Raw genomic sequence first — 55,449 nt, forward strand, 5'->3', positions numbered from 1 at the left:
GCGTGACGCACGTCTCCCGTTCGCGGGCATGGCTGTCCATGCGCGTGCTCCTGTGGTACAAATCGGAACGTGACGCCGATTTGCTCACACTATTCCGCTAACGTCAATCCGAAAAAGGAACCATGTTCCGATGAATGCCGCGCAGTGTCGTATGGCTCGTGCTGCACTTCAGCTAGGAGTGCGCGAATTGGCCGACCTTGCGAAGGTCGCCGCCAGCACTGTTGCGCGCCTTGAGGCGGGCGAAGAACTGAAGCCCCGGACGGTCGAGGCGATCCAGCGCGCGCTGGAGGAGGCGGGCGTCCAGTTTATCGCGGAGAATGGCGGCGGCGCCGGGGTGCGGCTAAAGAGGAGCAGCGCATGAAGCATCACGGTTTAGACCAAGCGGAAGCCGCCTTAGATAAAGCCCGCTTCCATGTTGACTCCATTAATGCTGGAGTAAGCGACAAAACTATAAGCCACTGGATCGATTTTCTTATTCATATCAATAGAGTAGGCAATAAAATAGAAGCCAGCGCTGATCGCAGCTGCGACCTTGAGAAAGGATTTGTCGAGAACTTTAGATTTAAAAGGTCGTCTGACGATCTACTAAAGTACCTGAGGTGTGCGAGAAACGAAGAAGATCATGGTATAAATATCGTTTCAGAGTGTGAGGTTCATGATCTCACATTGGTAGGTGACATATTAACGTTTAACGGAGAGGCGCTTGTGCTGTCGGTTGTAGAAATGAAAAATATTCCTGCCGGGCGAGACAGGCCAGAGATTCTTGTGCCCACGTCTCATCTGGGGCGCCCTATTGGCCGGACGCTTCGAGCTTTTACGGCTGCTGCAATCGCCTTTTATGAGTCCGCTCTGAAAGAAGCCCGTAGCATTGGAGGCAGCGAAGCCCGGGCCAAAGGCTAAACTCCAACGGAGCACTTAGCGATGCCACAAGGAATGACCCGCACTCGGCCCCACGCTTAAGCCCGGCGGGCGTTATCTGCGTTATCGAGAATGGTGAAGGGCCGGGGGGGCAGTTAAGGAAGGAGCGAACGGCATGAGCAGCTTTGCGGCGCCTATCCACTTCAGCCCGGAAGAAATCGAGCAGAACCGTATAGAGCGGCTCGCCGCTGAGGCCGAAGACCGCGAATCGACGCCCCAGGAACTGATCGCCGATTTCGCGCCCGGCACCTTTGGCTGCCATGAGGCGCTGCACACGGCATCCATCGTCATGAGCCTGGTGGACGAGCGCCTGTGCGAGCACCCGGCAATCCTCGCCAATCCCGACTGGTACCTCCTCGCAAGCCAGGCTCACACGGCGCTGTATAACCTCTATCAGGCGATTGGCGCGCGCCATATCGGCGACGATGAGGGTGATGGGGCCAAGGGTGACTGACGAAGTCTCATTGAGTTAATGGCTGGGGGGCCGCGTGGCGACGTATCGACAGATTCAGGAGCGGGTGAAATCGACCGCCGGCTTCGTTCCGAAGACGTGCTGGATCGCTCACGTCAAAAGCGACTACGGCCTGATCAGCAGGGAAGCGTTCAACCGCGCCGACAGCAATGTCAGGCAGCATCCATGCCCGCCTGACAAGCGGGGCACGATCGAGGATGCGCTGCGGCATTTCAGGATGATTTAGGGGGAATTGGCCGCATGACGACTTCCCTCTCCATCGCGGGCCTAACCTACACGATGCAGCGAGGCAGCGATGTCGAGCGCAACGGCATGTTCCTCGAGCTGTTCGAGGGTTCGCCCAACGGCCCGTGCCTGGCCGAGGTCTTCTATTCCGACCAGACGCACACCATGGCCTTCACGGCCTTCCGCGAAGACCTGCCGCTCGAAGCCGTCGAGTGGTTCATCGACAAGCCAAGGTGCGCTTGCCTCCGGTGGAGGGGCGGTGAGAGGCGTTTGCAGGTCGAGCCGAAGGCTTGCGCTTGCAGGCGGCGGGAGCCCGGCGCATGAAGCGTTGTGCCGGCTAGCGCCAGAAACAGACTTTGTTAAGTGCGTGTCTGAACGTCCGATATGGGGTCGGGAGCGAACTGGCCGGTTTTGGCTGCCGCTGTGCAGATGGCCGCAGTTCTGCAGCCGACTCCATCTCTGTCGTTCGGATTCGGCTACGGAGCACCTGAAGCGTGACGTTCATTAATTGCCAGTTTTTCAACGCCTCTTGAGATTTACGCGTATCTTATCAGCCAAGAGCCAACCACCTCCCTCGCCCCACGAAGAGATGACTCCGCGAGCCTCAAGCCATTGTGCCAATGCACGATTTTCATCTGACTTTGGCAATCTTGGAGTGTGATATCCTGTCGTGATCTCAGAAAAAGGATCTGGAAGGGCCACAAGCACTTCCCGCGCTTCGTCGACCGTCATAGTCGAGTGAAACTTGTTGAACAGGGAAATTTGCGTCTCAACGGGCCGTGAATTTAGGATCAGTGACCGTGCTTTAGCCGCATCAATGCCGGATATACGAGCGTTGGTGCGGTCAAGAATCGGGCCTATGAGTGCCGCTCGTTTGGGCATTTCCGTTAGCGTACTCAAATCGATCAGGTCGATTATCGCGCGTTTATCGTCATCTGTTATGTCGGCTTGAAGGAGCCCTTCACGGAAGTCGTCGTCGAGACCGAAAATTCCGGGATCGGTGAGATAATCTTCGATGTTCTCTGCCACGAAAAGGACGGGCAAGTCCGTGTTGACGTTTAGGCTTTCAACGGTTTCCCTTGAAAAGGCGATCTTTCGCTCCTCTATGAGAATATTAAGCTTTGACGAATCGAGGCTTTTTGGAAAGTTCTTGAACGTATTTGGCACCGCTCGGACATATTCCCGATAACTCTCATCGCTGAGTGCATTTGCGGTTACAAGGAATTCGCGCAGCCTTAGTGTCTCTCGAACGTTATGCAACCCGTGCTCCAGAATTACGGCGCGCACATTCTTTCGATCAAGATAGGCCACAAGGATTTCCGCTGCGAAGCCACTGCCTTCCATGAACGCGATACAATTGTCCCATGTCGGTGCAATACGTTGCTGCTCAAATACCGTGGCATGCAACTTCTCCGGAATCCCCTCCAGCGCTGGCAGGAGAGCCGTCTGTCGACCAAGAAATTCACGAAGATTGTCTTCGTCAATTCCCTCGCGGCCCAGGAGATCGGCTATGGCTGCCGCATCTTCTTTAGAATTGTCGTGAAGCTCAAGGAGCACGTCGCTAAGATAGATATCAAGATCGCGTTCGACTCTGGTGATCAAGGTCCGATCTGTGAGCGACCGCAGCGTCGTGTAATTCCGCTCGCGAAACGCCACGAGATTGGTCTCGCCCATAACCTCGCGATAGATGTGTTCCACATTGGCAATCGAGAGTTCAAAGCGGCCCCGTTTTACCATGAAGCGCACGATGCCGGTGAACTTCCCTATTGCCGGAAGGTCTCGAACCTCGAAGCCAATGCGCGCGAGGCGTTCGGGTACCAAGTCAGGTGCAAGTGCCAGAATTTCAGGGAGTTTCGCCGCGACGAAATCAGGGAGCTCGTCGCCATCGCGTGCTAGAGTTTCTAGCGCGCTTTCCGGCAGGTTGGTTACCAGCTGTGTGATATGGGAAAGATTGCGCTTGCTGGCGATTGCCGTTGGAATGAACTGCGGCCATTCGTCAGTCAGGCGGGAAAGCAACTTGGGGACAGCGCGTCCCGTGGCGTAGTAGGCCTCTAAGAAATCTACGCAACCGTCGAACTGGGACGCGATGAACTCGAAGAGCTTACGTGTCTGGTCGCTGTAGCGAGTCGCCTCATTTAGAAGGCAGTCAACCAATTTGACGTTAAGAACATAGCTTTGCCCGAAGTCCGCTTCGCGCATCGCGGCGATGACCTCATTCGGGTTGTCAATCTGAAAGTTGGGGTCGGGAGTAAAGAACGCCCGTATCTGGATCAGAAACTTGTTGTCATTGGGCGACAGCCGACCAGAATGGAACAGTGACGTATATTGATAATACGTATCGTCGAGATGGCCTTCTAGAATCAAGAAGCGAGCCAGCTCGCCCTTCTCGCCGAAACCGTCGAAGAGATCAGTCACACGGTCGGTGCTTGAACGCACGAGTTCATTGAACTGGGCTGTTCGAAGTGTCGCGATCGTCGCTCTAAGCTCGCGAATCCGTCGTAAACTCCCGCTCTTGTTGGCCTCAGATTTGTTTTCAATTTCCGCCCTGCGCTGAATGTAGGTTTTCTGGCTATCCACCTCGTTTTGCAAGGCAGAGATATCGATCCTCCGTGGGCTACTATAGACATCGCGACAGAAAATATGTGGGACTGCGATTAAATGTTCAAACGCGTCGTGCCCAACAATAGAGTGAAGTGGGATCCAAGATTGCCCGTCACGGCTGACGCTATTGACGTTGGCAGGAAGCATCTGGACGAGCGTCATTGCGTAGATTTGGCTCAATTCTTTCAGGTCAGAAGGTGTCTGTCTTTCGGCAACGTCGATCTTTCGCTCGATTTCTGCTATCTCTTCCTTACAGATCGCCTCCTTGTGCGCGACGAGTTGATCGCGACGGCCCAGAATGTCAGCGAGATTTCCTTCGCCCCGGTGCAGTTGCTCAAAATCTTTGGGGTAGAAATTCTTATATATCAGGATCGCAAGAAGCTTGTTGGCGTTAAGATTATTTTCACCATCTGTCTCCAGATTGGCGACGTAAATGGCGTATTCATTGAATATATTCTGAATAAGTCTCAGGTCGTTAAGGTATCGAGAGACCTCCCGAAGAAATTGAGGATCAAGACGACCGTCGATTTCGAGTCTCTTTCCTTGCTCCAGCACCATATCAATCGAGTTCGAAGTGTTTATGATGGGAATAACAGGAATAACGAATTCGAAGAATTTCGTGCGATCCGTATTAATAAATACGTCATCGCGAAGAGCATAAAGAAATTTAATAGTTCTTTTAACCCCCGCGTTCGCATTCACTAAGCTGTTGATTTCGCGCAATGTCACGAATATTTCTGCATCTTGGAATCTGTCCAAATCTTCAATTATTACGAGATCATATTCTGTTGATTGAAAAAAGTAGATAATTTCGTCTAGATGACGATTAAGTATCGAATCTAAATTGTCCGATGCCGGTCTTATCTCTATGTCTTTTAGAGATATGCTTTTGAGGGACAGGCCAAAGCTAGCAACATAAAAGTGATGCAGCACAACCCACAAAAAAATCAAAGCAAACCCAAATATTGTGAAATTAGTCCAGTTTTTTAATTCGAGTGACTCGAAAAAAGTTCCGCTTATTATTTCATTTCTATTGGTGAATATGTAAATTATCGAAAGTAAACCTAAAGTTATATACATAGATTTGAATACAGATAGCACGCTAGGCGATTGAATTCGCTTAAAGCGAGATAGTGGAAGATTGTTCGCATCTGCACCATACAGCATTTGCTGCAATATGCTTCTCTCAATCTCCTGGCGGCTCACTTTTGGACTTGGGGCATTAACGTCTTTGTCTGGTGTGTCGGCCTCTTTCACGAACGCCGCGAGGGATATGTGAAGTGTAGATCTTCGGTATTTTTTCAGAAAAGATTGGATGATGCTGCTCTTTCCCGAACCATAAGGTCCCGTCAGTGCTATATTACGCACCTTCGGATCCTCCGTCGCGAAGAGCAGTGCTTCAGAATATACACCATTTTTGTCAGCTTGATCGGTCGGTGCTAGATTGACAAATTTTGCTTTTTTGTCGGCGGGTCGACCAATACCTTCCAAGAAGGCCCCGAAACGAGTGAGCCAGCCACCCAGCCGATTTGTAAATGTTGGAATTCGTGCGCTCATAAATAACCTAATGATCACTGATCCCACTGAAAAGTCACTGAGGATCCGGAAACACTTACTTGTAATCTCCAAGAACTCCGCATTTCGGAATCGATCAGTAGAGTCCCACCGCCCGCAATCATAGCGGGAAGTAGCCATAGGCAATAGGCTCAATGATTGGCAACTATCGAGCGCTCACGGTACCAGCCTCAACGACCGAGATGAGGGCGCGAGCCGGCGGTTCGCAACGGCGTGCCGTGAGGGCCGCTCGGGGCCATTCTCCTTCCTCACCCCACCCAGCTTGACCGCACCACGGCAGGCGCCTTGCGCACCACCTCGCCGGCAGCCTCCGCCCCGGTAGCGCCAGCCCGAACCTCCGCCGCCTCCAACTTGCCCACCATCTCCGCCAGGCTCATGCCGGCGGCATAGAGCCCGTGCAGGGCGGCCGTGGCGTAGACGCGGCAGTCGAGGGGCTCGTTCCGCACGCCGGGGTCCGGCACCCATTCGATGCGGGCGACGCCGCGCGTGTAGCGGCGCACCGGGCGCTCGGCGACGAGGCCGGTGAACCAGAGATAGTCGCGCTCGGCCGGCCAGTGGCAGGCGCCGGGGCCGCCATCGTCAATGCGAAGGCGCGAGAGCAGCCCGTGCTTGAGCGTGTCGACGCCGACAATGTGGACGGGGGCGAGGCTGGCGCTGCGCAGCTTGGGCGGGCGCTTCGGCCAGGGCGGCACGCCCGGCCCGCCTCGGCCCTTGATCGCCCAGACGCGGCGGTTGAGCCGCTCGGCCGAGAACCGCATCACCTGGTCGGTGCGGTGCCCGCCGGAATCGATGGCAACGGCGAGAATGGGAAGATCGGGGATCGCCTTCGGGTGGCGGAAGCGGCGGGCGAGCAGGCGGTCCAGCGCCACCCACACCTCGGGGCGCGAGGTGTCACCATGGACAATGTCATAGTCGAGCGACCAGCTGGCTTCGCCCCGGCCCCAGCCGACGAACTCCACTTCAATGCGGTCATCCTGGGTATCGACGCCGGCGGTGATGACGGCGACGCCCTCGGGCAGCAGCTCGGTCCATGCCGGGTCGCAGGGGATGCCACGGCCCTGCAGCGTGTCCGGCGCCAGCGGCGCCATGTCCCGGTCTTCATAGGCCTCGCCGAGCTTGAGGTTGGTCCATGTCTTCAGCCGCGCCGGGTCGCGCTTCGAGGTGAGGAAGTCGGCGGCGATCTCGCCCCAGCTCTCAAAGGGTGAGTACAGCGCCGAGAGGTGGAAGCCGGCGGTGAGGCCGTCGCCCTGGGCGGTCGGCCGCCACTCGCCCTTGGCGAGCATCGCCGGCTTGTCCGCCTCCTCGATCACCCCGCCGCAGGCCTCGCAGGCATAGAACGCCTTGCGCGGTTCCCCCTCCGGCCAGGTCACGCCGCGCCAGGTGAGCGCCTGGTGCGTGCCGCAATGCGGGCAGGGCACGAAGTAGCGGCGCTGGTCGCTCTCGGCATAGGCCTTCTCGATGCGCGACACCCCGGCCTCGGTCGGGGTGGAGATGAGGAAGATCTTGCGCCGGCCCCGGAAGGTCACGGTGCGCTGCACCGCCAGCGCCACCGGGTCGCCCTCGCCATCGGCATCCGCGGGGAAGGCGTCCACCTCGTCGAGCACGAGATAGCGCGCCGGGGTGGAGCGCAGGCCGGTGGCGGAGTTGGCGCCGGTCATGATGAGGGCGCCGCCGGGGAACTCCTTCAGCCCGACCGTATTGCCGGGATCCTTGGAGCGGGCCGGGGCGATGCGCGAGCGCAGGGCGGGCGTGCCCTCGATCAGCGGCTCGATGCGGGTGCGCGAGTTACGGCGCACCATGTCGATGGAAGGCCAGACGGCGAGGATCAGCCCGGGCGCATGCGCCACCCAATAGCCGATGGCGTTGAGCCCGGCCTCGGTGCCGCCGGTCTGCGCGCCCTTCATCAGCACCACCCGCTCGACGGGCGAGGCGGTGGAGAGGCAATCCATGATCTCGGCGAGATAGGGCACGCGGGCGGTGCGCCACGGGCCGGGCTCGGCATTGGTGCCCGGCAGGGTGCGGTTGGCGTCCGCCCATTCGGTCACGGTGAGCTGCAGTTCCGGCCGCAGCCCCCGCCGCCAGGCCGCGTCGACCAGCTCGGCGGTGAGGTCGGCAAGGTCGCTCTGCGTCCGGTCAGTCATCGGGGAACTCCTCCAGCGGCAGTTCGGCCAGGGTGACGAGCTGGGCGCGCACCAGCCGGTCGAGCACCGCCACCACGGCGGCGAGGTCCGCCCCGGTGGTGGAGGCGATCTCCGGCGCCGCCCGGTTCACCCAGCCCAGCCACGCGTCACGCTCGAAGCGGGCGCGGCTCTCAATGGTGCGCAGCGTCGCCGCCCGGTCGATCAGCGCCCGCCCCATGCGCTCGGCCTTCAGCCGGGCGATCTCCGCCTCCGCCGCGTCGCGAACGGCACGGGAGGAGGCCGGGAACGGCGAGGCGGAAGCCAAGGGGAGAGCGGGGCCATCGAGCGAGGCGCGGCGCCGGTTCGGGTCGACATTCTCCGCCACCCACGCCTTGCCGCGCGCCACATGGATGCGCCCGTTCGGCTCGACGGGAAGCCCGCTCGCGATCAGCTGCGACACGCGCCCGGCCGAGACGCCGATCGCCTCGGCGAAGCCCTTCTTGGACAGGGTTTCCGCCGGCTTGGCCGAGACGTCGGCGAAGAGGGAGGAGCTATGCAAATCCTGCATTCTCAACCCTTTCTCAAGCCGGAGACTTTAGGGCTCAAACCCGCCCCGTCTAGCGAACTCAAGCGCTCTCGCCGCCCGCATACGGGGACCGGGGGGAGGACCCGCGACAGCCGTCGCAGCTCCGCCTCGATCTCCGACTTGGCCTCGTGGAACGCCTCGGGGTCACGGTGGCTCGGCACCAACCGCCGCACCCGATCCGCCAACTCGACCAGCACGGCCGGCATGGGTGTGGCGGGACACGGGACATCCCCTTTAGGGGGATGTCCCGTGTCCCGTTCCCACCGGGACTTCCGGGACTGTCCCGCCGGGACATTCATGTCCCGCTTCATCGACTTACCCATGCCCACGGCTCCCACATCGCCACCTCGCCCTTGCTCGACAGGGTCTCCCGTGCCCGTTGGAATGCCTTCTTCTTCGCCTCCTGTGTGTCGCCAAGACCGCGCCGGTAGGCGTAGTCACGCCAGACCTCCACCGACACCACCTTCACGCTGTCGGGGATCTGGCCACCGGGCGAGGGCTGCCCCTGTTCGCCTATGGCCAGCTTCAGTGCATCGAGCGCGATGCGCGCTGCGTCGGGTAGCCGCGTCGTGCCCTTCGTCTCGCCGATGCTCGCATCCGTGGGAGCGATGACGCAGGAGGTGATGTCGTCACCGTCCTCATCCGTCCCGAGAACCGATTGCAGCAGCTCGTACTTGAAGGGCGCTATATCGCCGCCGTCCTTCACCTTCGCGATCTTGCCCGCACACACACCCGTCTCGTGACGGGTGATCTCTATCGCCGCATCCACGGCGCCCAGCAGGGCATTGGAGCCCCGCGCGCCGCGGTCGGTATCCTTGCCGGAGTGATGCACCACGAGGACGTGGCAGCCAAGCTCGCGCTGGATACGCTCCGCCTTCTGCACCACCACATTGATGTCGCGCGCCTTGTCCTCGTCACCCGAGCCGATCATGCGCGAGAGCGTGTCGAGCACCACCAGCCGCAGCGGCTCGCGCATGCGGGCCTGGTGGTCCTTCACGTCGGCGATCAGCGTCTCGACGCCTTCCTCGTCGTCATAGAGATTGACCGAGGAGGGGACGAGCACGAAGGGCTTGCCGGCCTCGCCCTCCTTCTCCTGCCGCCACGCCTTCATGCGCATCAGCATGCCGGCGCCGCCCTCGCCGGAGACATAGACCACCCCGCCCGGCGCCACCCGCTTGCCGAACCAGTCGCGGCCATGGGCGACGTGCAAGGCGAGGTCGAGCACGAGGAAGCTCTTGGAGGTGCCGGGCGGGCCGTAGACGGTGGAGAGGCCGCCATCGATCAGCAGGCCCTTCACCAGCCATGACAGCGGGGGCTGCTTGTCCTCGTCGCCCCACCACACCGCCGGCAGCCTTGTCGTCGCCGCCGGTCGCCAGTCCGGCGCCGCCTCCGCCCGCCGGTGCAACTCCTCCACCGTGCCGCCGGCCTGCAGCCAGTCGCACACGTCGCCCTTGCGCGGCAGGTTCGGCAGGGTGAGCACCCGCACCCGCGTCGCCACCGGCTGCAGCGCCCGCGCCACCTTCTCGGCGTGCTCGCGGCCGGGATCGTCATTGTCGGGCACGATCACCACATCGGCGCCGACGAAGTGCTCGACGAAGTCCAGCTTCCACTTGCCGGCGCCGCCGGCATTGCAGGTCGCCGGCACGTTGAGGGCGCGCAGGCGGTCCACGTCCTTCTCGCCTTCGACGATGAAGACGGTGCGCTCCGAGCCGATGGCCTCGATCAGCTCTGGCAGATGATAGGGCACCGGCCGCACGCCCTGCAGGTTCCACGCGAAGCCGCCGGCGCCGTCCGGCCGGCGCTGGCGGAACTCCTTCGGCTCATAGCGCACCACCTCGAACAGCAGCGCGCCGGTCTCGTCGACATAGGGATAGCTGGCCACATGCCGCCGCCCGGTGGAGGGCGCCTCCGGCCGGCCGGCGAAGTCGGGGAAGGTCTGCTTCAGCCAGCCCAGCGCGGCCTCGCGCCCGCCGCCCTGCAGCCGGGCGATCAGGTCGAGCACGCCGCCGCCCTGGCCGGCCTCATGGTCCGCCCATGTGCCCTTATGCGGCCCGCCCACCTTCACCGACAGGCTGCCATGGGTGCCGAAGCGCAGCTCGTCCTTCGACGACATGCCCCGGTTCGGTTCCCCAAGAAGCCGCCCCGCGACCGCTGCCATCAGGTCGGGAAAATCGGTCATCACCGCCCCTCCCCGCACGTATGGAGGGCCGGCTTATGGTTTGACAAATCGTCGCTAAGTGCCTGAAAAGTACCCTTCAGGTTGACGCGAAGAAATGCCGCAAGTATCTGGAAATAATCAGGCGGCAGCCGCCTGAAAATCGCAGTGTCGGCGGTTCGACTCCGTCCCTGGCACCATTACCCCGCTTTAGGTGTCTCTAGGAGGCTCAAAAAGCGGGAAATTTCCTCAACTTGGCCGAGTTCGAGCTCACGGAGGCTCTCCGGGGCTCGTTGGCATTCGGGAAATTTGTCGGCATGTTTGTTGGCATTCGCGGATGCCAACAAAGGCGCCTCCAATGCCATTGACAGACATCGCTATCCGCCAGGCCAAGGCTACGGAGAAACCGTTCAAACTGTCGGATGGCGGCGGCCTCCATCTTCTCGTCATTCCAACGCGCCGCAGCCGATGACGCTTCGCCTGCTCGCCAGCCAGATGGCGGCGAGGGCGATCCAGCAGGATGCGTTCGGTCCACAAGTGGCAGGCCGTCCGAGAGCGCCAGGTCTTCCGTAATCCGCGAGGCCCGCGAGGTCATCGGCGCCACTGACCGATCCCTCGCGCTTCTGAACGCCCTGCTCAGCTTCCATTCCGAAACGGCTCTCGGCGTCGGACCGTCGAACGAACAGCTGGCGGCTCGCGCCAGCGGCAGGCGCCGACCACATGGCACGGCCATATCGGCGTGCTCGTCGAGCGTGGCCTGATCCTCCGCCGCGATAGCCCATTGGCAAACACTTCGCGCGCAGGGGGCGCCGGCGCAGATGACCGGCCCCGACCGGGTGGGCGATGCCGGGCTCATCATGGCCGCCTATCAGCGCTGGGGCGAGGGTTGCGTCGACCGGCCGAGGTGGGATTTCGCCTTCGCCCTGTGGGACCGGCAGGCGGGGCGCCTGCTGCTGGCGCGCGACTTCATCGGCAGCCGACCGCTGTTCTTCGCCCATGGCCCGGGCTTCTTCGCCTTCGCCTCGATGCCGAAGGGGCTTTTCGCCGTTCCCGATGTGTCGAACGCGCTCGACGAGGCCGAGATCGACGCCTATCTGGCGCTGCTGCCGGCACACGGCACCCGCACGCTCTACCGCGACCTTTCCCGCGTACCGCCCGGCCACATTCCCACGGTTCACGGCGGGCAGCGGCATTTGCACCGCTACTGGCGGCCGGAGGAGATGCCCGCCCTGCCCGTCGGCCGCATCTGCCGTTCCCGGAGAGCCTGGCCGCCGAGCTGGAGGGCGAAATCGTGATGATGAATGTCGAGAACGGCGCCTGTTGCCAGTTCGACGCGACCGGCACCGAGATCTGGAACCGGCTGGAGCAGCCGGTCGAGATCGGCCAGCTCTGCGCGGAACTGGCGAGGGCCTATGATGGCCCGATCGACGACATCCGCCGCGACGTTCTGGCGTTTCTTTCCGGGCTGGCGGCGCGCGAACTTGTCGTCCACGCCGACGCCGCCGTCACTCAAGGGGCAGAGGCCGGCCGTTAAGCTGGCGCGGCGCCGCTGCAGGCGCCCGGATCGATGCCGATCTCCCGCACCATCAAGCAGAGCCGATAGCCCCTGGCCTGCCGCCCTTCCCGCGGGCGCGGCGGCTAGAGCGTTTTCGAGCGAAGTGGGATACCGGTTCGCGGCAGGAAAACGCGCGAACTCAACAAGCTAAAGCATTTCCCGTTTCAAAGAAGCGGGGAAATGCTTTAGTTGCCGTGGCCCTCGCGCTCCACGCAGCGATAGCCGGCGAGGCACTGGCTCTGGTCCTGCGAGGGAATCCAGATCGGCGCGCCGCCGTCGGAGGCGCTGCACAGGCTGGGATTGGCAACGACCCGGCTCAGATCGCCGCCACCGGTTTCGAACACCACCTGGCCACGCTGCTGCACCAGCGCCGCCACCGCCGCGCAACTCATCGTCGTGGAATTCGCCACCTCATCGGCCGAGGCCGACGAGGCAGCAAGGATCAGCGCGGTCGACAGGAAGAAGGCGCGACGCATGATTCGGCTCCCGCAAGATGTGGCCGCAGCCCATGGAACCGCCGGCCGCCGGCCCGCCTGATCGGGCCGCTCGATGCATCCTAGCAAATCCCCGGCGCCGCGACAGGGGCGCGCGGACAGCATCTCCGTCGTCCCCGGCAGGGAGCCGGCACAGGCCGCCACGCCGTCAGCGGATGAACTCGATGGTGTCGAGCGCCACCAGCTGGCTGCCTTCATAATTATTGTCGTGCAGCCGGCACAGCATGAAGCGGTCGGCGACCTCGATCGGGCCGTAGGCGGTAATCATGTCGCCGCTGCGCAGCTTGATGGTCAGCGCGTGCTTGCGGTCATCCTTGGCCACCTCGCGGAGCAGATCGCAGATGCTGCGGTCCGTGGTGCAGATGTTCATGGCGTCTCTCCCGTGATGCCGCGCCTTCATCCCGCGCAGAACAACCGGCGCAGACACGCGGCTTATCGGGACACCAACGGGGCCGGAACCATCCGGTTCCCTGTCGACCGCCGTGATTTTCGTCACAAGTCGCTGGAAGAACACGAGTTTCCGTTGCGGCACCTCACCCCGCCAGCCGGCGGGCGCGGCGCTTGCGCAGCACCGCGATCATCACCAGGGCGATGAGGATCACCCCCATGGAGAACAGCGTCGTCACCGTGCCCAGCGCATAAAGCACCGGCGTGGTGACATTGGTGGTCATGCCGTAGATCTCCAGCGGCAGCGTATTGAAGCTGCCCGAGGTCATCAGCGTGCGGGCGAACTCGTCATAGGACAGGGTGAAGCCGAACAGGCCGACGCCGATGAGGCTCGGCAGGATGATCGGCAGCACCACATGGGCGAAGGTCTGCCACGGGCTGGCGCCGAGGTCGCGCGCGGCTTCCTCATAGGCCGGGTTGAAGCGGTTGAACACCGCGAACATGATCAGAAGGCCGAAGGGCAGTGTCCAGGTGAGATGCGCGCCGAAGCCGGAGGAGTACCAGGCAGGTTCAAGTCCTAACACGTTGAAGGCGAGACCGATGCCGAGGGAGATGAGGATCGAGGGGACGATGAGGCTGGCGATGGTGAGGTAGAACAGCGGCCCGCTGCCGAGGAAGCGGCGGCGGAAGGCGAGGCCGGCCAGCAGCGACACCACCACCGTCGTCAGCATGGCCATCAGGCCGAGAAGCAGCGAGCGCGAGAAGGCGCCGCCGAAATCGCCCACCGCCTGCTGCTCGAACAGCAGGTTCTCGAACCAGCGCAGCGAGACCCCGTTCATCGGAAAGGTCAGCCCGCCATTCGGCCCCTGGAAGGAGAGGATGAAGATGGTCGTCATCGGTCCGTACAGGAACAGCACGAACAGCACGAAGAAGGCGGTGAGCACGTAGAAGCCGGGGCCACGCTTTTCCGAGTTCATCGGCTGATCCTCCCCAAGCGCCTGCGTGCTTCGAGGCTCGCTGCCGCTCGCACCTCAGCATGACGGGCCGTTGCTCCCGCAGGGTCAACGTCATCCCGAGGTGCCCGGCCAGCGGCCGGGCCTCGAAGGAGGCTCGCCGCGCGCGCCTTTCCCGCCCTCATCCTCACAGCTCCTTGCGGATGTTGACGATGCGCAGGATGGCGGCGACCATCAGCAGCACCAGCGCCAGCAGGATCACCGCATTGGCCGCCGCCGCCGGGTATTGCAGCAGCGCGATCTGGTTCGCCATCATCAGCCCCACCGAGGCCGACTGGCCGCCGGACATGAAGCGCACGGTGATGAAATCGCCCATCACCAGCGTGACGACGAAGATCGAGCCGATGGCGATGCCCGGCTTGGCCAGCGGGATGATCACGTTGGTGAGGATCTGGAACGCGCTCGCTCCCGCGTCCCGCGCCGCCTCGATCAGCGCCCGGTCGATCCGCATCAGCGTGTTGAAGATCGGCGTCACCATGAACAGCGTGTAGAGATGCACCATCGCCAGCACCACGGCGAAATCGGAGAACAGCAGGAACTCCAGCGGCTGGTCGATCACGCCCATCGTCATCAGCGTCTGGTTCAGCAGCCCGTTGCGGCCGAGGAACGGGATCCACGAGATCATGCGGATGATGTTCGAGGTCAGGAACGGAATGGTGCAGACCAGGAACAGCACCATCTGCATGGTCGCCGAGCGGATGTGGAAGGCGAGGTAGTAGGCGACCCAGAAGCCGATCGCGAGCGTCAACGCCCAGACGATGCCGGCATATTTCAGCGTGTTGAGATAGGTGCTCCAGGTCACCGGCGAGGTGATCGTCTCCTCGTAATTGGTGAAGACGAAGGCCGGGAATATCTGGATCGAATCATAGTCCCAGAAGCTCACCATCACGATGGTGGCGATCGGCAGCACGAGGAACGCCGCCAGGATCAGCGTCAGCGGCGTCGCCTGGAGGTAGGGTACGATCCGGGACAGGGTCATGCAGGGCTTCCGGTGAAGGTCGGCATTCACGAACATCCTTCGAGGCCGGGCTGCGCCCGGCACCTCAGGATCACGTCGTGAGGGAGGGGTGCGATAGGCCCCTCCCCTCGTCATGCTGAGATGCGGGCGGAAGCCTCGAAGCACGCAGGCCCGCGACGCCTCGCAGGCTTTCTCACGCGGCGATGAACTCGTTCCAGCGGCGGACCATGTAGCGGTCCTCGTCCATCACCGAATTCCAGCAGGCCACCGCGCCCATGCGCTCCTCGAAGGAACCGCCATCGCGCACCGCGCCGGCCGTGTACATCACCTTGCCCTCGGGCGAGAGGATATCGGCCTTGGCCGGCTGGCCGAGCATCCAGAACGCCCATTCGTCCGGCGTCATGTTCTTCTCGGCGGTGGAAAGCACGGCGGAATAGTAGCCCTGCCGGTTGAGATAGGCGCCGACCCAGCCGGAGAGGTACCAGTTGATGTATTCATAGGCCGCATCGAGTTGCGCGCCCTTGAGGTGCCTGGCGATGCCGAGGCCGCCGCCCCAGGCGCGGTAGCCTTCCTCCAGTGGCTGGTAGACGCAGGGAACGCCCTTGGAGCGCACCGCCGCCACCGCCGGCGACCACATGGACTGGATGACGACCTCGCCCGAGGCCATCAGGTTCACGCTCTCGTCGAAGGTCTTCCAGAAGGCGCGGAACTGGCCGGCCTTCTTGGTCTTGATGAGGAAATCGATCGTGGTGTCGATCTCCGCCTTGGTCATGTTGCCCTTGTCGCCATATTTGATGATGCCCGCGCTCTCGCAGATCATCGCCGCGTCCATGATGCCGATGGACGGGATGTTGATGATCGAGGTCTTGCCCTTGAAGGCGGGGTCGAGAATGTCCTTCCAGTTCTTGATCGGCCGGCCGACGAGGTCGGGGCGGATGCCCAGCGTGTCGGCGTTGTAGATGGTCGGGATCAGCGTCATCCACTGGGTCGGCGCGGGCGCGAACGTCTTGGAGTCCGGTCCCTCGACGAAGCCGACCGTGTTGGGCGCGGTGCCCTGTGCGACCTTGGAATCCGGAGTGAGCTTGCCGGTGGTGAAGATCGGCACGATCTGGTCGTAATATTTGATCTTGGCCACATCCATCGGCTGCAGCGTGCCCGCCGCGAACACCTTCTTGCAGATCCAGTATTCGATGTCGGCGATGTCGAACGAATTGGCCTGCGTCACCACGCGCTGCGACACCGCGTCGGAATCGAGCGCGGTCATCTGCAGGGTGATGCCGAGGTCCGCCTTGCATTTCTCGGCGATGGCGTTGAGGTTCGACACGCCGGTGCCGAACTGGCGCAGCGTGATCGGGTTCTGCGCCCACACGGTCGGGAAGCCGGTCACCGCCTGCCCGCCGACGGCAAGGCCACCGAGCGCCGCCGCCCCCTTCAGCAGGCCGCGGCGGCTCACCCAGGCGCCTTTCACCTCGGCCTTGCCGGGGGTGGCGCCCGCGGCGCCGGTGCGGTCCGTGATCTTCTGGCTCATCGATGTCTCCCGAGCGTTATCGGCGTTGGCGTAGGTCGAGAAGGGCTTTGGATCGAGATGGTTCAGGCCGCGGGCGAGGCGGCGAGGATGTGCACGTCCTGCGGCGTCCAGGCGAGCGGCACGGCATCGCCGACGCTGAGCGGGGCGGCGAAGAAGGCGGTTTCCGGCACCTGCACCGCGAATTCGGCGACGCCGGGAGCGGCCAGCGCCACCTGCACCTTCTGGCCGTGATATTCGATGTTCTGGACAAGGCCGGTGAGGCCGCAGCCGGGCAACGTGCCGCCACCCAGCGTCACCCGGTCGGTGCGCACGGCGATCTCCACCGGCGCCCCCGGCTCCAGACCCGGCCCGACCGGCGCCCGGAACGAGGCCCCGCCCGGCACTTCGAAGGTCACGTCGTCGTCGCCCACCTGCGTCACCCGCCCGGTGATCACGTTATGGTCGCCCATGAAGCGGGCCACAAAGGCGGTGGCGGGACGGTTGAACACCTCGCGCGGCGTGCCCGCCTGCTCGATCCGCCCGCCATTCATCACCACCACCAGGTCGGACAGCGCCATCGCCTCTTCCTGGCTGTGGGTGACGTGGATGAACGAAATGCCGAGCCGAAGCTGAAGCCGCTTCAGTTCCTGCCGCACCCTGATCTTGAGGAAGGGGTCGAGAGCGGAGAGCGGCTCGTCGAGGAGAAGCGCCTGCGGATCGGTGATCAGCGCCCGCGCCAGCGCCACGCGCTGCTGCTGGCCGCCGGAAAGCTGCGCCGGCCGGCGCTCGGCGAGATGGTCCATCTGCACCAGCTTCAGCATCTCCATCGCCCTGGCGCGGCGCGTGGGCCTGTCGACGCCCTTCATCTTCAGCGAGAAGGCGACATTGTCGACGGTGTCGAGATGGGGAAACAGCGCGTAGCTCTGGAACATCATCGCCGTGCCGCGCTTGGCCGGCGGCAGGTCGGTGACCACGCTCGGCCCGAGCCTGATGTCGCCTTCCGTGATGCTCTCATGCCCGGCGATCATGCGCAGCGTGGTGGTCTTGCCGCAGCCGGAAGGGCCGAGCAGGCAGCAATAGGTGCCGGCCGGGATCTTCAGCGTGACGGAATCGACCGCCAGCGCGGCGCCGTAGCGCTTGGTGACGTCGATGAGTTCAATGTCGGCGCCCTTGCTCATGTGGTCGGCATGGCTCCCCTGCTGCTCCGAACAGGCGGTAGCTACGCAAGCGATATGCCAGTCGGGCAACCCCGCCGCGAAGGCCGGCCCGGCTCGCGTGGGCGAATGGGCCGGCCCGCCGGCCCGGAATAGAATACCCCAAAGGTCGGGTCACTGCCTAAAAATCAGGCAGTCGCAGCGCGTGCTGCCCGGATTCGCGCGCCCGGCACGCGCGGATGACGGCGAATCAAGCCGGCGGCCTGCGACATAGGACGGATTGAGCCTGAGCGCGCGATGCCGCACTCTCCATCGGATAACGGCCCGCAGAGGCCCAGCCGCGCATGGGGCGCGGACGCAAGGGAGTTCGCCGATGAGACGCACGCTTTTCGCCGCCGCCATGGCCTCGCTCTTCGCCATCGGCGCCGCCGCCGCGCAGGATTTTCCCACCCGACCGGTCACGCTGGTCATCCCCTTTTCCGCCGGCGGCTCCACCGATCTGGTCGGCCGGCTGATCGCCGAGCGCATGAGCGCCGAGCTCGGCCAGCCAGTGGTGGTGGAGAACAAGGGCGGCGCCGGCGGCAATCTCGGCGCGGCGCAGGTCGCCAAGGCGACGCCGGACGGCTACACCATCCTGATGGGCACGGTGGCTACCCACGCGCTGAACCCGACGCTGTACAAGAAGATGCCCTATGACCCGGTGACCAGCTTCGCGCCGGTGTCGCTGCTGGTGATCGTGCCGAACGTGCTGGTGGTGAACCCCGACTTCCCGGCCAAGACCACCGAGGAACTGATCGCCCTGCTCAAGAAGGACCCGGACAAATACGCCTACGCCTCGTCCGGCAACGGCACGCCGCTGCATCTTTCGGGCGAGCTGTTCAAGAGCATGGCCGATGTCGACATGCAGCACATCCCCTATCAGGGCGCCGGGCCGGCGCTGATCGACGTGCTGTCCGGGCAGGTGCCGATCATGTTCGACAACCTCCCCTCCTCCACCGGCCACATCAAGTCCGGCAAGCTGCGGGCACTCGGCGTGACCACGGCGAAGCGGGCGCCCTCCTTCCCCGACCTGCCGGCCATCGCCGAGGCGGTGCCGGGCTACGAGACCTATACCTGGAACGCCGTCTTCGCCCCCGCCGGCACCCCGCCGGAGGTGGTCGCCACGCTCAACGCCGCCGCCAACAAGGCGCTGGCGGACCCCAAGGTGCAGGCGCGCCTCGCCGATTTCAGCGCGGTTTCGGTCGGCTCGACGCCGGAGGAACTGGGCGAGCACGTGAAGAAGGAAATCGCCAAATGGGCGCCGATCGTGAAGGCGTCCGGCGCGCAGCTCGATTGAGGAGAGGCCGCGCGGCCCCCTCTCCCCGGCGGGGAGGGGGTAGCGTTTTCAGAACACCGTGCCGTCGGCGTCGATGGCGAGCGGCGGCGGGCCGGCGGGCGGGCGGCGCTCGGCGGCAATGCGGCGCCCCGCCGTCCAGGTGCCGCCCTGCAGCAGCCTGGCGAGCGGGAACTGCGATGCGTCGAGCCCCAGCCGCTCGCGCACCCGGTCGGCGAGCAGGTCCATCAGCGCCACGGTGAGCGCGCGCCACTCCACCACCAGCTCGGACTCGACGCGGTGCTTCACCGCCGGGTCGAGCGGCGCGCGCGGCACGATGGCGCCGAGGTCGAGCAGCAGCCCGCCATTGCGGTATTCCGGCAGCGCGGTGAGCGCGTCGAGATCGGTGATGGCGAGGCCCGACGCCTCGAATGGCTCCAGCAGCGAATAGGTCAACCACTGCGACAGCTTGTGGAACGGCACCAGTTGGTCGGACAGGTCGTCCATCCGCACCGCCGGGTGGCGCCCGACATCGCCCAGCGCCACGCCCGCCACCTCCAGCCCCGAGGGCCAGATGACGGAGAGCCCGTCGAGCAGCGCCTTGAGAATGGTCTCGGCCGGCAGGCGGCCGATCCGCGCCTGCGGGGCCAGCGTATCGTAGAGCCCGCCCGGCCGCCCGGCCGCGCCGAAAATATCTGGCCGCGCCGCCACCGCCTCGCCGAGCCGGTTCAGCAGCGCCGCCCGGCCGGCGAGCCCGACCAGCGGATTGGCGTCGGAGACCTGGAAATGCCGGGCGAGCGTCGCCGCATCGAGGGCGATCAGCGCCGGCGCGTCGGCGCGCAGCCTGTGCGCCGGGTCGCAGGAAAACCCGCCGGCCGCGAACATGTCGAAACTCGCCACCGCCAGCCCTTCCGAGCGGCCGAGGGTCAGGCCGGTTTCGTCCTCATGATAGCGCCAGGAATCGCCGGCGCCGGCGTCGAGCAGCACGCTCACCACGGCGAGGTCGATCATGGTGCGCGCCCGCTCGGCGGCGTCCGCCGTCTCCAACCGCCCGGCGAGGGCGTGCCAGCGCCCCACGCCGCCGGCATCGAAGTGCCGCCAGCGGCTGTGATAGGGGATGTCGAGGGTCGGATAGTCCTGCCGCGTCACCTCCGCCACATAGTCCGCCACCTTGTCCAGCGCGGCGAGATCGAGCGTGAAATGCGGCGAGCGCCCTTCCCGCACATAATCGAGCACCTGGTGGCTGCGCGCCCGCACGGCGGCGGGCGAGCGCAGCGCGGCGAGTTCGGGGGGGATCATGGCAGGCGGGGTCATGCGGTACTTTCTTTCTCCGACGTCCGCCCCGGCGCGACGTCATCCTGAGGTGCGAGCGCAGCGAGCCTCGAAGGATGCTCTCTTGGGCGGCTCTGCGATGACCATCCCTCAAAGCCCGGCTTGCGCCGGGCACCTCAGGATGAGGTGGCGCGGGTGGGCAAGGAGAAAAACCTAGCGCCACGTCCAAACCCAAGGCGTGGATGGCCGGGCTTGGCCCGGCCATGACGCTGTCATGGGGATAGCGCCCCCTATTCCTCCAGCGCCCGCCCCTGAGTGGCATCGAACTGGCTCTGGAAGCCGCCGCCGTAATAGCCGGCCGAGACCTTCGCCTCCATCTCGACGCGGGCGTCCGGCGGGATGAGATCCTCGGGGATGGCCACCCGCTCCACCACCTCGATGCCGGCGCGCTCCAGCGCGTTGAACTTCATGTCGCTCATCGAGGCGAAGCGGTCGATTCGGGTGATCCCCAGCCAGTGGAACACGTCCGGCATGAGTTCCTGAAAGCGCATGTCCTGCACCCCGGCGACGCATTCGGTGCGCTTGAAATAGGTCTCGGGGAGGTCTCCGCCCTCCTGCCGCTTGCGGGCGTTGTAGACGAGGAACTTGGTCACCTCGCCCAGCGCACGGCCCTCCTTGCGGTTGTAGACCACGAGCCCGACCCCGCCCTGCTGCGCCATCTCCACGCAGATCTCGATGCCATGGGCGAGATAGGGCCGGCAGGTGCAGATGTCGGAGGAAAACACGTCCGAGCCGTTGCACTCGTCATGCACCCGGCAGGCCAGCGGGGTGACACCGTCGCCGAGCTTGGCGGGATCACCGAACATGTACAGCGTCATGCCGCCGATGGGCGGCAGGAACACCTTGAGGTCGCCGCGGGTGACCAGTTCGGGAAACATGCCGCCGGTATGCTCGAACAGCGCCCGGCGCAGCGCGCCCTCGCTCACGCCGAAGCGTTCGGCAATGCCCGGCAGGTACCAGACCGGCTCGATCGCCGCCTTGGTGACCCGCACGTCGCCCTTCGGGCCGATGATGTCGCCATCGACCTTCAGCCGGCCGGCGCGCAGCGCGTCGCGGATTTCCGGCATGTCGATATGGGCGCGGGTGATGGCGATGCTCGGGCGCACGTCGAGTCCCGCCGCCACCGCCGCGCCGAAAGCCTCGCCGATCATGTGACCGAACGGGTCGAGCGAGACGATCTTGGCCGGATCGCCCCATTGCGGATGGGGGCCGATGATGTCGGAAGGGGCGGTATTGGTGAGGTCGGCCTTGAAATCGGCCGGCAGCGCCCCGGCGGCGATGGCCAGCGCCCGATAGACCGCGTAGCCGCCGGCATGGGTGCCGATGGCGTTGCGCCGCTTCATGTCGGTGAGGGTGGCGACGACAGGGCCGCGCAGCGCCGGGTCGGGTGCGCCCCAGTTCAGCACCGGGCCGTCGGCGGCAACGCCGGTCGGCGCGCCGTGGGAGGTGAGGACGATGTGGTTGCGGGAACGACCGCCTGCACTGGCATTGACGGACATGGCTGGCTCGCTTCGGAGGCCGGCGACAGCACCGGCGTTCTGGAAGCAACATATGTGAGCGTGAAACGGTGCGTTCCGCAAGGGGGCGCGGCAAGGGGGCGCCACAAGGGCGCGCGCATGGCGCCTGCCGAAAACGGACGAAGTGGTCCGTTTCTTGTATCGGATTTCGCGCTATCCTGACCTCAATGGCAGGCTCCGGCACGGGCCGCAGGCCGCGCCCCAGAGAGCGAGACGCCGACCATGAACGCGCCCACCACCGCCGCGCCGCCCATCCTGACCGAGGCAAGCCTGCCGCCGAGCACCGTCGTCGTCGATCACCCGCTGATCCAGCACAAGCTGACGCTGATGCGGCGCTCGCGCACGCCGGCCAACGAGTTCCGGCTGCTGCTGCGCGAGATCAGCATGCTGCTGGCCTATGAGGTGACGCGCGACATGCCGACCGAGACGATCGAGATCGAGACCCCGCTGGCGACCATGCAGGCGCCCATCCTCGCCGGCAAGAAGCTCTGCCTCGTCTCGGTGCTGCGGGCGGGCGGCGGCATTCTGGAGGGCATGCTGGAAATCCTGCCGGCCGCGCGGGTCGGCCATGTCGGGCTCTACCGCGACCCGGTCTCGCTGGCGGCGGTGGAATATTATCTCAAGCTGCCGCGCGACATTTCCGAGCGCACCGCGCTCATCCTCGACCCGATGCTGGCGACCGGCAATTCGGCGGCGGCGGCGGTGTCGGAGGTCAAGGCGGCGGGCTGCCACTCGATCAAGTTCGTCTGCCTCATCGCCGCGCCGGAGGGGCTGACGACGCTGCACGACGCCCACCCCGACGTGCCGGTCTATACGGCGGCGGTGGACAGCCACCTCAACGAGCACGGCTACATCGTGCCGGGCATCGGCGATGCCGGCGACCGCATCTTCGGCACCAAATAGGCGGCGCCGGATTTTTCGGCGGCGACGCCGGCAAATGCCGCTTATCGGGGCTTTCGCCCGGCGCCGGGCCGATCTAACCTCATCGCAAATGTCCCTAGGGTTCCGGTGCCGCTGACGCTGTCGCGGCGCGCTGGTCCGAGAGGGGCAGCCGGGCGCGCCGACAGCGCCCGGTCCACGGCGGGACAAAAGCCCGGGAGGCTCGCGCGGCGGCATTCGCGGCGAAGACCCTTCCGCGTGCGCGCCAGGGTCTCCTCGCGAAGGCCGTCAAGGCCCTTCGACGAACGGAGACACCGATGCATCACCCCTTCCGGACGAGTCCCCCCGAGCGTTCCACCCGTTTCGCCGGCCTCGCCCCGGCGCCGGCGCGCCGACGCCTTCATCACCCTAATTTCGAGATCCGGGGAATGCAGGGCTGGAAGGCGCTGGAGGCCGAGGAACGACTCTCCGAGGATGGCTGGCGCAAGGAGCAGCAATGGGCGCTCGACATGGGCCTGCCCGGCGCCGATTCGATCACCGACAAGTCGATCCCCACTTTCGCGCGCGGCGAGCTGCCGCATTTCGCCGGCATCAACACCTTCATGAAGGCCCCTTACGTCGAGAATGTCCGCGATGTCGGCCGCTACGACGCCGCCGTGCTCGGCATTCCGTTCGATTCAGGAACCACCTACCGCCCCGGCACCCGCTTCGGGCCGCAGGGCATCCGCCGCATCTCGGCGCTGTACACCCCCTATAATTACGAGCTCGGCGTCGATCTGCGCGAGCAGATGACGCTGTGCGACGCCGGCGACGTGTTCACCATCCCGGCGAACCTGGAGAAGAGCTTCGACCAGATCTCCAAGGGCGTCTCCCACGTCTTCTCCTCCGGCGCGCTGCCGATCATGCTGGGCGGCGACCATTCGATCGGCTTTCCCTGCGTGCGCGGCATCGCCGAATGCACCTCCAAGCGTATCGGCATCATCCATTTCGACCGCCACATCGACATCCAGGAGAAGGATCTCGACGAGCGCATGCACACCACGCCCTGGTACTGGGCGACCAACCTGCCGAATGTCTCGCCCAAGAACCTGGTGCAACTCGGCATCGGCGGCTGGCAGGTGCCGCGCTATGGCGTGCAGGAGGCGAGGAAGCGCGGCACAAACGTGCTGACCATCGACGACATCGAGAAGATAGGGCTGGAGAAGGCGGCCGAGATCGCGCTGGAACTGGCATGGAAGGACGCGGACGCGGTCTACATCTCGTTCGATGTCGATTCCATCGACTGCGGCTTCGTGCCCGGCACCGGCTGGCCCGAGCCGGGCGGGTTCCTGCCGCGCGAGGCGCTGAAGATCCTCGGGCTGGTGGCGGCGGAAGGGCTGTGCGGGCTGGAGGTGGTCGAGGTCTCGCCGCCCTACGACACCTCCGACATCACCGCCCTGTTCGCCACCCGCGTGGTGGTGGAGGCGCTCGGCTCCATGCTCGCCCATGGCAAGCTGGGAAGCCACAAGCACATGATCGACAAGCCGGTGAGCTTTTGAACCCGCGCCCGGACGAGATCCTTCGAGGCCCGGGCTTTGCCCGGGCACCTCGGGATGACGGCGGTTCATTGGACATCGTCATGCTGAGGTGCCGCCGCAGGCGGCCTCGAAGCACGCAGAAGGCTTAAGACATGCATCGCGGCCACGATCATCATCACCACGAACCCCACGGCGCCGGCGGGCATTCCCATGCCGAGGCGCATTCCCACGGCCACAATCACGGCCAGCCGCCGCGCGCCGCGCAGTGGCAGACGCCGCATTTGCCGCAGCCGCCGGAGGCGGGCGACCACGCCCGTGCCGAGCCCGACCTCGACCTGGTGGAGAAGGCGTTCGTCGAGAGCTTCGCCACCGCCAGCGACCCGACCAGCTTCCTGCGCCTCGCCCGCGTGCCGTTCGAGGCGGTGACGTCCGGGGGCACGCGCGTGAGCCTGCTGCGGGTCGAGACCGGCGAGACCACCGATGTCGGCGCGGTGATGCCGCATCTGGGCGGCGGCAGCTTTCGCTACGATCCGCTGCCCGCCGCCATGGCCTCGCGCCGGCGCACGCTGCGCTTCGTCTATTTCGACGGCAGCGCCGCCCTGCCGATGACGCTGGCGCAGGTGCGCGGCCTCGCGGAGACGTGAGCAGGCGCTTTTTCCAATAGGCGCGCCCGATCGCCGCGTCAGGGCTTTGCCGGGTTGATCGGAACCGCTCCAAAGTTCATGGTGCCCGAACAGTGCCCTGCCGGGTCGCCGGCAAGGCCCAGTTGGGATGCGCCATGGACTACGCCCGCTTTTTCCAGGATGCCGTCGACACGCTCAAGAACGAGCGCCGCTACCGCACCTTCGCCGAGATCGAACGCGATACCGGGCGCTTCCCGCACGCGGTCTGGCACACCCCCGAGGGCGAGCGCGACATCGTCATCTGGTGCTCCAACGACTATCTCGGCATGGGCTGCCACGACACCGTGGTGGAGGCGATGTGCGCCACCGCCCGGCAGGCCGGCGCCGGCGCCGGCGGCACCCGCAACATCTCCGGCAACAGCCATGCCGTGGTCGGGCTGGAGGCCGAGCTTGCCGATCTTCACGGCAAGGAAGCCGGCCTCGTCTTCACCTCCGGCTATGTCTCCAACCAGACCGGCATCTCCACCCTCGCCAAGCTCATTCCCGATTGCCTGATCCTGTCGGACGCGCTCAACCACAATTCGATGATCGAGGGCGTGCGCCAGGCCGGCCGCGACAAGGCGATCTTCCGCCATAACGACCTCGCCCATCTTGAGGAGTTGCTGCAGGCGGCCGGCGACCGCCCCAAGCTCATCGTGTTCGAGAGCATCTATTCGATGGATGGCGACATCTCCCCGATCGGCGCCATCTGCGACCTCGCCGAGCGCTACGGCGCCATGACCTATCTCGACGAGGTGCACGCGGTCGGCATGTATGGCCCGCGCGGCGCCGGCGTGGCCGAGCGCGACGGCGTCATGCACCGCATCGATGTCATCGAGGGCACGCTGGGCAAGGCGTTCGGCGTGGTCGGCGGCTACATCACCGGCTCGCGTGCGATGATGGACGCCGTGCGTTCCTACGCGCCCGGCTTCATCTTCACCACCGCCCTTCCCCCGGCGGTGGCGGCGGCGGCCGCGGCTTCCGTGCGCCACCTCAAGGCCTCCGGGGCCGAACGCGCCGCCCAGCAGGCGCAGGTGGCCAAGGTCAAGCGCGCGCTGGATCTGGCCGGCCTGCCGCAGATCGTCACCGACACCCACATCGTGCCGATCATGGTCGGCGATGCCGAGGCCTGCAAGGCGGCGAGCGACCTGCTGCTGGCCGAGCACGGCATCTATATCCAGCCGATCAACTACCCCACCGTGCCGCGCGGCGCCGAGCGGCTGCGCATCACCCCCGGCCCGTTCCATGACGACGCGCTGGTCGCCCATCTCGCCCACGCGCTCACCGATGTGTGGACCCGGCTCGGACTCGGCTTCGTCAATCGGGCGCAGGCGGCGGAATAGCCGCCGGGACGGACGGCGGCAAAGCCGGGTTCAGTCCTTCGGCTCGGTCTTGTCGATCCCGACATTCTCGGAGGGAATGTCCGCCCGCCCGAAGAACAGCCGGGCGATCACCGGAATCGCCAGCGCGAGACCGAGAAAACGCACGAGATGGTGCGCGGCGACAAAAGCCGGGTCCATGCCGAGCACGAACGCCATGATGGTCATCGCCTCCAGCGCACCCGGCACATAGGCCACCAGCACTTTGGGCAGCGGCTCGTCGGCGAGCCAGGCGCCGAGCACGGCGAAGGCCAGCGCGACAGCGGTGGCGATCAGCAGCGCCACCAGCGAATCGACCAGGAAGCTGCGCAGCGTCGACAGTCTTGTGCCGGCAAAGCGGCTGCCGGTATTCGCCCCCAGCACCACGAAGCCGACGATCAGGAAGATGTCGGGCAGCCGCCCCTCGATCAGCCCGAATCCATGCACCAGCGCGCTCGCCAGCATGGCGCCGACCATCGCCCCGCCGGGAAAGCGGCTGCGCTCGGCCAGCAGGCCGCCGAAAATGCCGACGCCGAGCGAGATGAAGAAGCTCGTCAGGTCCGGCACCACCGGGTTGATCGGCAGCGTTCCCGCCGGCTGGTGGCCGAGCCCGCCGATCGCCGCCGGCAGCAGCGCCACCAGCACGAACAGCCGCAGCGACTGGCCGAACACCACGCGCCGCGAGTCCGCTCCCGAACTCTCCGCCATCACCAGCACGGTGGAGAGCGCGCCCGGCGCGGCGGCGAAGAAGGCGCTGCGCCGGTCCCAGCCGGCGACCTTCTCCAGATAAGCGATCACCGCCACCATCATCACCGGCACCGAGGCCACCAGCACACCCATGGTCACCGGCCAGGCGGCGATGCCGCGCAGCGTGTCGGGCGTGATCGACGAGCCCATCGAGGTGCCGAGAATGATGTAGACGCCGAGCCGCATGTTCTTCTCGACGCCGACCGGGGCGCCGAGCAGCGCCGCCAGCGCCGTCGCCACCAGCGCGCCGGAGAGCCAGCCCGCCGGCATGGCGAGCCAGGCGAAGAAGGCCCCGCCGGCAAAGGCGAGCGCCAGCGTGGCGGCGTACCAGGCAAATCGTTTCGGCGCGGGGCCGGGTGTCTTCAGGAAGGCGGGAAGGGGCATGAGGCGGGAACCGGCGGCACGCGGGACGTGGGTAGGCGCGGCAGGCGCCGGGCAGGGTCCGCGACGCGCGCCATTTGCGCCGGATCAATGCGACGAATGGCGGGTCGGGTCAAATCATCTGCATGCATAACGCAAACCTGATCCATGCCGAGCGGGCCGTGCCGCGCTACACCTCCTACCCGACGGCGCCGCATTTTACCGGTGCGGTGGGGCCGCAGGTCCATGCCGGCTGGCTCGGCGCCCTGCCGCGCGAGGCCAGCGTCTCGCTCTACCTGCATGTGCCGTTCTGCCCGGCGCTCTGCTTCTATTGCGGCTGCACCACCAAGGCGACACAGCGCGCCGAGCCGGTGGCGGCCTATGCCGGGCGGCTGGAGCGCGAGATCGGGCTGGTCGCCGCCGGCGTGGGCGGCCGGGCGGTCACCCATATCGCCTGGGGCGGCGGCACGCCGAGCCTGCTGGGGCCGGCGACGCTGAAGCGGCTGGGCGAAAAGCTGGCCGAGAGCTTCGACCTCGACCGGCTCGCCGAACATGCCTTCGAGCTCGACCCGCGCGAGACCGATGCCGACCTCGCCGACGCGCTGGCCGCCATGGGGGTCGACCGGGTCAGCCTCGGGGTGCAGGATTTCAGTGCCCATGTGCAGCGCGCCATCGGCCGCATCCAGCCCTTCGCCACGGTGGAGCGGGCGATGCGTCGGCTGCGCGAGGCCGGCATCTCCTCGATCAATCTCGACCTGATGTATGGCCTGCCGCACCAGAGCGAGCGCGACATCCGCCGCACCACCCAGCTCGCCACGCTGCTGGCGCCGGAGCGGCTGGCGCTGTTCGGCTATGCCCATGTGCCGTGGATGCGGGCGAACCAGAAGATGATCGACGAGGCCGCCCTGCCCGGCGCCGCCGAGCGGCTCGAACAGTGCGAGGCGGCGCGCGAGGTGCTGCTCGCCAATGGCTATGTCGCCATCGGGCTCGACCATTTCGCCCGCGCCGACGATCCGCTGGCCCGCGCGGCGGCGGCCGGGCGGCTCAGGCGCAACTTCCAAGGCTACACCGCCGACCGGGCCGATGTGCTGGTGGGCATGGGCGCCTCGGCGATCAGCCGGTTCTCGCAGGGCTACACGCAGAACGCGCCGGACGCCCTCGCCTATGCGCGCGCCCTCGACGCCGGCGGCTTCGCCACCGTGCGCGGCATCGCCTTCACCGCCGAGGATGTCACCCGCGGGGCGCTGATCGAGCGGCTGATGTGCGACCTCGAAGTCGAGCTCGACGCCTCGACCCTCGCCGAGGCCGCCCCGCGTCTGGCCGACCTCGCCGCCGACGGGCTGCTCACGCTGGAAGGAGGGCACCTCGCCATGACCTCGGCCGGGCGCCCCTTCGTGCGGCTCGCTGCGGCGGCGCTCGACCACCGGCTGCAGAGCCAGGGCGCCCGCCATTCGGCGGCGGTGTGAGGCGACAAAGAAAAGGGCGCCCCGCGAGGGAGGCGCCCAGGTGCTGGAACGGGTGAACGAGCGCGCTCAGGCCGCGCCGGCAAGGCGCCGCATGCTGCCGCGATCCTGAATCCGCACCTCGTCGGCGCGCTGCAACACGACGAGGCCGCGCCGCTTGAGCTCGGAGAAGGCCCGGCTGACAGTCTCCAGCGTGAGGCCGAGGAAATCGGCGATCTCCTGCCGGGTCATCGACAGATGCAGCGTGGTGCCCACCATGCCGTCGGGCATCAGCCGCAGCAGGAAGAAGGCGACCCGCTCCAATGCCGACATGCGGCCGAGCACGAGGGCGTGGGAATGCATGACGCAGAGCTGCGCCTCGAAGCGCCGCAGCAGGCGGGCGGCGAGCACCGGATCGCGCTCCAGCGCGCCGCGCTCATGGGTGTTGATGGTGGCCGGGGTCAGCGTCTCGGCCGAGCAGGCATAGGCATCGGCATGGGCGAGGCCGAACACGTCGCCGGGGCCGAGCAGTTCCACCACCTGGCGGCGCCCGTCCGGCAGCAGCTTGGTCAGCATCACCGCGCCGTCGACCACTTCCATGATACGGCGGGCGGGGTCGCCCTCGTGCAGCACGGTGACATGGGCGGCGATCCGCATCGTCGCGCCGTGGGGCTCCGCGCCACAGGGCGGGCGCACGGTGCCGCCGGTGCGTTCGTCGATGATCTGTCGCATCTGTGTCGCTCCACCCTTGATCTTGCGCAAGCTAGCGGGCGAAGCGGGCCCGCGCAGTTCGGGCGGCTGCGTAAGGAACTTTCCGGAAGCGCCCGCCGCCCGCCAGCCGTCAGGCCGGCGAACCGGCGGCATCTTCGGCCGGCAGCACCCGGGTGATGGCGTCGACATCAAGCGGCTTGCGGACCAGCCCGGTGGGCACCAGGCCGCGCAGCTGATGGTCGATGAAGCCCTGCGACTGGCCGGTGATGACCACCACGCGCGGCGGCGCGGCGAGGTTGAGCAGCCAGCGCACGAGATGGGCGCCGGAAATGCCGGGCAGGCTGAGATCGACGATCACCGCGTCCCGCGCCTGCGGCAGCGGCGCCCTGAACAGGCTTTCGGCATCGGGATAGGAGATGACCGTGTGACCGATATTCCGGAGGATCAGGGCCAGCGAATCGCTCACCCCGGCATCATCCTCGACCACATGAACACGCAAGGGCTCTCTCCCGCTCTTTTGCGAGACAGTGGAAAAGAGCGGAGACATCAGCAATTCGTAGGGATGCGTAGAGCGCCGCGTCCTGCACGGGCGTGGCGCTCCCACTGTGCCCCTCAGTCGCGCATGTCCTTGAGCACGATGCGCACCAGGTCGGCGGCGTTCTTGGCGCCGAGCTTTTCCATGATCCGCGCGCGGTGCACCTCGATGGTGCGCGGGGAAATGCCGAGCGTGCGCCCGGCTTCCTTGTTGGAGGCGCCGGAGGCGATCTGCACCAGCACCTCGCGCTCGCGCGGGGTGAGCAGGTCGTGGCCGGGGAAATGCGCCGTCAGCAGGTCGCCCGGCTCGGCCGAGGCACGCCTTCCATGGGCGGCGATGGCGTCGCGCACGCGCTCCAGCACCGTGTCGGCATCGAACGGCTTCTCGATGAAGTCGAGCGCCCCGTGGCGGATCGCGTCCACCGCCATGGGAATGTCACCCTGCCCGGAGATGATGAAGATCGGCGCCGGGTAGCGGTCGGCCTCCAGCTCCTTGAGGATGTCGAGCCCGGAGCGGCCGGGCATGTGCACGTCGAGCACGACGCAGGAAGGCACATGGGCGCGGGCCACCGAGAGGAAGGCCGCGCCATCCGAGAAGCCCCGCACGTGGTAGCCTTCGAGGCTGAGCACGAGCGAGAGCGCGTCGCGCACCGCGGCATCGTCGTCGACGATGAAGACCTCACCCAGATGCGCCATTGACGGCTCCCCTCACCCGACCTCGTCCGGCACGGCCGCGGCCGCCGGCAGGATCAGCGAAAAACACGCGCCCCTGCCCTTGCCGCCCGGCTCGACCACAAGGTCTCCCCCGTGGTTCTGGGCGATCGTCCGCGAAATCGCAAGGCCGAGCCCCATGCCGCGACGTTTTGAACTAGCGAACGCCTCGAACAGCTTAGGCAGCGCCTCGGGCGCGATGCCGGGGCCATTGTCCTGCACCTCCAGCACCACGCCGCCATCGTCCGCACGGGTGCGAATCTGGATTGCCGGGTCGGCCACGCCGGACGCGGCCTCGATGGCGTTGCGCACCAGATTGACCACGATCTGTTGCACCTGCACCGGGTCGACCGAGACCGGCGGCAGGTTCTCACCTTGCTGGCGGTCGATGCGGATGCGGTGGCGCTGGCCGAGCAGGGTCAGGTCGATCGCCTCATCGATCAGCGGATCGAGCGCGCGCACATGCCGCTCCGGGTCGCGCTTCTCGACGAACTGGCGCATGCGCTGGATGATGTGGCCGGCGCGCTCGGCCTCGCCGGCCGCCTTGTCGAGAATGTCGCCCACCACCGTCACGATGTCGACGCCGCGGCTGTGTGCGCGGCGGATCGCCTGCAGATAGAGCATCAAGGCGGTCAGCGGCTGGTTCAGCTCATGGGCGATCGCCGCCCCCATCTCGTCGATGGCGGAGACGCGGGCGAGGTGGACCAACTCGCCCTGCAGGTCGGCGAGCCGCTGCTCGCTCTCCTTGCGCGGGCGCAGGTCGCGCAGGATACCGATGAACTGCCGCCCGTCCGGCGTCGCCGCCTCGCCCACCGACAGTTCCAGCGGAAACACCGTGCCGTCGGCATGCCGGCCCTGCACTTCGCGGCCGATGCCGATGATCTTCTTCACCCCGGTGCGGATGTAGCTGCCGACATAGGCGTCATGCTCGCGCGCATATTCGGTCGGCATGACCAGCTTGACGTTCTTCCCCACCACTTCGGCGGCGGGAACGCCGAACATGCGCTCGCAGGCCTTGTTGAAGATCAGGATGCGCGCATGCTCGTCGATGACGATGATGCCGTCGGCGGCGGTGTCCAGCACCGACAGCAGCCGCGCCTCGGAGACGGTGGGCGGGTGCGGCGCCGGCGAGGCCGGGGCGTCGGGCGATGGCGCGAAATCCCTCATGATTTCAGTGTGCTCCGCCGGAGCGCGGGCCGCAACCGATCGCCGCGCGATTTCCGCCGGTTGCCCCGCGCGGGACGCTCATTTCTGCAGCCAGCGCACCAGCCGGTCGGTCGCCTCGCTCATCTGCGCCTCGCCGCGGGCGAAGCACATGCGGATATAGCGTTCCCCGCCGGGACCGAAGGCCGTGCCGGGGGCGAGGCCGATGCCCGCCTCGTCGACCAGCCTGAGGGCGAGGGCGCGCATGTCCACCTCGCCCTCGACGCCGAAGAACATATAGAAGGCGCCCGGCGGCGAGGCGAAGCGCACGCGATTGGACGAGGCCAGCCCCCCGGCCACGATGTCGCGCCCGCGCCGCGCCCGCTCGATCTGGTGGGCGACGAAGCTCTCGCCACGCTCCAGCGCCGCGACGCCGGCGCGCTGCATGAAGGCGGCGACGCCGGAGGTCGCGTACTGGATCAGGTTCTCCAGCACCGGGCCGAGCGAGGGGTGCGCCTCGATCCAGCCGAGCCGCCAGCCGGTCATCGCCCAGTTCTTGGAGAAGGTCTGCACGAACAGGATGCGGTCCTCCTCCTCCATCACGTCGTGGAAGGAGGGCGCGCGCGCCGGGCCACCCTCCCCCGCCTCGTAGAAGAAGCGGCCATAGATCTCGTCGGCGACGATCCACAGCCCGTGCCGGCGGGCGATGTCGAGCACGCCGCGCAGCGTGTCGTGGGAGGCGACGAAGCCGGTCGGGTTGGCCGGCGAATTGATGAAGATGACCCGCGTGCGCGGCGTCACCGCGCTCTCCAGCCGGCCGAGGTCGAGCCAGAAGCCGCGCGCCGGGTCGAAGGAGAACGGCACGAACACCGGCCGGGCGCCGACCACCTCGGCCGCCGCCGCCGCGTTCGGCCAGGCGGGCGAGGGAATGAGGATCTCCTCCCCCGCCGACAGGGTGAGCGCCAGCGCGATCTGGATCGCCTGCATGCCCGAGCCGGTGACGTAGTAGCGCTCCGGATCCTCCGCCACGCCGTAGAGCCGGTGCATATAGCCGGCGATGGCGGCGCGCAGCTCCGGTATGCCGCGCTGCCAGGTGTAGAAGGTCTCCCCGGCCGCCAGCGAGCGGGTGGCGGCCTCGCTGATGAAGGCGGGCGTCGGCAGGTCGCCCTCGCCGGCCCAGAGCGGGATCAGCCCCTCATGCCGGCGGCCATAATTCATCACCTCGACAATGCCGCTTTCCGGCAGCGAGAGCGCCTGCGGGCGGATGTGATCGAGCAGGGAGGGCGTCGGCAGGAGCGGAGCAGTGTCGGCGGGCATGGGAGAACCTGAAAGAGGGCGCGGTACGCCAGTCTACAACCGACGGGCGGCGTGCATTCATCAAAAGACGTGAGCCGGCGATGAACGGGAACGATGGGTCGGCGCGGCGCGGACCGGCACCGGCAAGACCGCCCCCGGCTCAGCGCCCCTCTTCCGCCAGCCGCAGCAGATAGCCGCCATATTGCGACTTGCGCTGCGCCTCGCCGAGCCGGGTGAGCTGGGCGGCGTCGATGAAGCCGGCGCGGAAGGCGATTTCCTCCGGCGAGGCGATGCGCAGCCCCTGCCGGCTCTCCAGGATCTGCACGAACTGCGCCGCCTCCAGCAGCGAATCCGGCGTGCCGGTGTCGAGCCAGGCGAAGCCCCGGCCCATCATCAGCACGCTGAGTTCGCCGCGCGCCATATAGGCGCGGTTGACGTCGGTGATCTCGATCTCGCCGCGCGGCGAGGGTTTGAGGCCGGCGGCGATCTCCACCACGCGGTTGTCGTAGAAGTAAAGTCCGGTCACCGCCAGATTGGAGCGCGGCACGGCCGGCTTCTCCTCGATGGAGACGACCTTGCCGCCCTCGCCCATCTCGACCACGCCATAGCGCTCGGGGTCCTTGACCGGATAGCCGAACACGGTGGCGCCGTGCGTGCGGGCGGTGGCCTGGGCGAGCAGTTCCGGCAGGCCGTGGCCGAAGAACAGATTGTCGCCGAGCACCAGCGCCACGCGCTCGTCGCCGATGAAATCGCGCCCGACGATGAAGGCATCCGCCAGCCCGCGCGGGCTTTCCTGCACCGCGTAGCTCAAGGCCAGGCCGAACTGCGCACCGTCGCCGAGCAACTTCTGGAACAGCGCGCTGTCATGCGGCGTGGTGATGACCAGAATGTCCCGGATCCCCGCCATCATCAGCGTGGTGAGCGGGTAGTAGATCATCGGCTTGTCGTAGACTGGCAGAAGCTGCTTCGACACCACCATGGTGATCGGGTGAAGCCGCGTGCCGGAGCCCCCGGCGAGGATGATGCCCTTCATGTCGGTGCCCCGGTCCCTGTCCTGTCGCGTGAGAGCATGTTCCAGCGAAGCGATGTCCGTTTCGCGTCAGGAAAATGCGTGGAAACATCGGCGTGCGGCTCTAGGTCGCCGGCGAGCCGACAAGCTGGTCGACCACCTCGACCACCCGCTGCTGCCACGGCGCGGCGCGGAATCCCGCCGCCTGCGCGAACAATGCGCTCGACAGCTCCGAATTGGCCGGCCGGCGCGCCGGGGTCGGGTAGTCCGCGGTGGTGATCGGCACGATCTCGGGCTGGCGCCCGGTATGCGCGCCGGCCCGCGCGAGGATGGCGCCGGCAAAGTCGAACCACGTCGTCGCCCCGGTGCCGGCGAGGTGATAGGTGCCCGGCGCCAGCGTGCCGGCGGCGAGCGGGCCGGCGGCGGCCAGCAGCCCCTCGGCAAGGTCGATGGTGGCGGTGGGGCAGCCGCGCTGGTCGGCGACGATGGTCAGCCGGTCGCGCTCGGCGGCGAGCCGCAGCATGGTCTTGAGGAAGTTCGCGCCATGGATGCCATAGACCCAGGAGGTGCGCACGATGAGGTGGCGCGCCAGCCCCTCGCGCACCGCCCGCTCACCCGCCTCCTTGGAGACGCCATAGACGCCGAGCGGCGCGACCGGGTCGGTCTCGACATAGGCGCCTTGCCGGGTGCCGTCGAACACATAGTCGGTGGAGAGGTGGATCAGCGCCGCGCCGGCCTGCGCGCAGGCGGCCGCGATCAGGCCCGGCGCAACGGCGTTGATAAGGTGCGCCCGCTCCGGCTCGCTCTCGGCGCGGTCGACCGCGGTGTAGGCGGCGGCGTTGATCACCACCTCGGGGCGGGAAGTCGCCAGCGCGCGGCCGAGAGCGGCGGCGTCGGTGATGTCGAGCCCGGCGCGATCCAGCGCCACCAGCTCCACGCCGGTGCCGAGGGCCGTCGCGGCGATCTCGCGGCCGAGCTGGCCGCCGGCGCCCAGCAGCAGGAGCCGGGTCATGTGGCCAGCCCGATGCGCTGGCGGGCATAGCGCGCCTTCAGCGGCTCCCACCAGGCCGGGTTGTCGAGATACCAGCGCACGGTCTTCTCGATCCCGCTCTCGAAGGTTTCCGACGGCGTCCAGCCGAGTTCGCGCTGCAGCTTGCCGGCGTCGATGGCGTAGCGCGCGTCATGGCCGGGGCGGTCGGTGACGAAGCTGATGAGGTTTTCCCGCGGCCCGCGGCGCGGGTCGGGCGCGATGCGGTCCATGATGGCGCAGATGGTGCGCACCACGTCGATGTTGCGCCGCTCATTATTGCCGCCGACATTGTAGCTCTCGCCCAGCCGCCCGCGCGTGGCGATCAGTTCCAGCGCCGCGGCATGGTCGTCGACGTAGAGCCAGTCGCGCACATTCTCGCCCTTGCCGTAGACCGGCAGCGGCGCGCCTTCCAGCGCGTTGAGGATGGTGAGCGGGATCAGCTTTTCCGGGAAATGGTACGGCCCATAATTGTTCGAGCAGTTCGACATCACCACCGGCAGGCCATAGGTGTGGAACCAGGCCCGCACCAGATGGTCGGAGGAGGCCTTGGAGGCCGAATAGGGCGAGTTGGGCTGGTAGGGCGTGTCCTCGCGGAACAGCCCTTCCGCCCCCAGCGTGCCGAACACCTCGTCGGTGGAGATGTGGTGGAAGCGGAAGCGCCCGCGCGCCGGCCCATCGAGCGAGCGCCAATAGGCGAGCGATTCCTCCAGCAGCGTGTAGGTGCCGAGAATGTTGGTGCGGATGAAGTCGCCCGGCCCGTCGATCGAGCGGTCGACATGCGATTCGGCCGCCAGATGCATCACCAGGTCGGGGCGGAACTCCGCCAGTGCGGTCCGGAACGCCGCGCCATCGCAGATGTCGGCCTGAACGAAGCTGTGGCCCGGCAGATTGTGCACCTCGGCCAGCGAGGCCAGATTGCCGGCATAGGTCAGCTTGTCATAGGTCAGCACCTGCCGGCCCTGCCGCACCAGACGCCGAACCACCGCCGAGCCGATGAAGCCGGCGCCGCCGGTGACCAGAATGCGCTGGGGGATGGCCGTCATGACCTCACGCTCCCGCCGCCGGCTGCGGACAGGCGAAGGGCGTCGCGTAGTCGCGCAGCAGCGGCGCCGTCCGGTCCTTGTTCGAGAGCACCGCACTGCCTACGGCCACCGGCCAGTCGATAGCGAGGTCGGGGTCGTCCCATCGGATGCCGGCATCGTGAGCCGGCGAATAGGGCGCGTCGACCTTGTAGGCGACGATGGTATCCGGCTCCAGCGTGCAGAAGCCATGGGCGAAGCCGTGCGGCACCAGCAATTGCTCGCCGCCGGCGGCGGTCAGCGTCGCCGCCACCCAGCGGCCGAAGCTGGGCGAGCCCCGGCGGATGTCGACCGCGACGTCGAAAATGGCGCCGCGCACCGCCCGCACCAGCTTCGCCTGCGCCATTGGCGGGGTCTGGAAGTGCAGCCCGCGCACCACCCCGACCTCGCGCGACAGTGATTCATTGTCCTGCACGAAGGCGATGTCGAGGCCGAAGGCGTCGAATTCCGCCTTCTTGTAGGTCTCGCAGAAATAGCCTCTCGCGTCGCCGTGCCGAACCGGCTGGACGAGAACGACGTCGGGAATCGCGAGGCGGGTGAAGGTCGTCATTTCGCTCTGCACTCAACCGAGATGAAGGCTTCTAGCGCGTCTTGCGCGCCGCTCCCAGCCCCCATTTCGGCTGTCGGACCGGTAATGTGGGACGCCTCAGGCCTTCTTTGCCAGAATGTCGCGGATTTCCGTCAGCAGCACTTCCTCCTTGGTCGGCGGGGCGGGCGGCGGCGGCTCCTTCGCCGCGTTGCGGCGCAGCCGGTTGATGCCCTTCACCACCAGGAAGAGAATCCAGGCGATGACCAGGAAGTTGATCACCACGGTGAGGAAGTGGCCATAGGCGAACACCGCGCCCTGCTCGCGCGCCGCGGCGAGCGAGTTGGCGGTGACGCTGGACGACAGGCCGACGAAGTAGTTCGAGAAGTCGAGCCCGCCGAACACCGCGCCGACGACGGGCATGAACAGGTCGGAGACGATCGAGGACACGATCTGCCCGAAGGCGGCGCCGATGATCACGCCGATGGCGAGATCGACCACATTGCCCTTCACCGCGAATTCGCGGAACTCCTTGAGAACCTTGCTCATGACACCCCTCGCCTCCTGCACTTGGCTGGCATCACTTTGATACGCCTCGCCGACGCCCGCAACTCTCCCGCCCGGCGTGGCGCGCGCCCGCTTGCCGGACGCGGCGCGCCCGGCGCATAAAGACGGCGGCTCCACGCCGCCGGGAGAGTTCATGCTTCAGGCATGGTCCATCATCGCCGTCGCGCTCGTCTATATCGGCTTCCTGTTCGCCGTGGCGAGCTTCGGCGACCGGCGCCTGCCGCGCCGGGGACGCGAAGGGCGACCCTATATCTATTCGCTGTCGCTGGCGGTCTACTGCACTTCCTGGACCTTCTTCGGCTCGGTCGGCCTTGCCACCACGCAGGGCGTCAACTTCCTGACCATCTATATCGGCCCGATCCTGATCTTCGCGCTGGGCACGCCGTTCCTGCTGCGGATCGTGCGCCTCGCCAAGGCGCAGAACATCACCTCGATCGCCGATTTCGTCGCCGCCCGCTACGGCAAGAGCCAGGGCGTGGCAGCGCTGGTGGCCTGTGTCGCCATCGTCGGCTCGCTGCCCTACATCGCCCTGCAACTCAAGGCGGTGTCGGCCTCGCTGCTGGCCATGCTCGGCGATTTCGACGGGCTGGGGCTGCATTACCCGCTGGTGGGCGATCTCGCCCTCACCATCGCGGTGGCGATGGCGGTGTTCGCGGTGCTGTTCGGCACCCGCCATATCGACGCCACCGAGCACCAGGAAGGGCTGATGCTGGCGGTGGCGACCGAATCCATCGTCAAGCTGGTCAGCTTCCTCGCGGTCGGGCTGTTCGTCGTGTTCGGCATGTTCGCCGGCCCCTTCGACCTGTTCGAGAAGGCCGCCGAGAAGGGCGTGCTGCCGGTGCTGACCGACGGTTTCACGCTGGGAAGCTGGGGCGCGATGACCCTGCTCTCGGCGCTCGCCATCCTGCTGCTGCCGCGCCAGTTCCACGTCGCGGTGGTGGAGAACACCTCCGAGAACGAGATCCGCACCGCCCGCTGGCTGTTCCCGCTCTATCTCGTCCTCATCAACCTGTTCGTCATCCCCATCGCCGTCGCCGGCCTGGTCGCCTTTCCGCCCGGCTTCATCGACGGCGACATGTATGTCGTCACCCTGCCGCTGTCGACCGGCGCCCATGCCATGGCGCTGATCGCCTTCGTCGGTGGGCTGTCGGCCGCCACCGCGATGGTGATCGTCGAGACCGTGGCGCTGGCGGTGATGGTGTCGAACGACATCTTCATGCCGCTGATGGTGCGCGGCCGGCGGCTGCGCGAGGGCGACGAGGCCGGGCGCAGCGGGGCCCCGCCGGACCATGTCGACATGGGCCACCGGCTGCTCATGGTGCGCCGCATCGCCATCTTCGCCATCCTGCTGGCCGCCTATCTCTATTACCGCGTCACCGGCGAGGCGCAGCTGGCGCAGATCGGCCTGCTGTCCTTCGCCGCCGTCGCCCAGTTCGGGCCGGCGCTGCTCATCGGCCTGGTCTGGCGGCGCGGCACCGGCCTCGGCGCGCTGGCCGGCATCGCCGCCGGCATCGCGTTCTGGGCCTACACGCTGCTGCTGCCCAATCTGGTCGACGCCGGGATGTTCAGCCACGCGCTGCTGACCGACGGTCCGTTCGGCCTCGGCTTTCTGCGGCCGCAGGCGCTGCTCGGCGTGCAGGCGAGCCCGCTGGTGCACGGCGTGCTGTGGAGCCTGACCGTCAACGTGCTGGTGTTCTTCGCCGCCTCGATGATTCGCCGGCCGACGCCGATCGAGCGGCTTCAGGCCAGCGTGTTCGTGCAGAGCGAGCATGCCCCCTCGGCACCGAGCTTCCGGCTGTGGCGCTCGCCGGTCACGGTGGGCGAATTGATCGCCACGGTGGCGCGCTATCTCGGCGAGGAGCGCACCCGTGCCTCGTTCGAGAGCGTCTCGGCGATGCGTGGCGTGTCGCTGGAGCCGGGCCGCGAGGCGGACTTCCAGCTCATCCGCTATGCCGAGCACCTGCTCGCCTCGGCCATCGGCGCCGCCTCCTCGCGGCTCGTGCTGTCGCTGATGCTGAGAAAGCGCACCGTTTCGACCAAGGCGGCGCTGAAGCTGCTCGACGACGCTTCCGCCGCCATCCAGTACAATCGCGAGATCCTGCAGACCGCGCTCGACCATGTGCGCCAGGGCATCGCGGTGTTCGACCGCGACCTGCGCCTCGTCACCTGGAACCGGCAGTTCGGCGAGATGCTGGATTTGCCGCCGGAAATCCTGCGCATCGGCGTCGGCATCGACCAGATCATCCGCTTCAACGCCACCGCCGGCCAGTTCGGCGCCGGCCCGGTGGAGGAGATCGTGCGCGAGAAGCTGTCGCGCTACGTCCGCCGTAACGTCGCCTTCCAGGAGCGCCTCGCCCCGCGCGGCGTGGTGATGGAGGTGCGGGTCAACACCATGCCTGACGGCGGCGTCGTGGTGACCTTCACCGACATCACCCCGACGGTGGAGGCCGCCGAGGCACTGGAGCGCGCCAACGAGACGCTGGAGCGGCGCGTGCGCGAGCGCACCAAGGCGCTGGAGAACCTCAATGCCCAGCTCGCCCTGGCGAAATCCGGGGCGGACGAGGCCAACATCTCGAAAACCCGCTTCCTCGCCGCCGCCAGCCACGACATCCTGCAGCCGCTGAACGCCGCCCGGCTCTACGCGACCAGCCTCGTGGAACGCGCCGAAGGCGGCGACGACGCCCGCCTCGCCCGCAATGTCGATGCCTCGCTGGAGGCGGTGGAGGAGATCCTCGGCGCACTGCTCGATATCTCCCGCCTCGATGCCGGCGCGCACAAGCCGGAATTCGCCGCGCTGCGGCTCGACGAGATCTTCCGCCAGCTCGACGTCGAATTCGCCCCGATGGCGATGGAAAAAGGGCTGCGCCTGACCTTCGTGCCGAGTTCGGCGGCGGTGCGCTCCGACCGGCGGCTGCTGCGCCGGCTGCTGCAGAACCTGGTGTCGAACGCGCTCAAATACACGCCGCGCGGGCGGGTGCTGGTCGGCGTGCGGCGGCGGCGCGGCAAGCTGCGCATACAGGTGCTGGATACCGGGGTCGGCGTGCCGCAGGCCAAGCAGAAGCTGATCTTCAAGGAATTCCAGCGGCTCGACGAGGGTGCCAAGGCGGCGCGCGGGCTGGGGCTCGGGCTCTCCATCGTCGAGCGCATCGCCCGCGTGCTCGACCACACGATCACCCTGTCCTCCGTGACCGGCAAGGGCTCGGTCTTCACGGTCGAACTGCCCGCCGCTCCGGCCATTCCCGCCCGCGAGGCGCCCTCGCCGCGCGCGGCGGGGCCGCTGGCGAGCCTGCAGGGTCTTTGCGTGCTGTGCATCGACAACGACCCCGCCATTCTCGACGGCATGGACACGCTGCTCAGCGGCTGGGGCTGCGAGGTGCTGAAAGCCCCCGGCATTGAGGAAGCGCTCGCCATGCTGCGCGAGCGGCGCACCCCTCCCGACATCCTGCTAGTCGACTATCACCTCGACACCGGCGACGGCATCGAGGCGGCCAAGCAGCTGCGCTGGAAGCTCGGCCAAAGCCTGCCGGCGGTGCTGATCACCGCCGACCGCTCGAAGCGGGTGCGCGACGGCGCCCGGGCGACCGAGATGGAAGTGCTGAACAAGCCGGTGCGCCCGGCGGCGCTGCGCGCCCTGCTCGCCCAGTGCCGCGCCGCGCGGGCGGCGGCGGAGTGAGGCACGGCACCCTGCCGGGGTATCCTTGCCGAGCGTCCTTGCCGGGCTTGACGCGGCCATCCGCGTCTTTCACCGCACGAGCCCAAGGCACGCATCCCCGGCTCAAGCCCGTGACTCGACCGATTCCGACCCTAGAGCACCTTCCGATCTGATTGCACCGCCACCTGATCGGATCAGGCCCTAGCGATATGGCCTGGGCGGACGGGGCTCAGATCGCCCCGCGTCGAGTGCCTGCGCCGGCGATGGCAGAAGCGCTCGATAGAGTCGAACACATCCGCTCTCGCGTCATTCCTCGTTCTGGAAGCCTTGCGGACTGTGGGTATTTCATTGCTTTTCGTTCAATATTCTATCTTTTATAATTTCACGCAGAGTTTGTGCAAGATTTGGTGTAGCACTAGAACAGGTTATCATTATTTCGCTGGGCTCTTCCGTCAGAGATATGTAAGCGTGTTTCATCGTGCTATCCAAATATACGCTATCGCCCGCCTCCAGCCGTATCGGCTCGTAATACTCAGAGAAAAGCATCACTTTTCCCTTCAAGACATGGACGAACTCTTCTCCGACGTGGGAGGTCATCTCACCGGCCTGCTCGATCGTTTTGGCGCGAACTTCGATATAGATCGGGATGATGCGCTTATGGGCGACGTCCGAGCAGAGATAACGGTAGGTATAGTATTTCGTGTCGAGCTGCTGGCCCTCATAGTGCCGGCTGACGCTGCGGCGGCCGACGACGACGGCGGGTGATCGGTCCTCGGTGACCGGAGGATCAAGAAGGTCGGCGATTTCGACGCCGAGGCCACGGCTCAGCTGCAGCACCTTGTCGAAGGTTGGGGAGAGCAGACCGTTCTCGATCTTCGACAAGGTCGAGGTGGAGATGCCGGTCATCGAGCTTACGTCGGCCAGTGTCCAGCCGTGATGCGCACGCCGGTCGCGCAACAGTTTCCCGAGCGCCGGGGGCTCATTGCTTATCGGAGTGTCTCGGTCTGCCACGTCACGTCCTGCCGCTGGGCTGTTGCGAATGCTCATTATTTTCTCGCCATCGCCTCCTTAAGAGACATCGCGCCGAGAACGGCAAGCGTGATTGTAACGACGAGGACGATGGAAACGAGGGCGTTCACTTCCGGAGTGAAGCCGACCCGCATCATCGCCCATAGCCGGATCGGCAAGGTCGCATCGCCGCCGACCAGGAAGAAAGTCACCAGCGTCTCGTCGAAAGATAGCGTGAAGGCGAGCAGCCCGCTGGTGACGAGGGCTGAGCGCAGCTGCGGCAGCACCACATGGAAGAATGTCTGCCGGCCGTTGGCGCCGAGATCGAGCGAGGCCTCGATCTGGCTGTTCTCCAGGCTGTCCAGCCGTATCGTCACCATCCGGTAGATGATGGCGAGGATCAGCACGACATGCCCGATGGTGACGGTAATGAGACTACGCTCCAGCCCCAATTCGCGGAAGGCGATGAGCAGCGATATGCCCGTAATGATCGCCGGCAGCACGAAGGGCAGGAATATCACGAATTCGACGAAGGCCCGGCCGCGCCGCGCCCCGGTCTTCATGTAATAGGCAAGGCCGAGCGCCAGCGCGGTGGCGAGAACGACGGCGCACGCCCCGACCAGCAGCGTGTTGCCGAGCGCGGCGAGCATCTGCGGATTGTCGCCGAGCCGCCCGTACCACTGGAAGCCGAAGCTGCCCCAGTCGATGCCCTCGCGGGTGATGTCGAAGAACGACAGCAGCACCACCATGAGGGCCGGGCCGTACAGCACGACAAAGACCGTGGCGCCGATGACCCAAAGCAGGGAGATGGTCAATCGCTCGGTGGCGGTCATTTCACCCTCGCATGGCGGGAGATGACGGCGGCGGCGAGGATGATGAGCACGACCGAGAGCAGCAGCACCACGGCCAGCGCGGCACCGAACGGCCAATTGAACGCCATGCCGAACTGGCTCCAGATCGCGCGACCGAAGGTGAAGCCCTGATTGCCGCCAACCATTTGTGGGGTGAGGTAGTCGCCCAGCGCCAACACCATGACAAACAGCGCGCCGACGATCGAGCCCGGCAGGCTGAGCGGCAGCACAACGTTGCGGAAGGTCTGCCCCGGCCGCCCGCCGAGATCGGCGGAGGCCGCCATCAGCGAGGGCGAGATGCGCTCCAGCGACAGGAAGATCGGCAGGATGGCATAGGGCAGATAGATCACCGCCATGGTGATCATCACCGCGGTCTGGTTGAAGATGAACTGCTTGCTCGGCGCCTCCAGCAGCCCGACGGTGACCAGCAGCCAGTTCAAGAAGCCGTTATAGCCGAGGATGCTGCGCATCGCGTAGATTTTGACGATGTAGTTCATCGCCAGCGGGATCACGCTGAGCAGCAGCAGGAGGTAGCGCAGCCGTCCCTCCAGCCGCCACACAAGATAGGCAATGATGTAGCCAAAGATCAGGCTGGTGACCGCGACGATGCTGGCGAGCCACAGCGTTCCGACGAAGACGCCGCGATAAACCGGCTTGGCCAGGAAATCGATGTAATTGGCCAAGGTAAAGGTCTGCACGACCTGGCCGTCAACGGTGATCCAGAAACTGTAGACGAGAAATGTGGCCAGCGGCACCAGGATCAGCAGCGCCGGCAGGCCATAGACCGCCAGCCGCAACACGATGCGGCGCGCCTGCCGGCGCCGCGGCGAGGGAGTGCCCGTGATCATCGGACCGGCGCCGGATGTGGCGAGCGAGAGATCGGTCATGGCGCGCCCCGCGCGACCAGGATGCTGACATCGGCATCGGACCAGCGCAGCGGCACCGGCTTGCCGATGCCGATGCCGTTCCCCAAATCCGGTGTCGGCAGCCGCACCTTGACGGTGTGCGGCGAGCCCTCGCCGAGGCGCACCACGAGCTGGGTGGTCGCGCCGAGAAAGGTGAGGCTCTCCAGTCGGCCGACCATGGAGCGCTGGCCGGCGGTCCCGGTGCCGGCATCGCCGACGCTGAAGCTCTCCGGGCGGATGGCGATCGAAAAGGCGTCGGCCGGCGCCGGGCCGAGCAGGGCATGGCTGCCGAGCGGGCTCTCTGCGACCGGGGAAGCGCCCGAGCCGGTCAATCGCGCCGGCAAGACGTTGTTCTCGCCGAAAAATTTCGCCACGAACTCGCTTTGCGGACGGTAATAGATGTCCTTCGGCGTGCCGATCTGCTCGACCTTGCCGTGATCCATCACCACGATGCGGTCCGACATCGAGATCGCCTCTTCCTGGTCGTGGGTGATGAAGACGAAGGTGGTGCGGATGCGGCGCTGCAGGGCTTTCAGGAAGTCCTGCATCGAGCGGCGCAACTCGGCGTCGAGCGCGCCCAGCGGCTCGTCCAGCAACACCACCCGTGGCTCGCACACGATGGCGCGGGCCAGCGCCACGCGCTGGCGCTGGCCGCCGCTCAGTTCGGCGGGATAGCGCTGTGCCTTGTCGGCGAGATCGACGATGGCGAGGACGTCGGCAACTTTGCGGTCTATCTCCCGGCGTGGGCGCCCGCGCATCTTCAGTCCGTAACCGACATTGCGCGCCACGCTCATATGCGGGAACAGCGCGTAGTCCTGGAACACCGTGTTGAAGGGCCGTTCGAAGATCGGCATGTCGGTGATGTCGACGCCGTCGAGCAGGATGCGGCCCACGCTCGGAGGCGTGAAGCCGCCGAGCATGCGCAGGATAGTGGTCTTACCGGAACCGGAAGGCCCGAGGATGGTAAGGAACTCGCCATCGCCGATCACGAGATCGATCGGCTTCAGCACGTTCACCGCTCCGTAGGATTTGCCGACCCCGGCAAGGTGGATGAGGTTGCGGAAGCTCATGCCGGCATCGGCTCCGGTGTTGGACGCGTCGTTCATTCGACCGGTGTCGCCTTGATCTCGTTCCACAGGTCGATGCGCCGGGCGAAACTCTCCGGGGCCTGCAGGAACACCAGCTTGTCGGCATAGGTCAGGCCGATCGCGGCGTTGGCCTCGGCATTGGTGGTGTTTCCGTAGCCGGTCTTCTCGCTGATATAGGTGCCGACCTGTTTCTCCAGCATGGCATCGATCCAGGCATGGGCAAGCTCGGGGTCACGGGCACCGGCACTGATCGCCCAGCAGTCGATCCAGCCGATGGCACCCTCCTGCGGGATGGTCAGCCCGACATCGACACCCTTCTTGCGCAGCATCGGCGCCTGCGGCTCTCCCATCGACATCATCAGGTCGACGCCGCCCTGGGCGAAGATGCTGACCCCGTCATCGAAGCCGGCATAATAGGTCGAGACGAACCGCTTCTGGTCGAGCAGCTTGGCCTTGATCTCAGCGAACTGGGCGTCGGTCAGGTTGAAGGGGTCCTTGTAGCCGAGCAGCAGCGCGGTGGTGACGATCGCATTGTTGGCGTCGTCCATGGCGATGATCCGGCCCTTGTACTGTTCGTCCCACAGCACGTTCCAGCTCGCCGGCGGCTGCGCGAACACCGCCTTGTCGTAGATCAGCGGGATCGAGCCCCAGGCGAAGGGAACCGCATAGGGTTTGTCATCGAACATGATGGCGGAGACGTCGCGGAACGCCGGCAACAGGTTCGCCGCATTGGGGATTTTGGAAAGATCGACCGGCTGGATCAGCTTTTCCTGCGTCAGGCGCTTGTAGGACGAGGTCTCGATGGCGATGACGTCGAAATCCTCCCCCTTCGAGGCGGTCATCTTGGCGAAGATCTCGTCGACGCTGCCGGTATAGGTGATCTTCACCTTGGCGCCGGTCCTGGCCTCGAAGGCCTTGACCCAGGGCTCGTCGGCATAGCCTTCCCAGGTCAGGACACGCAGTTCCTTTGCTGCGGCCATTGCGGGAACTGTGGCGGCGGCCACAAGCAGGCCGGCAAGGCCGGCGGCGGCGCCGGTCATGAAGTCGCGTCTGTGCATGGAAGTCGTCCTCTGGATTGCTTTTGGATCGTCCGTTCACGCGGCGGGCATCGTTCCGGCACCGGTGTAGTTCACCTCGGTGCGGTGCCAGCCTTCGGCATGTTTCTGCCAATAAAGTTGCTTCAGCCGCAGGCTCAGCGGCCCGGGGGCGTCATTGCCCATGATGTGGCCGTCGACCCGCGAAACCGGCATCACGCCGCCGGCGGTGGTGGTGCAGAACATCTCGTCGGCGCTAAGCAGGTCCTCGCGGCGCAGCGGCGCGAGGCGGGCGGGCACGCCGGTCAGGGCGCAGAGTTCCAGCACCGAGCGGCGGGTGATGCCTTCGAGCGCGCCGCGATCGGGTGTCAACACCTCGCCATTGCGGACCATGAACACGTTGAAGCCGGGCCCTTCGGTGACGAAACCCTCGGCGTCGAGCAGCACGGCAGTGTCCGCCCCGGCGTCATGGGCTTCGAACAGGCCGCGCGTGAGATCGCCCCAATGGTAGTTCTTCATCGTCGGGTCGATCGAGGCGGCGGGAATGCGCGGCACGCTGGCGATGTGGAGATGAGCGCCGCGCGCCTGCACGTCGGGCGGGATGACGTCGATCCAGGGAATGGCGTAGGCGCTGAAGAGGTTGTCGCAATCCGCCGGACGGCGCGAACCGAAGACCCGCGGCCGGCCGCGGGTGCAGATCATCGCGACATAGGCGTCGCGCAAGTCCGACAACGCCACGCAGCGATCGAGGATCGCCGCGATCGCCGCGCGGGCGTGCGGCGGCACCAGCCGCAGCCCCGCCAGCGAGCGCTCGAACCGGTCGAGATGGTCATCGAGCCGGAAGAAGCCGCCATCGCGGACATGGACGACGTCATAGGTCACATCCGAGCGGGTGAAGCCCCAGTCGAGAATCGACACGCGGGCTTCCCGGGCCGGAACATAGCGACCTTCGACGAAGGCGGCGCCCTGTGAGAAATCGGGAGTATCGGACGTCATGCGGCACATGTCCTGGGTGGAGCTTCAGGCGGCTTGCAGGTGGAATGATGCGGGGTGAATATCCGATTGGCAACAGAAATTTCATATACGAAAAATAAATTGACATATCCGCAATAGCCGGCGACATCTGGCCCCTCAGCAACGCGATCCATGGGAACACGCATGCCACGCGCGACGGACACAGGGCGCCTCGGTTCGACCGGGCTGCGGATCACCCGACTGGGGCTCGGCACGGCGCCGCTCGGCGGGCTCTATGAGCCGGTAAGCGACGAGGCCGCGGAAGCGACCATCACCAAAGCGTGGGACCTTGGCCTGCGGTTCTTCGATACCGCTCCGCAATATGGCAACGGGCTCGCCGAGCGCCGGCTCGGCGCCTTCCTCGCCGGCCAGCCGCGCGACAGCTACGTGCTCTGCACCAAGGTCGGCCGGCTGCTGCGCCGGCCGGCGCAGGCGGTGGGCGAGGACGCCTACTACAAGGGCACCCCGCCGGAGCGGCCGGTGTTCGACTTCAGCTATGACGGGGTGATGCGGTCATTTGAGGAAAGCCTGGAGCGGCTCGGCACCGGCCGGATCGACGTGCTGCACATCCACGATCCCGACGATCATTATGACGAGGCGGTGGCCGGCGCCTACCGGGCGCTCGACCGGCTGCGCAGCGATGGCCTCATCGGCGCCATCGGCGCCGGCATGAACCAGAGCGAGATGCTGGCCAGCTTCGCCCGCGCCGGCCGCTTCGACTGTTTCCTGCTAGCCGGCCGCTACACGCTGCTGGAGCAGGGCGCGCTGGCGGATTTCCTGCCCCTGTGCGAACGCCAGGGCATCGGCGTCATCATCGGCGGCGTCTATAATAGCGGCGTACTGGCCAACCCGGCGCCTGGCGCCAAGTTCAACTATGCCGATGCCGACCCGGCGCTGATCGCCCGCGCCCGCGACCTCGACGCGGCCTGCGCGCGCCACGGCGTGCCGCTGAAGGCGGCGGCGATCCAGTTCCCGGCCGCCCATCCCGCCGTCGCCACCATCCTCACCGGCGCGCGCAACGCGGCCGAGATCGCCGAGAACGAGGCGCTGTTCCGCCATCCGATCCCGGCCGCTCTGTGGGAAGATCTGCGCGCCGGCGGCCTGATCGATCCGGCGGCGCCCACGCCATGAGGCCCGCCCCGCGTCTCGTCATCGACGCCCACCAGCATTTCTGGGACCCCTCCCGCGCCGCCTATCCCTGGATGGCGGGGGAGGCGATGGCGCCGCTGCGCCGGCCCTATGGTCCCGCCGATCTCGCGCCACTGCTGGCGGCCTCCGGGGTCGACGCCACGCTGCTGGTGCAGTGCCGCCACGACGCGGCCGAGACCGAGGAATTCCTGGCCCTCGCGGCCGTCACGCCTTTCGTGATCGGCGTGGTCGGCTGGGTCGACCTTGAAGGCCCGGACGTCTCCGGCGCGATCGCCCGGCTGCGCGCCCTGCCGGGCGGCGACCGCCTGGTCGGCCTACGTCACAATGTGCATGACGAGCCCGAACCGCACTGGCTGACCCGTCCCGGCGTCCTGCGCGGACTGGAGGCGGCTTTCGAGGCGGGGCTTACATTCGACCTGTTGGTGCGTTCCCGCGAGCTTCCCGCGGCGACCGCCTGCGTGCGCCACTTCCCCGGCGCGCCTTTTGTGCTCGACCACATGGCCAAGCCGCCGATCGCGTACGGTTTCGATACACAATGGGCGGAGCGCTTCGCAGAGATCGCGACGTTCGACAACGTCCGGTGCAAAGTGTCGGGGCTCGTTACCGAGGCCGCCTGGGACGGCTGGTCGCCCACGACCTTCGATCCCTATCTCGCCCTCGCCAGGCGCGCCTTTGGCAGCCGGCGGCTCATCTTCGGCTCCGACTGGCCGGTGGCGACGCTCGCGGCCGATTATGGCGCGGTTAAGGATATCGCCGCGCGATGCTTCTCTGACGATCAGGAAGCCGAGCGACGCCTATTTGCCGGCAATGCGATCGACGCTTATCGCCTCGAACCCCTGCTTCGCCTCCATTCCCACAGCGAGACATACCTATGACCGACGTCGATCTAGGCACCGGCCGTTGGCTCAACGAGCCCGCCAGTTGGTCCATCGCCTCCGGCACCCTGCATCTGGCGACGGATGCGGCGACAGATTTCTGGCGCGAAACCCATTACGGCTTCGTCCGCGACAATGGCCATTTCCTCGGCTTTACCACCGGCGAGGCATTCACCGCGGAAGTGCGCGTTCAGGGCGCCTACCCCTCGCTATATGATCAGGCCGGCCTGATGGTGCGGATTGACGAGACACGGTGGGTCAAGGCAGGGGTCGAGTTCAGCGACGGGCATCTCAACTTCAGCGTAGTGGTGACCGATGGCCGCTCCGACTGGTCGGTGACGCGGCTGGACGGAGATCTCGCCGATATGCGGCTGCGCCTCACTGTGAAGGGCGGCGCCCTGCGGGTGCAGGCCTCCACCGACGGCACGACATGGCCGCTGCTGCGCCTGGCGCCGTTCCCGGCGATGCCCGCCTATCGGGTCGGGCCGATGGCCTGCACGCCGGAACGTGCCGGTCTGGAAATCGCCTTCTCGGAATTCCGCATTCTGCCGCCGACCGAGCGCGACCTGCACGACCTTTCATGACGACAACAGCCAGGCGGACACCATGCTGATCGGCATCGACCCTATACTGAATCCGGACATTCTCCACGCGCTGCGGGCGATGGGCCACGGCGATGAAATCGTCATCGCCGATGGCAGTTTTCCCGCCGAGACCGTGGCGCGCCGGCTGGTGCGCATGGAGGCGAGCGACATGCCGCGCATGCTGCGCGCCGTGCTCAGCGTGCTGCCGATCGACGAATCCGAGCCCGACCCGGTACTGGGCATGGAGGTCATCGGCGAGCCCGACACCCTCATGCCCGCCCATCGCGCGATCGAGGCGATACTCGGCGAAGTCACAGCGGGCGCTGTCGGTCTCAAGCGTATCGAACGCTTTGCCTTCTACGAGCGGTCCAAACAGGCCTTCGCCGTGATCGCTACCGGCGAGCGGCTGTTCTACGGCAACGTCATCATCCGCAAGGGCACGGTGGCCTGACCCTGAGAGCCGCCGGACATCTGGAGACACAGACGTGAAACTGTTGCGTTATGGCCCCGCCGGCGCGGAGCGCCCGGGGCTGCTCGATGACGTTGGCCGCATACGGGATCTCTCGGCCATCATCCCCGACATATCGGGCAAGAGCCTGTCGCGTGCCGGTCTGAATGCGTTGCGACGTCTCGATCCGGCGGCGCTGCCGCTGGTGGCGGATGCGGTGCGGCTCGGCCCCTGCGTCGCCGGCGTCGGCAATTTCATCGCGGTCGGGCTCAATTATGCCGACCATGCCCGCGAGAGCGGCTTGCCCATTCCCGATGAGCCGGTGCTGTTCAACAAGGCGCCGTCCTCGATCGCCGGGCCGAACGACCCCATTCTCATCCCCCCCGGATCGAGCAAGCTCGATTGGGAGGTTGAGATCGCCATGGTCATCGGCGAGACCGCTTATGATATCCCCGAATCTGACGCGCCGGATGTCATCGCCGGCTACTGCGTCTGCCATGACGTTTCCGAGCGCTCCTTCCAGAATGAGCGCGGCGGGCAGTGGACCAAGGGCAAGAGCAGCCCGGGCTTCGGCCCGCTCGGGCCCTGGCTGGTGACTGCGGACGAGATCGCGGACGTGCAGGATCTGGCACTCCGGCTCGACGTCAATGGTGCGCGCATGCAGGCCGGCTCCACAGCCACGATGATCTTCGGGCTGCATTTTCTCGTGTCCTATGTCTCGCGCTTCATGCGGTTGGAGCCGGGAGACGTCATCACCACCGGCACGCCGCCCGGTGTCGGCATGGGCCAGCGCCCTCCGCGCTATCTGAAGGCCGGCGACAGCGTCGAGCTGGGCATTGCGGGGCTCGGTACCCAGCGCCAGCAGGTGCTGGCCCATGGTTGACCCCGAAGTAATTGTGAGGTCGGCGCCGCGCAGCGTGCGGATGGATCCGGGCGACAATCTCATCGTCGCGGTCGACGCCATCGAGCGCGGCGTCGCGGCGGGTGGCGTCGTCGCTGCCGACCGCATCCCGCGCGGCCACAAAATGGCGGTGGCGCCGATCGAGACCGGCGCGCCGATCATCAAGTTCGGCCAGATCATCGGCTTCGCCACGGCTGCCATCGCGCCCGGCACCTGGCTGCACGAGCACAATGTCGGTCTCAGGGATTTCGAGCGCAACTCCCGCCCGGCCGGGGATGCGGCCGGCCCGCCGCCAGCCGCCATCGAGCCGCCGGTCACCTTCGAGGGCTTCCGCCGCCCGGACGGCAGGGTCGGCACCCGCAATTATGTCGGCATATTGAGTTCGGTGAACTGCTCCGCCACCGCGGCGCGGTTCATGGCGGAGGAGATCGTGCGCTCCGGCGTCCTGGCCGATTTTCCCAACATAGACGGCGTCGTTCCGCTGGTTCATGGCACCGGCTGCGCCATGGACACCGAGGGCGAAGGCTTCGAGGTGCTGAAACGCACCCAATGGGGCTATGCGGCAAACCCGAACATGGCCGCCGTCATCATGGTCGGCCTCGGCTGCGAGGCGTTCCAGATCGACCGCTGGAAGCAGGCCTATGGCATTGTCGAGAGCGAGCGCTTCCGCAGCCTGACCATCCAGCAGACCGGCGGCACGCGAAAAACCGTGGAAGCCGGCGTCGCGGCCATCCGCGATATGCTGCCGCTCGCCAATCGGGTGCAGCGCGAGCGCGTGCCGGCGTCCCACCTCATGCTGGCGCTGCAATGCGGCGGGTCGGACGGCTATTCCGGCATCACCGCCAACCCGGCATTGGGCATTGCCGCCGACCTGCTGGTCGCCCAGGGCGGGACGGCGATCCTCTCCGAGACGCCGGAAATCTACGGTGCGGAGCATCTGCTGGTCCAGCGTGCGGCAAGCGCCGAGATCGGCGAGCGGCTGATAGGGTTGATCCGCTGGTGGGAGGATTATGCCGCGCGCCATCGCGGCGTCATGAACAACAATCCGTCCCCCGGCAACAAAGCGGGCGGGCTCACCACCATCCTGGAGAAGTCGCTCGGGGCGATCGCCAAAGGCGGCAGTTCCCCGCTGGCCGGCGTCTATCGCTATGCCGAGCCCATAACCCAGAAGGGGCTGGTGTTCATGGACACGCCCGGCTTCGACCCGGTCGCCGCCACAGGCCAGATTGCGGGCGGCGCCAATGTGCTCGCCTTCACCACCGGGCGCGGTTCCGCCTTCGGTTCCAAGCCAACACCCTCGATCAAGCTGGCGACCAATACGCCGATGTATACGCGAATGATCGAAGATATGGACGTCAACTGCGGCGACATCCTCGACGGCGTGTCGATCCAGCAGAAGGGCCGCGACATATTCGAGCAGATTCTGGAGGTTGCCTCCGGTCGCCGGACCAAATCCGAAATGCTCGGCTATGGCGACCACGAATTCGTGCCGTGGCAGATCGGCGCCACGATGTGAGAGGCCGAGAGGGTTGCACCTGGCAACTTGGTGCGGCCGGCCCATGGGCGTCAGAGGCGATTCGAACTGGAGCCCGTCCGGTGAAAGCCGGGTTACCAGACGGGCTCTAGGTGTTTGTTTTTAAGCATTTTTTCACGCGAACCAGAACTCATTTCGCTCGAAAATGCTTCAGCGGCACCTTTCCGGTGATCAGATCCGGGATATCTCAAATCTCGCTCTCGAGCGTGTGTCGGAGTCGGTTGAGACCTGCCCCGCGGATGACGGCGCTCACCTCACCCCGCCGCCGAGGCCCCCTGCGCCCAGGTGCCGCCCTCGATCTTGGAGGCGGCGATCACCGCCTGGGTGCGGCTCTCGACCCCGAGCTTCTGCAGAATGGCGGAGACATGCGCCTTCACCGTCGCCTCCGAGACGCCGAGTTCATAGGCGATCTGCTTGTTGAGCAGCCCCTCGGACAGCATCATCAGCACCCGCACCTGCTGCGGGGTCAGGGTGGCGAGGCGGGAGACGAGGGCCTGCGTCTCCCTGTCGGCGCCTCCGGTGAGGTCGACATCCGGCGGCGACCAGGTGCGCCCCTCCAGCACCGCGCCGATCGCCGCGCGCATGGTCTCCACCGCGCTGGTCTTGGGGATGAAGCCGGAGGCGCCGAATTCCATGCAGTTGCGGATGACGCCCGGCTCCTCATTGGCGGAGACCACCACCACCGGAATGCCGGGATATTGCGCGCGCAGATACATCAGCCCGGAAAAGCCGCGCACGCCGGGCATGGTGAGGTCGAGCAGGATGAGATCGAGGTCGCCCTCGCGTTCCAGCAGCGCCTGAAGGTCCTCGAAGCCGCCGGCCTCGAACAGTTTTGCCGCCGGGAACTGACGGGACACCGCCTCGCGCAGCGCGCCCCGGAACAGCGGGTGATCGTCCGCGATCACCAGCCGGAAACTCGTCGTCGTGTCCACGCGCAGAGGCCCTCTCCACCTGCACGGACCTGCCCTCGGCGCAGGTCCGGGCCGCGATCATGGTGCGGACGGAACGCCACCGCAAGCCGCAGTGCCTGCCTGCCCGCAGCGGGCCCATCGCAAGTCAACGCTCGACCTTTAGTGGGCCTCGCCCACAAACGCCACAACCAATTCGCGCCGGTGCGGCCGCACCCGGTGCTCGACCAGATAGAGTCCCTGCCAGGTGCCGAGCGCCATGCGCCCCTCCAGTACCGGCACGGCGAGGCTGACGCCGGTCAGCATCGCCTTGATATGGGCGGGCATGTCGTCCGGCCCTTCAAGGTCGTGCACCCAGCCGGCATTCTCGGGCGCCAGCCGCTCCAGCGCGGTGAGGAGATCGACCCGCACGTCCGGATCGGCGTTTTCCTGGATGGTGAGCGAGGCGGAGGTGTGCCGGCAGAACAGCGACACCTCGCCGTCGCCGGCGCCGACGCCCTCCAGGAACGCCGCCACCGCACCGGTGATTTCGGTGAAGCCGCGCCCGCCGGTGTCGACCGCCAGAGTGGTCGAGAAGCGCCGCGACACCACGCTTTCGCGCACCTCGCCTTGTCGGATACGCACCATCGACATGCCTCCTGTCACCCTTGCGCGCTGGACGTAGCGCACCAGCTAGGTTTGGATAGACCCCATCAGCCCCTGATGACAGGTCCTTCGCCACGCCCATTCCGGAGTGATGCTCACTCATGACGTCAGCGCTTCCCGAAACGCCCATCCACACCATCGCCCCGCTGGTGGTCGATCCCGCGCTCTTCGATCCCGCCTCCATCGCCCCCGATACCCGGGCGGTGAATGCGAGCATCATCAAGGCGCTCGGCGCCATACCGGACCGCTGGGTGTTTCCGATGGCCATGCTGCGCAAGCTGCGGCTCGACGGCAAAGGTCCGTTCCCGCTCTCGCCCGAAAGCCCCTATGCCCAGGTGATCGAGATCGAGGGCCCGCGCGGGCCGGTGCCGCTGCGCATTCTTACCCCCGGGACGCCGCCGAAAGGCGTCTACCTGCACTTTCATGGCGGCGGCTGGTGCCTCGGCTCGGCGCGCGAGAATGACGGGCTCAACCACCGCTTCGTCGAGCGCACCGGCTTTGCCGTGGTCTCGGTCGACTACCGGCTGGCACCCGAACTGCCCTATCCCGCCGGGCCCGATGATTGCGAGGCCGCCGCGCTCTGGCTGGCGCGCGAGGGCGCGGCCCGCTTCGGCACCGACCGCTTCGCCATCGGCGGCGAATCGGCGGGCGCCAATCTCGCCGTCGCCACCCTGCTGCGCCTGCGCGACCGGCACGGCCTCACCCCGTTCCGTGCCGCCAACCTCAATGCCGGCAGCTACGACCTCGGCCTGACGCCGAGCGCGCGGCGCTGGGGCGACGAGCCGCTGGTGCTGAACACCAAGGACATCAACGTCTTCGTCGGCCATTACCTGCGCGAGGGCGGCGAGGTCGGGACGGACGACATCTCGCCGCTCCACGCCGATCTCGCCGGCCTGCCGCCGGCGCTGTTCACCATCGGCACCCGCGACGCGCTGCTCGACGACACGCTGTTCATGGCGCCGCGCTGGCTCGCCGCCGGCAATCACGCCGAACTTGCCGTCTATCCCGGCGGCTGCCATGTCTTTGTCGGCTTCCCCGGCACGCTCGCCGATCAGGCCGCCGCGCGTATCCACGCCTTCATCGGCACCTGCTGACGTTCAAAGGCCCTGCTCTTGCCCCTGCCCCTGCGCGGGCGGGGTCGCCGGGTGCCCGGCGCCGGGGGGAAATTCCTCGCGGAACCGCTCGATCATTTCGAAGAAGCGGCGGAAGGCCTGTTCCGCCAGATCCATCGCCTGGTCGAGGCGCTTCCGCGCCTGCGCCGGCAGCTCCTCGTCAGTGTCGGGCGGGGGAGACGCGGGTGCCTGCGCCGCTGGCGGCTCGGCCTCTTCCGGCGGCGTCGTCTGAGGCGGCACCATGATGTCGGGAACGCCCGACGCGCGGCCCGCCCGTCCCGCTTCCAGC

General features: G+C 66.4%; 54 protein-coding genes and 1 riboswitch (1 of these 55 only partly in view). Of the genes, 22 read left to right on the top strand and 32 right to left on the bottom strand.

All coding sequences use genetic code 11. From position 1 onward, the window contains the following. The first annotated feature begins 130 nt into the window (after positions 1–130). From KHC23_RS15285 to KHC23_RS15305, 5 genes are all read left to right on the top strand, one after another. A complete protein-coding gene (locus tag KHC23_RS15285; RefSeq protein ID WP_213373532.1) occupies positions 131–361 on the top strand; it encodes a helix-turn-helix domain-containing protein in 231 nt (76 codons plus the stop codon). Next, a complete protein-coding gene (locus KHC23_RS15290) occupies positions 358–900 on the top strand; it encodes a hypothetical protein (protein WP_213373533.1) in 543 nt (180 codons plus the stop codon). Before KHC23_RS15285 ends, KHC23_RS15290 begins: the two co-directional genes overlap by 4 nt. Positions 901–1,033: 133 nt before the next feature. After that, entirely contained in the window at positions 1,034–1,372 is a 339-nt protein-coding gene (locus tag KHC23_RS15295) for a hypothetical protein (RefSeq protein WP_213373534.1), read from the top strand. A 34-nt stretch (positions 1,373–1,406) separates the two neighbouring features. Then, the gene (locus KHC23_RS15300; protein ID WP_271188649.1) at positions 1,407–1,616 is read left to right on the top strand and encodes a hypothetical protein; all 210 of its coding nucleotides are present in this window, start codon (positions 1,407–1,409) and stop codon (positions 1,614–1,616) included. A gap of 14 nt (positions 1,617–1,630) precedes the next feature. Next, entirely contained in the window at positions 1,631–1,939 is a 309-nt protein-coding gene (locus tag KHC23_RS15305) for a hypothetical protein (protein ID WP_213373535.1), read from the top strand. A 195-nt stretch (positions 1,940–2,134) separates the two neighbouring features. Here the strand turns inward: KHC23_RS15305 and KHC23_RS15310 are convergent, their stop codons facing one another. The 4 genes from KHC23_RS15310 to KHC23_RS15325 all read right to left on the bottom strand — a co-directional run bounded on the left by KHC23_RS15310 (position 2,135) and on the right by KHC23_RS15325 (position 10,676). Then, positions 2,135–5,773: a YobI family P-loop NTPase gene (locus tag KHC23_RS15310; protein ID WP_213373536.1), complete on the bottom strand. Its 3,639-nt coding sequence runs from the start codon at positions 5,771–5,773 to the stop codon at positions 2,135–2,137. A 266-nt stretch (positions 5,774–6,039) separates the two neighbouring features. Further along, entirely contained in the window at positions 6,040–7,932 is a 1,893-nt protein-coding gene (locus KHC23_RS15315) for a phage terminase large subunit family protein (RefSeq protein WP_213373537.1), read from the bottom strand. Continuing rightward, positions 7,925–8,479, bottom strand: coding sequence for a hypothetical protein (locus KHC23_RS15320; protein WP_213373538.1), 555 nt, complete (start codon positions 8,477–8,479; stop codon positions 7,925–7,927). The genes KHC23_RS15315 and KHC23_RS15320 overlap by 8 nt, the downstream gene beginning before the upstream one ends. Positions 8,480–8,804: 325 nt before the next feature. Next, the gene (locus tag KHC23_RS15325; RefSeq protein ID WP_213373539.1) at positions 8,805–10,676 is read right to left on the bottom strand and encodes an AAA family ATPase; all 1,872 of its coding nucleotides are present in this window, start codon (positions 10,674–10,676) and stop codon (positions 8,805–8,807) included. Between the two features lie 398 nt (positions 10,677–11,074). On the opposite strand from KHC23_RS15325, the gene KHC23_RS15330 reads away from it, so the two are divergent. Genes KHC23_RS15330 through KHC23_RS15340 form a run of 3 tightly spaced genes read left to right on the top strand, consistent with a single transcriptional unit; the run spans position 11,075 to position 12,186 of the window. Further along, positions 11,075–11,413 carry a helix-turn-helix domain-containing protein gene (locus KHC23_RS15330; RefSeq protein ID WP_309299182.1) on the top strand — a complete coding sequence of 113 codons (339 nt, stop codon included), beginning with the start codon at positions 11,075–11,077 and terminating at the stop codon, positions 11,411–11,413. Between the two features lie 57 nt (positions 11,414–11,470). Next, the gene (locus KHC23_RS15335; protein ID WP_213373540.1) at positions 11,471–11,947 is read left to right on the top strand and encodes a class II glutamine amidotransferase domain-containing protein; all 477 of its coding nucleotides are present in this window, start codon (positions 11,471–11,473) and stop codon (positions 11,945–11,947) included. Then, complete coding sequence (locus tag KHC23_RS15340) at positions 11,947–12,186, top strand: PqqD family protein (RefSeq protein WP_246544663.1); 240 nt, start codon at positions 11,947–11,949, stop codon at positions 12,184–12,186. The genes KHC23_RS15335 and KHC23_RS15340 overlap by 1 nt, the downstream gene beginning before the upstream one ends. Positions 12,187–12,392: 206 nt before the next feature. On the opposite strand, the gene KHC23_RS15345 is transcribed toward KHC23_RS15340, so the two are convergent. The 6 genes from KHC23_RS15345 to KHC23_RS15370 form a co-directional block, all read right to left on the bottom strand. Next, the gene (locus KHC23_RS15345) at positions 12,393–12,683 is read right to left on the bottom strand and encodes a hypothetical protein (protein ID WP_213373542.1); all 291 of its coding nucleotides are present in this window, start codon (positions 12,681–12,683) and stop codon (positions 12,393–12,395) included. Between the two features lie 166 nt (positions 12,684–12,849). Beyond that, the gene (locus KHC23_RS15350) at positions 12,850–13,071 is read right to left on the bottom strand and encodes a hypothetical protein (RefSeq protein ID WP_213373543.1); all 222 of its coding nucleotides are present in this window, start codon (positions 13,069–13,071) and stop codon (positions 12,850–12,852) included. Between the two features lie 163 nt (positions 13,072–13,234). Beyond that, a complete protein-coding gene (locus KHC23_RS15355) occupies positions 13,235–14,065 on the bottom strand; it encodes an ABC transporter permease (protein ID WP_213373544.1) in 831 nt (276 codons plus the stop codon). A 163-nt stretch (positions 14,066–14,228) separates the two neighbouring features. Beyond that, positions 14,229–15,080: an ABC transporter permease gene (locus tag KHC23_RS15360; RefSeq protein WP_213373545.1), complete on the bottom strand. Its 852-nt coding sequence runs from the start codon at positions 15,078–15,080 to the stop codon at positions 14,229–14,231. Between the two features lie 172 nt (positions 15,081–15,252). Then, on the bottom strand, positions 15,253–16,587 hold the full coding sequence (locus tag KHC23_RS15365) for an ABC transporter substrate-binding protein (RefSeq protein WP_246544657.1): 1,335 nt from the start codon (positions 16,585–16,587) through the stop codon (positions 15,253–15,255). Positions 16,588–16,649: 62 nt separating this feature from the next. Beyond that, positions 16,650–17,744 carry an ABC transporter ATP-binding protein gene (locus tag KHC23_RS15370; RefSeq protein ID WP_213373546.1) on the bottom strand — a complete coding sequence of 365 codons (1,095 nt, stop codon included), beginning with the start codon at positions 17,742–17,744 and terminating at the stop codon, positions 16,650–16,652. A 349-nt stretch (positions 17,745–18,093) separates the two neighbouring features. On the opposite strand from KHC23_RS15370, the gene KHC23_RS15375 reads away from it, so the two are divergent. Then, positions 18,094–19,056 carry a Bug family tripartite tricarboxylate transporter substrate binding protein gene (locus KHC23_RS15375; RefSeq protein ID WP_213373547.1) on the top strand — a complete coding sequence of 321 codons (963 nt, stop codon included), beginning with the start codon at positions 18,094–18,096 and terminating at the stop codon, positions 19,054–19,056. 48 nt (positions 19,057–19,104) lie between these two features. Here KHC23_RS15375 and KHC23_RS15380 read toward each other — a convergent pair whose 3' ends face one another. Both KHC23_RS15380 and KHC23_RS15385 read right to left on the bottom strand, forming a co-directional pair. After that, positions 19,105–20,331: a URC4/urg3 family protein gene (locus tag KHC23_RS15380; protein ID WP_213373609.1), complete on the bottom strand. Its 1,227-nt coding sequence runs from the start codon at positions 20,329–20,331 to the stop codon at positions 19,105–19,107. Between the two features lie 263 nt (positions 20,332–20,594). Beyond that, positions 20,595–21,863 (bottom strand): GTP cyclohydrolase II, encoded by a 1,269-nt coding sequence (locus KHC23_RS15385; protein ID WP_213373548.1) that lies wholly within the window; start codon positions 21,861–21,863, stop codon positions 20,595–20,597. Positions 21,864–22,103: 240 nt separating this feature from the next. Here KHC23_RS15385 and upp point away from each other — a divergent pair, with 240 nt between their 5' ends. The 4 genes from upp (at position 22,104) to hemA (ending at position 26,282) form a co-directional block, all read left to right on the top strand. Beyond that, positions 22,104–22,784 carry a uracil phosphoribosyltransferase gene (gene upp / locus KHC23_RS15390; protein ID WP_213373549.1) on the top strand — a complete coding sequence of 227 codons (681 nt, stop codon included), beginning with the start codon at positions 22,104–22,106 and terminating at the stop codon, positions 22,782–22,784. 83 nt (positions 22,785–22,867) lie between these two features. After that, positions 22,868–22,983, top strand: a riboswitch (guanidine-I (ykkC/yxkD leader). Between the two features lie 94 nt (positions 22,984–23,077). Then, positions 23,078–24,298, top strand: a complete 1,221-nt coding sequence (locus KHC23_RS15395; protein ID WP_213373550.1) for an agmatinase family protein — start codon at positions 23,078–23,080, stop codon at positions 24,296–24,298. 131 nt (positions 24,299–24,429) lie between these two features. Further along, complete coding sequence (locus tag KHC23_RS15400) at positions 24,430–24,921, top strand: hypothetical protein (RefSeq protein ID WP_213373551.1); 492 nt, start codon at positions 24,430–24,432, stop codon at positions 24,919–24,921. A 134-nt stretch (positions 24,922–25,055) separates the two neighbouring features. Continuing rightward, the gene (gene hemA, locus KHC23_RS15405) at positions 25,056–26,282 is read left to right on the top strand and encodes a 5-aminolevulinate synthase (protein WP_213373552.1); all 1,227 of its coding nucleotides are present in this window, start codon (positions 25,056–25,058) and stop codon (positions 26,280–26,282) included. 30 nt (positions 26,283–26,312) lie between these two features. On the opposite strand, the gene KHC23_RS15410 is transcribed toward hemA, so the two are convergent. Further along, a complete protein-coding gene (locus KHC23_RS15410; RefSeq protein ID WP_213373553.1) occupies positions 26,313–27,428 on the bottom strand; it encodes an AbrB family transcriptional regulator in 1,116 nt (371 codons plus the stop codon). Between the two features lie 122 nt (positions 27,429–27,550). Here KHC23_RS15410 and hemN point away from each other — a divergent pair, with 122 nt between their 5' ends. Then, the gene (hemN, locus tag KHC23_RS15415) at positions 27,551–28,870 is read left to right on the top strand and encodes an oxygen-independent coproporphyrinogen III oxidase (RefSeq protein WP_213373554.1); all 1,320 of its coding nucleotides are present in this window, start codon (positions 27,551–27,553) and stop codon (positions 28,868–28,870) included. Positions 28,871–28,936: 66 nt separating this feature from the next. On the opposite strand, the gene KHC23_RS15420 is transcribed toward hemN, so the two are convergent. The 10 genes from KHC23_RS15420 to mscL form a co-directional block, all read right to left on the bottom strand. Continuing rightward, a complete protein-coding gene (locus KHC23_RS15420) occupies positions 28,937–29,578 on the bottom strand; it encodes a Crp/Fnr family transcriptional regulator (protein ID WP_213373555.1) in 642 nt (213 codons plus the stop codon). Between the two features lie 109 nt (positions 29,579–29,687). Next, positions 29,688–30,056 carry a response regulator gene (locus tag KHC23_RS15425; RefSeq protein WP_246544658.1) on the bottom strand — a complete coding sequence of 123 codons (369 nt, stop codon included), beginning with the start codon at positions 30,054–30,056 and terminating at the stop codon, positions 29,688–29,690. Positions 30,057–30,169: 113 nt separating this feature from the next. Then, positions 30,170–30,787, bottom strand: coding sequence for a response regulator transcription factor (locus tag KHC23_RS15430; RefSeq protein WP_213373556.1), 618 nt, complete (start codon positions 30,785–30,787; stop codon positions 30,170–30,172). Between the two features lie 12 nt (positions 30,788–30,799). Beyond that, on the bottom strand, positions 30,800–31,969 hold the full coding sequence (locus KHC23_RS15435) for a two-component system sensor histidine kinase NtrB (RefSeq protein WP_213373557.1): 1,170 nt from the start codon (positions 31,967–31,969) through the stop codon (positions 30,800–30,802). Positions 31,970–32,047: 78 nt separating this feature from the next. Next, on the bottom strand, positions 32,048–33,262 hold the full coding sequence (locus tag KHC23_RS15440) for a pyridoxal phosphate-dependent aminotransferase (RefSeq protein ID WP_213373558.1): 1,215 nt from the start codon (positions 33,260–33,262) through the stop codon (positions 32,048–32,050). 139 nt (positions 33,263–33,401) lie between these two features. Further along, positions 33,402–34,274 carry a glucose-1-phosphate thymidylyltransferase RfbA gene (gene rfbA / locus KHC23_RS15445; protein ID WP_213373559.1) on the bottom strand — a complete coding sequence of 291 codons (873 nt, stop codon included), beginning with the start codon at positions 34,272–34,274 and terminating at the stop codon, positions 33,402–33,404. A 100-nt stretch (positions 34,275–34,374) separates the two neighbouring features. Next, positions 34,375–35,262, bottom strand: a complete 888-nt coding sequence (rfbD, locus tag KHC23_RS15450; protein WP_213373560.1) for a dTDP-4-dehydrorhamnose reductase — start codon at positions 35,260–35,262, stop codon at positions 34,375–34,377. After that, entirely contained in the window at positions 35,259–36,323 is a 1,065-nt protein-coding gene (rfbB, locus tag KHC23_RS15455) for a dTDP-glucose 4,6-dehydratase (protein WP_213373561.1), read from the bottom strand. The genes rfbD and rfbB overlap by 4 nt, the downstream gene beginning before the upstream one ends. Positions 36,324–36,327: 4 nt before the next feature. Beyond that, entirely contained in the window at positions 36,328–36,909 is a 582-nt protein-coding gene (gene rfbC / locus KHC23_RS15460; RefSeq protein ID WP_213373562.1) for a dTDP-4-dehydrorhamnose 3,5-epimerase, read from the bottom strand. Positions 36,910–37,005: 96 nt separating this feature from the next. Next, on the bottom strand, positions 37,006–37,434 hold the full coding sequence (mscL, locus tag KHC23_RS15465) for a large conductance mechanosensitive channel protein MscL (protein ID WP_213373563.1): 429 nt from the start codon (positions 37,432–37,434) through the stop codon (positions 37,006–37,008). A gap of 151 nt (positions 37,435–37,585) precedes the next feature. Between mscL and KHC23_RS15470 the strand changes: the two genes are divergently transcribed. Next, a complete protein-coding gene (locus tag KHC23_RS15470; RefSeq protein ID WP_213373564.1) occupies positions 37,586–41,125 on the top strand; it encodes a PAS domain-containing hybrid sensor histidine kinase/response regulator in 3,540 nt (1,179 codons plus the stop codon). 324 nt (positions 41,126–41,449) lie between these two features. Here the strand turns inward: KHC23_RS15470 and KHC23_RS15475 are convergent, their stop codons facing one another. From KHC23_RS15475 to KHC23_RS15500, 6 genes are read right to left on the bottom strand one after another with little or no spacing between them, the layout of a single operon-like run. Beyond that, entirely contained in the window at positions 41,450–42,151 is a 702-nt protein-coding gene (locus tag KHC23_RS15475; RefSeq protein WP_213373565.1) for a helix-turn-helix domain-containing protein, read from the bottom strand. Next, positions 42,151–42,945: an ABC transporter permease gene (locus KHC23_RS15480; protein WP_213373566.1), complete on the bottom strand. Its 795-nt coding sequence runs from the start codon at positions 42,943–42,945 to the stop codon at positions 42,151–42,153. The genes KHC23_RS15475 and KHC23_RS15480 overlap by 1 nt, the downstream gene beginning before the upstream one ends. Continuing rightward, positions 42,942–43,850: an ABC transporter permease gene (locus tag KHC23_RS15485; protein WP_246544659.1), complete on the bottom strand. Its 909-nt coding sequence runs from the start codon at positions 43,848–43,850 to the stop codon at positions 42,942–42,944. Before KHC23_RS15485 ends, KHC23_RS15480 begins: the two co-directional genes overlap by 4 nt. After that, positions 43,847–44,974, bottom strand: a complete 1,128-nt coding sequence (locus KHC23_RS15490; protein ID WP_246544660.1) for an ABC transporter ATP-binding protein — start codon at positions 44,972–44,974, stop codon at positions 43,847–43,849. Before KHC23_RS15490 ends, KHC23_RS15485 begins: the two co-directional genes overlap by 4 nt. Further along, a complete protein-coding gene (locus KHC23_RS15495; protein WP_213373567.1) occupies positions 44,971–46,014 on the bottom strand; it encodes an ABC transporter substrate-binding protein in 1,044 nt (347 codons plus the stop codon). Before KHC23_RS15495 ends, KHC23_RS15490 begins: the two co-directional genes overlap by 4 nt. A gap of 36 nt (positions 46,015–46,050) precedes the next feature. Next, positions 46,051–46,986 (bottom strand): aminotransferase class IV, encoded by a 936-nt coding sequence (locus KHC23_RS15500; RefSeq protein WP_213373568.1) that lies wholly within the window; start codon positions 46,984–46,986, stop codon positions 46,051–46,053. Between the two features lie 162 nt (positions 46,987–47,148). Here KHC23_RS15500 and KHC23_RS15505 point away from each other — a divergent pair, with 162 nt between their 5' ends. Genes KHC23_RS15505 through KHC23_RS15530 form a run of 6 tightly spaced genes read left to right on the top strand, consistent with a single transcriptional unit; the run spans position 47,149 to position 52,477 of the window. Continuing rightward, positions 47,149–48,135: an aldo/keto reductase gene (locus KHC23_RS15505; RefSeq protein ID WP_213373569.1), complete on the top strand. Its 987-nt coding sequence runs from the start codon at positions 47,149–47,151 to the stop codon at positions 48,133–48,135. Further along, complete coding sequence (locus tag KHC23_RS15510; RefSeq protein WP_213373570.1) at positions 48,132–49,028, top strand: amidohydrolase family protein; 897 nt, start codon at positions 48,132–48,134, stop codon at positions 49,026–49,028. The genes KHC23_RS15505 and KHC23_RS15510 overlap by 4 nt, the downstream gene beginning before the upstream one ends. After that, positions 49,025–49,612 (top strand): DUF1349 domain-containing protein, encoded by a 588-nt coding sequence (locus KHC23_RS15515; RefSeq protein ID WP_213373571.1) that lies wholly within the window; start codon positions 49,025–49,027, stop codon positions 49,610–49,612. The genes KHC23_RS15510 and KHC23_RS15515 overlap by 4 nt, the downstream gene beginning before the upstream one ends. A 22-nt stretch (positions 49,613–49,634) precedes the next feature. Next, positions 49,635–50,063, top strand: a complete 429-nt coding sequence (locus KHC23_RS15520; protein WP_213373572.1) for an RbsD/FucU family protein — start codon at positions 49,635–49,637, stop codon at positions 50,061–50,063. A gap of 34 nt (positions 50,064–50,097) precedes the next feature. Beyond that, positions 50,098–50,943: a fumarylacetoacetate hydrolase family protein gene (locus tag KHC23_RS15525; RefSeq protein ID WP_213373573.1), complete on the top strand. Its 846-nt coding sequence runs from the start codon at positions 50,098–50,100 to the stop codon at positions 50,941–50,943. Next, the gene (locus tag KHC23_RS15530) at positions 50,936–52,477 is read left to right on the top strand and encodes a UxaA family hydrolase (RefSeq protein WP_213373574.1); all 1,542 of its coding nucleotides are present in this window, start codon (positions 50,936–50,938) and stop codon (positions 52,475–52,477) included. The genes KHC23_RS15525 and KHC23_RS15530 overlap by 8 nt, the downstream gene beginning before the upstream one ends. 272 nt (positions 52,478–52,749) lie before the next feature. Here the strand turns inward: KHC23_RS15530 and KHC23_RS15535 are convergent, their stop codons facing one another. Both KHC23_RS15535 and KHC23_RS15540 read right to left on the bottom strand, forming a co-directional pair. After that, positions 52,750–53,427, bottom strand: a complete 678-nt coding sequence (locus KHC23_RS15535) for a response regulator transcription factor (protein WP_213373575.1) — start codon at positions 53,425–53,427, stop codon at positions 52,750–52,752. 138 nt (positions 53,428–53,565) lie between these two features. Next, positions 53,566–54,030, bottom strand: coding sequence for a secondary thiamine-phosphate synthase enzyme YjbQ (locus KHC23_RS15540; protein WP_213373576.1), 465 nt, complete (start codon positions 54,028–54,030; stop codon positions 53,566–53,568). A 119-nt stretch (positions 54,031–54,149) separates the two neighbouring features. On the opposite strand from KHC23_RS15540, the gene KHC23_RS15545 reads away from it, so the two are divergent. Next, the gene (locus KHC23_RS15545) at positions 54,150–55,142 is read left to right on the top strand and encodes an alpha/beta hydrolase (protein ID WP_213373577.1); all 993 of its coding nucleotides are present in this window, start codon (positions 54,150–54,152) and stop codon (positions 55,140–55,142) included. Between the two features lie 3 nt (positions 55,143–55,145). Here KHC23_RS15545 and KHC23_RS15550 read toward each other — a convergent pair whose 3' ends face one another. Continuing rightward, positions 55,146–55,449, bottom strand: the 3' portion of a protein-coding gene (locus KHC23_RS15550) for a hypothetical protein (RefSeq protein WP_213373578.1). 278 nt of this gene lie beyond the right edge of the window; only the last 304 of its 582 coding nucleotides appear in the window; its start codon lies off the right edge, out of view; it ends in the stop codon at positions 55,146–55,148.

This window comes from Ancylobacter dichloromethanicus, from assembly GCF_018390645.1.
GTDB classification, from domain to species: domain Bacteria; phylum Pseudomonadota; class Alphaproteobacteria; order Rhizobiales; family Xanthobacteraceae; genus Ancylobacter; species Ancylobacter dichloromethanicus.

Coding starts and splice junctions, on each gene's coding strand:
- KHC23_RS15400 (WP_213373551.1), top strand. CDS start 24,430: ATGCATCGCGGCCACGATCATCATCACCACGAACCCCACGGCGCCGGC.
- KHC23_RS15435 (WP_213373557.1), bottom strand. CDS start 31,969: ATGAGGGATTTCGCGCCATCGCCCGACGCCCCGGCCTCGCCGGCGCCG.
- KHC23_RS15540 (WP_213373576.1), bottom strand. CDS start 54,030: ATGGTGCGTATCCGACAAGGCGAGGTGCGCGAAAGCGTGGTGTCGCGG.
- KHC23_RS15485 (WP_246544659.1), bottom strand. CDS start 43,850: ATGACCGATCTCTCGCTCGCCACATCCGGCGCCGGTCCGATGATCACG.
- KHC23_RS15325 (WP_213373539.1), bottom strand. CDS start 10,676: ATGACCGATTTTCCCGACCTGATGGCAGCGGTCGCGGGGCGGCTTCTT.
- KHC23_RS15295 (WP_213373534.1), top strand. CDS start 1,034: ATGAGCAGCTTTGCGGCGCCTATCCACTTCAGCCCGGAAGAAATCGAG.
- hemA (WP_213373552.1), top strand. CDS start 25,056: ATGGACTACGCCCGCTTTTTCCAGGATGCCGTCGACACGCTCAAGAAC.
- hemN (WP_213373554.1), top strand. CDS start 27,551: ATGCATAACGCAAACCTGATCCATGCCGAGCGGGCCGTGCCGCGCTAC.
- KHC23_RS15495 (WP_213373567.1), bottom strand. CDS start 46,014: ATGCACAGACGCGACTTCATGACCGGCGCCGCCGCCGGCCTTGCCGGC.
- KHC23_RS15355 (WP_213373544.1), bottom strand. CDS start 14,065: ATGAACTCGGAAAAGCGTGGCCCCGGCTTCTACGTGCTCACCGCCTTC.
- KHC23_RS15410 (WP_213373553.1), bottom strand. CDS start 27,428: ATGCCCCTTCCCGCCTTCCTGAAGACACCCGGCCCCGCGCCGAAACGA.
- KHC23_RS15500 (WP_213373568.1), bottom strand. CDS start 46,986: ATGACGTCCGATACTCCCGATTTCTCACAGGGCGCCGCCTTCGTCGAA.
- rfbA (WP_213373559.1), bottom strand. CDS start 34,274: ATGAAGGGCATCATCCTCGCCGGGGGCTCCGGCACGCGGCTTCACCCG.
- KHC23_RS15340 (WP_246544663.1), top strand. CDS start 11,947: ATGATGAATGTCGAGAACGGCGCCTGTTGCCAGTTCGACGCGACCGGC.
- KHC23_RS15345 (WP_213373542.1), bottom strand. CDS start 12,683: ATGCGTCGCGCCTTCTTCCTGTCGACCGCGCTGATCCTTGCTGCCTCG.
- KHC23_RS15510 (WP_213373570.1), top strand. CDS start 48,132: ATGAGGCCCGCCCCGCGTCTCGTCATCGACGCCCACCAGCATTTCTGG.
- upp (WP_213373549.1), top strand. CDS start 22,104: ATGAACGCGCCCACCACCGCCGCGCCGCCCATCCTGACCGAGGCAAGC.
- KHC23_RS15365 (WP_246544657.1), bottom strand. CDS start 16,587: ATGAGCCAGAAGATCACGGACCGCACCGGCGCCGCGGGCGCCACCCCC.
- KHC23_RS15290 (WP_213373533.1), top strand. CDS start 358: ATGAAGCATCACGGTTTAGACCAAGCGGAAGCCGCCTTAGATAAAGCC.
- rfbB (WP_213373561.1), bottom strand. CDS start 36,323: ATGACGGCCATCCCCCAGCGCATTCTGGTCACCGGCGGCGCCGGCTTC.
- KHC23_RS15395 (WP_213373550.1), top strand. CDS start 23,078: ATGCATCACCCCTTCCGGACGAGTCCCCCCGAGCGTTCCACCCGTTTC.
- KHC23_RS15305 (WP_213373535.1), top strand. CDS start 1,631: ATGACGACTTCCCTCTCCATCGCGGGCCTAACCTACACGATGCAGCGA.
- KHC23_RS15475 (WP_213373565.1), bottom strand. CDS start 42,151: ATGAGCATTCGCAACAGCCCAGCGGCAGGACGTGACGTGGCAGACCGA.
- KHC23_RS15385 (WP_213373548.1), bottom strand. CDS start 21,863: ATGTCCGTCAATGCCAGTGCAGGCGGTCGTTCCCGCAACCACATCGTC.
- KHC23_RS15375 (WP_213373547.1), top strand. CDS start 18,094: ATGAGACGCACGCTTTTCGCCGCCGCCATGGCCTCGCTCTTCGCCATC.
- KHC23_RS15470 (WP_213373564.1), top strand. CDS start 37,586: ATGCTTCAGGCATGGTCCATCATCGCCGTCGCGCTCGTCTATATCGGC.
- KHC23_RS15440 (WP_213373558.1), bottom strand. CDS start 33,262: ATGCCCGCCGACACTGCTCCGCTCCTGCCGACGCCCTCCCTGCTCGAT.
- KHC23_RS15330 (WP_309299182.1), top strand. CDS start 11,075: ATGGCGGCGGCCTCCATCTTCTCGTCATTCCAACGCGCCGCAGCCGAT.
- KHC23_RS15380 (WP_213373609.1), bottom strand. CDS start 20,331: ATGATCCCCCCCGAACTCGCCGCGCTGCGCTCGCCCGCCGCCGTGCGG.
- KHC23_RS15315 (WP_213373537.1), bottom strand. CDS start 7,932: ATGACTGACCGGACGCAGAGCGACCTTGCCGACCTCACCGCCGAGCTG.
- mscL (WP_213373563.1), bottom strand. CDS start 37,434: ATGAGCAAGGTTCTCAAGGAGTTCCGCGAATTCGCGGTGAAGGGCAAT.
- KHC23_RS15285 (WP_213373532.1), top strand. CDS start 131: ATGAATGCCGCGCAGTGTCGTATGGCTCGTGCTGCACTTCAGCTAGGA.
- rfbC (WP_213373562.1), bottom strand. CDS start 36,909: ATGACGACCTTCACCCGCCTCGCGATTCCCGACGTCGTTCTCGTCCAG.
- KHC23_RS15320 (WP_213373538.1), bottom strand. CDS start 8,479: ATGCAGGATTTGCATAGCTCCTCCCTCTTCGCCGACGTCTCGGCCAAG.
- KHC23_RS15520 (WP_213373572.1), top strand. CDS start 49,635: ATGCTGATCGGCATCGACCCTATACTGAATCCGGACATTCTCCACGCG.
- KHC23_RS15370 (WP_213373546.1), bottom strand. CDS start 17,744: ATGAGCAAGGGCGCCGACATTGAACTCATCGACGTCACCAAGCGCTAC.
- KHC23_RS15545 (WP_213373577.1), top strand. CDS start 54,150: ATGACGTCAGCGCTTCCCGAAACGCCCATCCACACCATCGCCCCGCTG.
- rfbD (WP_213373560.1), bottom strand. CDS start 35,262: ATGACCCGGCTCCTGCTGCTGGGCGCCGGCGGCCAGCTCGGCCGCGAG.
- KHC23_RS15420 (WP_213373555.1), bottom strand. CDS start 29,578: ATGCGACAGATCATCGACGAACGCACCGGCGGCACCGTGCGCCCGCCC.
- KHC23_RS15350 (WP_213373543.1), bottom strand. CDS start 13,071: ATGAACATCTGCACCACGGACCGCAGCATCTGCGATCTGCTCCGCGAG.
- KHC23_RS15490 (WP_246544660.1), bottom strand. CDS start 44,974: ATGAACGACGCGTCCAACACCGGAGCCGATGCCGGCATGAGCTTCCGC.
- KHC23_RS15430 (WP_213373556.1), bottom strand. CDS start 30,787: ATGGCGCATCTGGGTGAGGTCTTCATCGTCGACGACGATGCCGCGGTG.
- KHC23_RS15480 (WP_213373566.1), bottom strand. CDS start 42,945: ATGACCGCCACCGAGCGATTGACCATCTCCCTGCTTTGGGTCATCGGC.
- KHC23_RS15335 (WP_213373540.1), top strand. CDS start 11,471: ATGACCGGCCCCGACCGGGTGGGCGATGCCGGGCTCATCATGGCCGCC.
- KHC23_RS15530 (WP_213373574.1), top strand. CDS start 50,936: ATGGTTGACCCCGAAGTAATTGTGAGGTCGGCGCCGCGCAGCGTGCGG.
- KHC23_RS15515 (WP_213373571.1), top strand. CDS start 49,025: ATGACCGACGTCGATCTAGGCACCGGCCGTTGGCTCAACGAGCCCGCC.
- KHC23_RS15310 (WP_213373536.1), bottom strand. CDS start 5,773: ATGAGCGCACGAATTCCAACATTTACAAATCGGCTGGGTGGCTGGCTC.
- KHC23_RS15360 (WP_213373545.1), bottom strand. CDS start 15,080: ATGACCCTGTCCCGGATCGTACCCTACCTCCAGGCGACGCCGCTGACG.
- KHC23_RS15505 (WP_213373569.1), top strand. CDS start 47,149: ATGCCACGCGCGACGGACACAGGGCGCCTCGGTTCGACCGGGCTGCGG.